Consider the following 57,671-nt stretch of genomic DNA (forward strand, 5'->3'; position numbering starts at 1 on the left):
TTTTGCTTGTAATGTCCGGGTCATACATGACAACGATATCATATATGACGCCCTTCTTGTATCTCTACAAATTGTTTCTTATTGTCCCGGATACGTAAACGTATCCGAAACGCTCGTTTTGATCTTTTCAGTATGTCAAAGAACTTTTTTTCAATTAAGAATTCATGTTTATGAATCTAGAATTGAAACGATCCAACTACGCACAAGGCTTCGTCGGACATAGTGGAGAATATCGGAGTCGAACCGATGACCTCCTGCGTGCAAGGCAGGCGCTCTAGCCAGCTGAGCTAATTCCCCATTTTTTAGTTATGAGTTATTAGTTATGAGTTATGAGTATACCCTACCCTTAACCTACCCAACTTCTAAAATTTCCTTTATTCTATAAATGAACATTATGCGATTTAGGCTTTCGCGAAAGCGTAAAACAGTAGTCTCGGGCAGACTCGAACTGCCGACCTCTACATTATCAGTGTAGCGCTCTAACCAGCTGAGCTACGAGACTCTATGTGGACCACCCGTGGCGGACCCAAGATCTTAATTGACAGCGCCTCCTTAATCGAAAGCTTTTAAAATAAACACGCCGATCGGGCGTCGCGGAAAAGGCAATGGAATCCCTCTCTACTTGGTTCCGTTATTTCAGGAACTCCAGAAAGGAGGTGTTCCAGCCGCACCTTCCGGTACGGCTACCTTGTTACGACTTAGCCCCAGTTACCGGTTTTACCCTAGGCAGCTCCTTGCGGTCACCGACTTCAGGTACCCCCAGCTTCCATGGCTTGACGGGCGGTGTGTACAAGGCCCGGGAACGTATTCACCGCATCATGGCTGATATGCGATTACTAGCGATTCCAGCTTCACGCAGTCGAGTTGCAGACTGCGATCCGAACTGTGATGGGGTTTGAAGATTCGCTCCTCCTCGCGGAGTGGCTGCTCTCTGTCCCCACCATTGTAGCACGTGTGTGGCCCAGGACGTAAGGGCCGTGATGATTTGACGTCATCCCCACCTTCCTCACGGTTTGCACCGGCAGTCTCGCCAGAGTCCCCGGCATGACCCGCTGGCAACTGACGATAGGGGTTGCGCTCGTTATAGGACTTAACCTGACACCTCACGGCACGAGCTGACGACAACCATGCAGCACCTTGCAACATGTCCGAAGAAAAGTCTGTTTCCAAACCTGTCATGCTGCATTTAAGCCCTGGTAAGGTTCCTCGCGTATCATCGAATTAAACCACATGCTCCACCGCTTGTGCGGGCCCCCGTCAATTCCTTTGAGTTTCATTCTTGCGAACGTACTCCCCAGGTGGGTTACTTATCACTTTCGCTTGGCCACCCAGCCCTCAATCGGGCCGGACAGCTAGTAACCATCGTTTACGGCGTGGACTACCAGGGTATCTAATCCTGTTCGCTACCCACGCTTTCGTCCATCAGCGTCAATATATTGTTAGTGGCCTGCCTTCGCAATCGGTGTTCTATGTAATATCTAAGCATTTCACCGCTACACTACATATTCCGGCCACTTCACAATAATTCAAGACGTCCAGTATCAATGGCAGTGCCGGAGTTGAGCCCCTGCATTTCACCACTGACTTAGACGCCCGCCTACGGACCCTTTAAACCCAATGATTCCGGATAACGCTTGCACCCTCCGTATTACCGCGGCTGCTGGCACGGAGTTAGCCGGTGCTTATTCTTACGGTACCGTCAACTCCCCACGCGTGGAGAGGCTTCTTCCCGTACAAAAGCAGTTTACAACCCATAGGGCCGTCTTCCTGCACGCGGCATGGCTGGATCAGGGTTGCCCCCATTGTCCAATATTCCTCACTGCTGCCTCCCGTAGGAGTCTGGTCCGTGTCTCAGTACCAGTGTGGGGGATCTCCCTCTCAGGACCCCTACCCATCGTAGCCTTGGTGAGCCGTTACCTCACCAACAAGCTAATGGGACGCATACTCATCTCATACCGTAACCTTTAATCAAATAGCGATGCCGCTTCTTGATACCATGAGGTGTTAATCCAAATTTCTTCGGGCTATCCCTCAGTATGAGGCAGATTGTATACGCGTTACGCACCCGTGCGCCGGTCGCCATCTTCCAGCAAGCTGGAAATGCTGCCCCTCGACTTGCATGTGTTAGGCCTGCCGCTAGCGTTCATCCTGAGCCAGGATCAAACTCTTCATCGTGATGTCTCTTTTGTTTTAACAATGAGATCTGTTGTACAGGATCCCACTACCTCCTCAAATGACGACAACCCGATCGACATATCGTGTCTATTCTATATACTTTCTTTATTATTGCTGTTCTTACCTTGAAGATTTCCCTGCCTATATATCTAGGACGGGAATCCTCAGAACTGTGCTGTCAACCAATATCTCAATGAACCTCTACCGGAACTTGTAAAACCAGAATCAAAAAGGACAAAATTCAATTTGTTTTCCCTTGTGATATTCCAGCCTTCCAGTGAACTTCTGCCTCGTAAAACATATCGTTGTTTCGCTAAGCGGGTGCAAATATACAGACACTATTTCTTTCCAACCAAAACTTTTTGCAAAATAATTATAGGTTTTTTTGACTTCTTTAGCCACCCCTCTAAAAACCAAATGCTTAGACCACAAAAAAAAGCGAACTTTTTTTGACTCCAACCCCCATTACTTCAAAACAACCCTCCAAAAGCTTCTACAGCCTTGATGGACCAAAAATCAGGGCTCGATAGAATATCTGCCATTAGGCGCGGAACCCATAAGCCAGCTTAGTAGACTTGAATCAATCTCAAGGTTGCGATATCTAGAACCTGAATTGGGGTTTCATATTCATCAAAGCCTTATACAAAGTTTACTCGGTCTAAAGACCAGGCGTGAAATTGAAGCTACTTGACTTTACTATACTTTGATGGACTATCGCTTTGCAAAGCGTATATTTATAGGGGAGCTAGACTCAAAGATTAAAACAGATGAGGCTTTGAAGAATCACTTCACCATGTCAATTTACCTCAGAAGTATTAATGATAACATCCAAGAAATCATTTTATGGGATCAGTTTAGCTTATTGCTGAGCAGGTATCTATAACGTAAGTACATCATCACGCTTGAAGCGGTTAGTCCCGCGCACAGTCCAATCCATATTCCTGATAAAGCCAGATCAGTTTTCAAACCTAAATAGTAAGATACCGGCAAACCGAGAAGTCCATAAGACACCATACAAATCATACTAGGCACCCAAACATCTTGTAGACCTCTTAGCGCACCTAGTATTACAACTTGAAATCCATCTGAAATTTGAAACAGGGCCGCAATCAACAGAGCAGACGCCGCAAGTTGAATAACGCTAACTTCTTTAATATATAAGAGTGGCAATAGATCGTTCAGCAAAACAAAAAGTGTTGCGAACAAGATCTCCAGTACCAGCGTCATCAAGAATATAGAACGAGCGATGCGCTTGAGATCGATATAATTCTTCAATCCTACTTGATTTGAGACTCTAATGGTTGCCACCACACTTAACCCTACTCCAAACATGAATGTTATTGCAGACAAGTTCAATGCTATCTGATTTGCCGCTTGATACTCTGTTCCTAATTTACCTGAGAGAATTATCGCCGCAGTAAACAATGACACTTCAAAGAACATTTGCATGGCGGTGGGGAAACCGATATTCAACAACTTAAGTACCGATCGTTTTGAGAACTTGATCGACTTATCGAAGAATTTTTTGAGTTCTCGCTTTCGCGAAAGCGTAAGATAAATAAACAGAAACATCAAAACTCTTGATGCAAGTGTGCCAATAGCGGCCCCTTCTACCTCAAGCCTTGGAAAACCCCATTTACCGTATATTAAAAAGTAATTGAGTAATACGTTAACCGCATTTGCACCAATTGCCGCATACATAGGAATAGTGGTGATGGAAAGACCGTCTGAAAATTGCTTGAGACCTTGAAAAAGCATTAAAGGTATCAATGAAAGAGCCACCCATCGCATATAGGGTATTGCCAGTTTTACAACTTCTGGCGGTTGATCCATATGGTGTAGGATAGGTTCTGCCAAAAAGAGCAATCCAGAAAGTATCATACCTAGAACTACGCAAAGCAAAAAGCCGTTATCCAAGTAAGATCGGGTTTTATCTAGAGTCCCATTTGAATGAGTTTCTGCAACTAGTGGTGTTATGGCAAAGGAAAATCCTATACCGATGGACATAGCTACAAAAACAAGGGTATTGCCCAGTGAAACTGCAGCGAGCTGAGCTGCACCCAACTTTCCCACCATAATGTTATCAGCAAGTGCTACAATTAAATGAGCAATCTGACCCAAGACTATCGGGTAGGCTAATTTTACGTTTGTGGGTAATTCTCTTGTATAATCTGAAAGTCTCATCTAGCAACTTAAGCCGACGAAATTAGTGGGATTTTCAGGAAAAAAAGATCAATTATTCAGAATTGAGCTGGTCTTTGTAAAGCTGAAGGTTATTTTGTTCAAGCTCTGAAAGTTCTGGAAAATCGATATCCTTATATTTATTTAGTTCTTCCAATAAAATCCTAGCGACTATAAGTCTTGCCATAGGCTTATCATCTGCTGGGATGATGTACCAGGGCGCTTCTGAGTTATGAGTATGTTTTATTGCTTCTTGATAACAGTACTGATATTTATCCCACAGCTTTCTTTCCGCAAGATCTCCTGGTGAGAATTTCCAATTTTTTTCAGGTTTGCGCAAACGACGTAACAGACGATTCTTTTGCTCGCCCTTGCTTAAATGGAGAAAAAACTTAAAGACAATTGTACCGTTCTGAACAAGTTCCGTCTCAAAATTATTGATTTGATCAAAACGCATGTCCCAAAAGTTTTGATCGACATCATCAACATTATTAATGCCTGGGAGCTTTTCAGCCATCAAATATTCTGGATGAACTCTTGTCACCAAAACATTCTCGTAATGGGTACGATTAAAAATACCGAAGGTTCCTTTTTGAGGTAGTTTCACGTAGTGCCTCCACAAATATCCATGACTGCGCTCTAATTCTGTAGGAACCTTGAAACTGTGCTGTTCTACACCACGCACATTAAAATCCTTGAACACCTCGCGAACCAAACTATCCTTACCTGCAGTGTCCATTCCTTGGAAACAAGCGAGTACCGAGTATGTATCATTCGCAAAAAGTTTTTCTTGAAATTTTGCGAGATCTCGACGCACTTGATCTAGTTCAGCTTTTGCTTCAGATTTTGAAAGGGTAATGCTGTCACGCGTTGGGATTTGTGATAAATCAACATTTGCAGATGCAAGGTATTTCTTAGTATCCATAGACTATTGCTTACTAGCAAAAAGGGTCACATCTTTTTTTGAGATTTCATCTCCCCCTAAAATAATCAACCTTTCTACTACATTACGCAGTTCTCTAATATTACCCGTCCAGTCATACTCTTTCAAGAGTTTTAGAGAATCTGAAGTGAATTTTTTTGCACCATTGCCTTGTTCTTGCGCTATCTTTTTAGCGAAATGTTCTACCAATAATGGTATATCATCTCTGCGATCATTGAGAGAGGGTACATTTATCAAAATGACAGCTAGGCGATGGTATAAGTCCTCACGAAACTTTTTGTCCTCTATTTCTTTCTTTAGATCCTTATTAGTCGCAGCGAGAATACGCACATCAACCTTAATGTCCTTGTCGCTACCTACGCGCTGAATTTTATTTTCTTGAAGAGCTCTCAGAACCTTAGCCTGCGCTTTGAGACTCATGTCTCCTATCTCATCCAAGAAGATCGTACCACCATTTGCGGCTTCAAATTTACCTGCACGATCTTTATTTGCTCCTGTGAAACTACCTTTAACATGACCAAAAAGCTCACTTTCAATAAGTTCACCTGGTATTGCTGCACAGTTTACCTCAATAAACGGTGCCTTGCTCCTATTGCTTTTTTCATGCAGCCAGTGTGCTACAAGTTCTTTACCTGTACCATTACCACCGGTAATGAGTACCCGAGCATCTGTAGGTGCGACTTTTTCAATAATATTCTTAATAATGGTAATGAGCTCAGACTCACCTACCATCTCATAATTTTTACTGACTTTCTTCTTGAGCCTGGTGTTCTCTGTCACTAAAGTTTTCCTATCAAGAGCATTCCGCACTGTGTTCAACAGGCGATTCAAGTCTGGCGGTTTAGAGATATAATCAAATGCTCCGAGCCTCATGGTATTAACGGCAGTCTCAAGATCACCATGTCCAGAAATCATCACAACGGGTGTATCAGGCTTGATTTTTTTAATTGCTTCAAGCACCTCCACGCCGTCCATTTTAGGCATTTTGATATCACAGAGTACCAGATCGTAGTCTTTTTCTTTAATCATTTCTATACCGCTGAGGCCGTCCTCAGCTTCAGAAACGTTATAGTTTTTACTTTCTTCGGCTAGAATTTTAACCAGAACCCTGCGTATTGCACTTTCATCTTCTATTATGAGTATTTCTGCCATTAAATTTTAAATTTTATACCAGCTCGAGAATAAAACGTATTGGTTTCGTTAATAATTTTCACATCATCCCCATCTGTGTTACGCAATCTTATCTCATTTAAAAACGTGTAACCAGCATAGACATAGACTGATATGTGCTTGGTAAAATTGTATTGATAACCTGGTCCTGCCATCGCTGTAGTCATGGATATGTTATCCCCTATCCCTCCATTTGTATCTACATCGTTCTGAATATTTGCATAAAAACCGTCAAGTCTTGCATATAACTGAACGCTATTTTTATCGTCAAATCTGTATCTAAGATTCATTTTGGGCGCACCTAAGGTAAAACTCCAGTCTTTCTTAAATTCTCTATAGTAATTCAAATATGGCAATGGAAAGGGTCTTCCTACGGTAGTGCTGTACTGTACACCTACCACGAGTTGCCAGGGCTTCCCTCCATCATCTCGTTTCTTCTCATTCTTAATAAAATATGCTGATGCTGATACAAAGTAATCATCTTTAACCGGCTTTGCCTCGTCAAAGTCAGAAGCTATCAAAACCCCAGCTCGGGAACCAAAACGCCAGTTATTCTTCAGCGGTTGTGTATAACCTAGAGCTATCTCGTAGCTTTCGTACCTATCGGTTGAGAATTCTTGGAAACGTTCTGTGTCACGTATCACCATGTGAACATTCCGATACTCGATAAACGGCACGAAATAAGTCCCTTCCCCTACTTTGAGAGGAATATTTGCAAATGTTCTGAACCTTCTGAAGCTGTTATCAGATTTTCTCTGCGGGAAATACGTATATTCAGCTCTGAAGAGATCTGTTCCTTGTGCGTCCGCTTTCGCGAAAGCGAGAACTAAAAATAAAGCTGCAAGAACACTTTTCATATCAAGAAGTCTTTTGAGCTCAGAAAATCAATTGCGTGTGTCATAAAAATGAACATCCCTTTGTGGGAATGGTATTGTGATGTTATTCTCCCTAAATGCCCGGTCTATCGCAAATCGTAGATCACTTTTAATACGTGGATCAGTGAAACTGTCCTCAACGAAAAAATAGACTCCAAAATCTAGAGAGCTATCCCCAAAGTTATTGAACATCACAAATGGTTCAGGACTATTTAAGATAGCTTTAGACTTGTTTGCACAATCTAAAAGCACTCTCTCGACCAGTTTTGTGTCACTTCCATAAGCGACGCCTACTTCAACCACTTCTCTAGTTTTAGGGTGGTTTTGTGTATAATTATAAACGGTTTCTGTAAGAAATAGATGGTTAGGAATTACAAGAATCTTATCGTCGCGGGTAATGATTCTTGTACTGCGCAGCTTGATCTCAAAAACACGGCCTACTTTACCGTTCATCTCGATAACGTCATTAACAAGCACTGACTTATCAATAAGAATGGTTACGCCTGCAATAATATCCTTGAACAGATCCTGCAATGCAAAACCAAGACCCACAAAGAGCACAGCCGATGCCGTGAAGAGCGCCGTAAGATTGACACCGTTAGTACTCAGTACGATTACGATGACAATGATGTAAACGACATAGTTGAAGAACTTAAAAATGCTGTCAAATTTGCGTTTGTCAGCAATGTCCATTTTTCTCGTGAAAAAGCGTTTTACAAAATTTAGAAATATAGAAGTTAATACGATACCTATGACCGCAAGGATTACCATCCAAGTATCAAGATGAAAACCCTCTTCACCTTTTTGACCTATGATTGGGTAGTTCAAAAAATCCTTAATCTCTTGCCAGTTGATATCCATTCCTCTCTTAATACTTAAGCCACTTGTAGAGCTCTTTCCAGTTTGTTTTTTTGCCGTACATCAAGATACCTATGCGATAGATTTTTGCAGATATAAATATCATTAAAAATATAGATCCATAAAGTATAGTCATACTTAACAAAATCTCCCATATGGCAATTTCTCCAAAGGGTATGCGCATCAACATTACTATGGGAGACGTCAGTGGAATGTATGAGAAAACCACCGCAACCGTTCCATGTGGACTATCCATAACTGAAAAGAATCCTACGTAAATAGCAAGCATCAACGGTAAAATGACTGGCAACATAAACTGTTGTGTATCTGTCTCGCTATCAACTGCAGCACCGATAGCTGCATAAATAGACGCATAGAGAAAATACCCCCCTATGAAATAGATAAAAAAACAAATGATCAATTTAAGTAATGGCAACTGAGCTACGTCGTTAAGTATCAATTCAATTTTAGAAGCATCTTGTGTTGTTGCGATAACATCTGCATTTGCGGGAGTCGTAAATGCGTCTACTCCTAAGATCATAGAACCTACAGTTACTAAAATCCCACCCAGGACTACCCAAATAGCAAACTGAGTAATTCCAGCAAGGGATGTACCCGTAATTTTTCCCAGCATCAAGTACTTAGGCTTTACACTGCTTACAATGACTTCTATGATTCGATTGGTTTTTTCTTCAATTACAGATCGCATCAACATATTGCCGTAGATAATGATAAACATCATTAAGAGGTATCCAGCAGCTCCACCAGTCGCTATCTTTATCCAGCCTGCTTGTTTGCTGGTTTGTTCTCCACTGAATTTTTGAAGTTTTATATCGTTATCCACCTGAGCATTTGCAATGGCAGTGAGATCAAGACCTTTTGAGAGGTAATTACCTTCAGTAGCTTTTTTATTGATTTTGTTTTCAATTGCTTCTATAAATCCTGACGATGGCGAGTCATCTGAATAAAAAATAGCTTGATCCAATCCCTGCTGATTGCCGTTGAGCAATAAAAGACCATAATAATCTGCCTCGCTGCTGGCAGTAACAGCCATGTCCTGAGACATATCTTCTAGAAGTATGTAGTCTGTACGTTCTGTATCTTCAAAGAGAGCCGCATAATCTTGACCCGTAGAATCTAAAATGGCCACCTTACGCATTTCATCAGAATTAATACTGGTCAACCAACTTATCAATAAAACAACGCCCACAAAAATCAACGGACTTACAAATGTCATGATCACAAACGTGCGATTACGTACTTTATTGAGATACTCTCTTTTAAGTATAAGCCAAAGTTTATCCATGATTGCGTACCGTTTGAATGAAAATATCGTTTACGCTCGGAATAATTTCACTAAAATGAACCAGTTCTCCTAGTGAGGTCAACACATTTAAAACTGACGGAAGCGTCACTTCCTCAGGTAACTGTATCGTAAAATCGAGAGTAGAATCTAGTCCTTTGAGCTGGGTAGATTGAGGTTGCAAATCCGTTGGGACTTTTTCAAATGTAGATTGAGCATCATTTGTAATGAGTGAAACAGCATAAGATCTGGATCTGAATCTTTGTTTAACCTCATTCAACTTTCCTTCAAGAACAAGGTGTGACTTGTTGATCAATGCGATATGGTCACACATTTCCTCAACACTTTCCATGCGGTGCGTTGAGAATATGATGGTTGCTCCCTGATCCCTCAGGTTGATAATCTCATCTTTTATTAAATCTGCATTAACTGGATCAAAACCTGAAAATGGTTCATCAAAAATCAATAATGATGGCTCATGTAACACCGTTACGATGAACTGGATTTTCTGCGCCATACCTTTAGAAAGCTCTTGCAACTTTTTGTTCCACCAGCCTTCAATCCCCAGTCGGTCAAACCAGTATTGCAATCGTGCTTTTGCCTCGCGCTTAGATAGACCTTTGAGCTGGGCAAGATAAATGCACTGCTCACCTACTTTCATAGTTTTGTAAAGGCCTCTCTCCTCAGGCATGTACCCTATATCGGCAATATGTTTGGGATGAAGAGGCTCTCCATTGAGCAGGACTTGACCTTCATCGGGCATGGTAATCTGATTGATGATTCTGATCAGACTGGTTTTACCAGCGCCATTAGGTCCCAAGAGTCCGAAAATACTTCCCTTGGGAACTTTAAGCGTCACGTCACTAATCGCAGTGTAATCGCCATAAGTTTTTGTAATGCCTCGCGCCTCGAGTGTATATTCCATTGAAAATTATATCAAATCGGGCTAAAATACCAACTTTATAGGTTTAATCATTACGTATAAAACATCAATTACATTTAAGTTCTTAAATGTAAAAAAACTACACTACATCATTATAGGTAATTCTGCGCGATAATAACCCCAACCTATAAGCATGTGAATCGCTTTCTTCTCATCAGGGTTGTATAAAGAAATACTTAACTCATCAACAAAATCTTTTACTTTTCTAACGGGAATCTTTGCTGCGACTACATCAAAGTCTGATTCATAGGAATAATTTCCCCAGCCATCATTTTCTTTATTGATACGGATTTCCCACTCATTTTCATAAGGAACGACAATCATGGTATATCTTCCTGCAGGCAACTTTTGCCCGTCTATCATTGCAGAGTCCATAAGCAACAACTCTGTACTCTCATTTGCTCCCAGCCTCCACGGCTCACCTATTTTTAAAACACCGTCTTCTCGGTTATCACTATCGCGCAAAAGTTCTCTCCCGCTCAAACTAGGCCTACTATAAAGTACCCGAATCTTAGGCTCAAGACTTTTACGTTGCACAGCAGTTTTTGCAAATTTTCTTTTGGCGGCATTAGCTGGGTAATAAGCCGCATCCATAGGGCTTTTGTCCAAAGGCGCAAATTCCTGTGCGCTCCCGATCAGACTCATTAAAAAAATCCCTAATACTAATATGTTTTTCATCTCGTGAATTTTTATTTGTGGTTAAATATAGTCAGCAATTGAACAACTATTATATGAACTAAGGATTTTGAATTGTTTCGCTTTCGCGAAAGCGTAGAAAATTTTACAGAAACTCAGATTTGTAAAGCATCAATCCGCTGGCGGGTGCGATATGTGCCAGATGGATGCGGTTACTACCATCGAGCGTGTGCTCAAGTTCCTTCAGTGAGACTTTTCCTAAGCCTATGTCAAATAGCATCCCCATCATAAGTCTCACTTGGTGCCTCTTAAACCCAGACGCTTTTACACGATATAAAAAGCTGGTTTCTGGAAAAAAATTTGCGGTGAAAAGATCGTTCACCACAATTTCCGACTTCTCGATATGAACCGTGGTCTCTGTCGTCGAGCTGGGTTTATATACATAGGACCAGAAATCATGATTACCTTCAAACTTTTTTGCAGCTGTTTTCATGAGTTCAATATCAAGAACCTCCTTTATATAGACCATCATGGAAGCACAGAAGGGATGAAATTTTTTACCATGTGAAAAGAGGTAAATGTATTCCTTGTGTTTACTAGCTTGAATAATGTTGAAATCTGCATCTGTTTCCACAATTTCCAAAGCTCTGATATCGCTGGGTAGATTTAAATTGAAATTTTCAAGAAACAACTCGGTATCCAGAGGTTCCTCCTGCTCAAGGAACAATTCTATCCAGGTCTCGTTTACAGAAACCTTAGCATCTGTACGACCCGCGGCAAGAACTTTAAAGTTTGAATGGTCAAATACAAAGCGTAACGTGCGCAGCACCATGCGCTCTACAGTAGGAATCCCACCAGGCTGCTTTTGCCAGCCATGAAAGCGGAAACCCAAATACTGCAATTTGATTAAAAAATATTGACGCTTTTTTTCGTCAAATGGATTGCGCTTCATGAGTACGTATTAAAACTTTTCATTTGGGAATTTGGCAAGATACTATTCCTGACCCGTTGTGCTAGTTAAAATTAAAAAACAGATTAAAAAAAGACCGTGCATTTTGTTGATATTCAGTATATTAATGGTGCCTAATCTGTAATTCTGATACCATGCACGATCTACCTGCAATGTACAAAAAACACCTTTCCTACCTCATTGATCTCTACCAAACCGTCACGGTGGACGGAAACTTCATCAAGCGACCGGTCAACACGAAAATGAATGACCTGGAGGTCATGGCACTCGCCATTACCGGAGAGGCGGCCTCGATCCCCAGCGAGAACCTATTGTTTGCCGAGATAAAGAAGCACTTTCGCGAGGACTTTCCCATGCTGGTCGACCGCACCAGGTTCAACCGGCGCAGGCGCTCGCTCGAGCCACGCTTCAAGGAGTCCGCGGGACTCTTGGGCGACCGTATGGATGATGGCAGATCTGCCCTTCTGGTGGACTCGATGCCCTGTCCCATCGTGCACAACGCCAGGGAGCACCGCATGAAGATCTGTATGGAAGATCTGGGCACGGCTCCGAGAAAGGGCTACTCGGCGGTTGACCGCCTCTACTACATTGGATACAAGCTCCACCTGCTCATGAGTACGCAGGGCATCTTCCATGACATGGCAGTGACCCCAGCAAACGTACACGACATAAAGTTCCTGAAGGAAAGGCAGTACGACGGTAGCGAGGAGAGGCAGATCATCGGCGATCGAGGCTATATATCCAGGGAGCTCCAGGCAGATCTGTTCACAAGCTACGGTATAGAACTTCTCACCCCACCCAGGAAAAACCAGCTGGTCAAAAGCGCATTCTCGCCCGAGAGGAGAAAGAACCGTAAGTTTATAGAGACAAGGTTTTCACAGTTATGCTCCCAGTTCTCCATCAAGATCAACCTGGCAAAGAGCTTCAAGGGCTTCCTGACAAGGGTCTCAAGCAAACTGGCCGCAGTTGCCATGCTGCAGATGTTCAATAGGGAAAACAACAGACCAATAAATAGGATCAGGCATGCATGGAACTACTAGCACAACGGGTTATTCCTGATATCATTAAATGAAAACACTGTTTGATCAGATTATTCAGCATTCCATTCTACATAAAACTGATCTAGAAATTGTAACATGAAATTATGACGTTGTTGGGCCTTTAAACGACCAGGTGTTGTATTCATGAGATCCTTCAGCAATAATAGCTTTTCATAAAAATGATTGATTGTAGGAGCTACGCCATTTTTGTATTCTTCTTTAGTCATATATAATTGTGGCGGCACTTCTGGATCGTAAATTTTATTGTTTTTGAAACCACCATAATTGAAAGTGCGTGCAATTCCTATCGCTCCCATGGCATCGAGTCGATCTGCATCTTGAACAATTTGTAACTCAAGTGTTTTCTCTCTGTCCTCATCATGACCTCCTTTAAATGAGATATGCTTCACAATATGGACAATACCTGACTTTTGAGCATCAGTGATCGTCAATGCTTCTAAATATTCTGAAGTTATTTTGGGACCTATAGTTTCATCTCCATTGTGAAACTTGCTATCAGCAATATCATGTAATAAAGCACCTAATTCAACAACTATTTTGTCTGCTTGTTTAAAATGGGCAGCAATGGATAGCGCATTTTTTCTAACCCGGTCTATGTGGAACCAGTCGTGTCCACTTTCTGCATTTTTAAGGGTGGCCTTTACGAAATCTTCTGTTTGTTTGATCATTTGCTACAATAGGTTTTAATAGTTACGCTTTCGCGAAAGCTTAAAATAAAAAAATCCCTTCCATCTCATAGATAAAAGGGATTGCTTATGTAAAGACTTTAGGCAGTCTACATCTTAGATATATCGCCACTGCCAATAACGGATTTCTTCATACTGCTGGTGGATCCTTTATAGCGTAGATCGCCTGAGCCGGCAATACTGGCCTTCATGTTGCCACCATTGCAGTAGACTGAAACATCACCACTACCTGCGATGCTTGCCTCTACGTTATTTGCCTTCATGCCAAAGGCTTCAATATCACCACTGCCGGCCAGACTCGCATCAAGATTTTCAGTACGGCCTTTTAGTTTAATATCTCCACTGCCCGCGAGGGAAACGTTGAGCGTTTCAGATTCTGTATGCAAATTGATATCTCCGCTACCGGCAAGTGATAACTTGAATTTACTGTTGCGCAAAACCATATCGCTGTAAATGTCACCGCTTCCCGCAAGGCTCACACCACTTATTTTCTCTACTGGCACGGTGACCTTTATTCCTTTACGAGTGCTGATATTAATTCCCTTTTTTACACCTACTATGAGTTTGCCTCCTTTAGTTTCTATCTCAAGGTGCTCCATGATGTTAGATTCTGCCTCTACCTTTATTGAACCTTCTGATCCATCTACCAGTTCAACATCAAGACTGTTATTAACCGAAACGAAATCATAATCGCTGGTTTCAAAGGTTTTTGTAATGACATCACCGTTTCCTTTAACGCGTTTACCGCTTCCCCACCATTGGGCGCTTGCGATATGACAACTTGATATTATTAAGATTAATGTGAGTACTTTTTTCATGATTCTATAGTTTTAGGTTTATTAAAATTAGTTTCTTTTTAGTGATACGCTTCCAAATTCGCTTTTGATCTTTATCATTCCAGAACTACTAGATCGTCCCACATAACCTGAAATGCTTTTTTCTGTATGATCTTTTGAGGAATTTGTTATTTCTGCATCGCCAGAAGTATTGATCCCTGCAAACTCGGTATCTATATCAAACCTAAAGCTTGCATCTCGATGGTAAATCAAGTCTATTCCAGTATAGTCTGACCGTACGTTAACGGACTTGATATTTTTACCCAATTCCCTAACTTTTAATGTTCCGAAATCCGCTGTTATATCCAGTTTTTCCAGTACCACACCCAGTCTGCTGGTCGTATAATCTGCGCGCCCTACCACACTGATACTTTCTTCAGTTTCTACAGTTCCAAAGTCTGCCTTGTAGTTAAGCCTCTCAGTTTTGTGAAGTCGAGCTTTTGTGTAGTCACCTTTAAACTCCAGCTGCTCACAATCATAGAGATCAAAGTCACTAAAATCTGCTCTGATAATTCCAGACTTCATATAATCAATGTGTGAGTTACGCGTGTAGTCAAAACTCAGTTCATTCTCTCGAGCCATAAGTTGGCCAATATCCAGTCTACCGTAATCGCAGCTTATATCTGCACGTCCTTCTAATTTATCGATGATAACAGCGCCATAATCATTGCTTAAGTCTAGAGAAGCGGTAATCGGCATTTTAACCACATAATCGATCTTCACTTTCCCATTATAGCCGCGGTTGTTATTGCTTTTGAACAAATCCCAGAAACTGAAATCATCGTCACCACTGTTTTCACCATTAAAGGTTCTGGCCTCTACCATTTCACTTGAGCTAGTAAAACGTACATCGATGTCCTTGAGCTGTTTTTCTACTCGAGATTCATCATCACCATTAACCTCAACCACGATTTCAAAAGTTACCTGTGGTTGATCCCAGGTGGTGATAGTAACATTACCAAAGCTGTTACTGATCTTCACCATTCCATCTGCATTGAGGGAATATTGCTTGGATAGTTTTTTGCTTTTGGTATACTTGCCTCTGCCGTTTCCCGCTAAGTTCAAAGCAGGCACCAAAAGTAAAAGTGCCAGTATCTTATATAAATTCTTCATTTCTATTTTCTTTTAGCATTTTGAGTTGTTCAATCTGTTGTTGCGCTTTTTGGAGCACATCGATCCTACTTTGAAAGTTAGCAATCATCGCTGCGATAACAGTTTTGTTGTCACTATTAGCCTTGAAATCCTTTTGGATCTTCTGGTAATCATCCTCTAGTTTTTTGAGAATCTGCTTAGTATCTGCAATGATCAGCTCGGTTTCAGGAGACTGTTGCTTGTTAAGTTGCTCCAGCTCATAGGTTATGGTGCTGGTAAAAAAATCTTGGGTCTGCGCCATTTCTGGTGAAACATCTTCAAGACCTTGATCAAAATCTTTTAGGTTTTGAGCATAATTAAAGCCTCCCAGTCCAACAAGTATCGCCAGCCCAGCAACCAGTCCCCATTTGAACAAGCTTGTCATGGAAATTACCTTCCCTTCTTCTGGTTTGTCAGCTATTATTTTTGAATCTGTATTCTGCTCTTCACAGGCGGCCTCCAGTTTTTCCAAAAAACGGTTTCTGTGCCCGCTAGGCATTTGTTCTGTATCAAAATCTTGTTCTGCAAACCACTTCTCTAATTCTTTCATATCGCTTGCAATTTTTGTCTTAAACTATCTTTTGCTCTTGAGATCGTCGTGCGGCAGGCACCATTTGAAATACCTAAAATCTCGCTGATCTCTTCATTATCCATACCCTCAATCAAACTCAGGGTCAACACTTCTCTGTACCTATCGTTCATGGCTTTCATGATTTCAAGGACTTTTTTAGCAGTCATTCCAGCGCTCTCCATGTCGATTTGCTGGTCTGGAACAGCTTCCATCTCATAGGAAACGCTATCATAATCTACCTTTTGCATCTTCCTATGTTTCCTTAAGTGGTTCAAACTGTTGTTCACTACGATGCGTTTAAGCCAGGCGCCGAAGGTTGCCCTACGGTTCCACTGTGACATTTTCTGAAAGGCGGTAATCATACTTTCCTGCATGATGTCTTCTGCCTCGCCCTCATCTTGTACGATGCGCAGCGCCACGTGATACATCCCCTTACAATATTGGTCATAAACCGCCATCTGGGATTTGCGATCTCCCTGCTCGCACAGATCATAAAGCTGTATTTCAGTTTCAGTAAGCGTCACTCGGTTAGTGTTACGACATAAAGATGCGTATATATCCATGTTGTTACACCAGCATGGCAAGAAATTTGAAAATTTTCAGGTCGCGGTATGCGATTCCTGAAATGCAAGAGGATATTTTCCTTTTACAAAACGCTGATTTTCAGAATGATGATTGATATAGTTATGCTTTCGCGAAAGCGTGCAAACCACAATCCACCGCAACCTAATAAATACTAATTTAAAAAGCCACCGAGTGACTGACACTCTGGCTAATCGAAATTATATGTTTGATTCAAAGAAATTAAAACTAGACAACTTGTCACTTCAAGAATTTGAGCAGGATGCTGAATTCATACCATTATTGAGCAGCGAGGACGAGGAGGAGATGAATGCCGAGAGTGTTCCAGATTCTCTACCTATTTTACCGTTGCGTAACATGGTACTTTTCCCTGGTGTTGTGATTCCCATCACCGCTGGGCGCGATAAATCCATCAAATTACTGCGTGAGGCAAATTCTGCCAAAAACGTGATAGGTGTCGTTGCTCAAAAAGATGAAGAGGTTGAGGATCCTGACCACAAAGACCTGCACGATGTAGGTGTCGTGGCGCGTATTCTTAAAGTCTTCAAAATGCCTGATGGTAACACAACGGTGATTATTCAGGGTAAGAAGCGTTTTCAGCTAGGTGAGATCGTGAGTGAAGAGCCTTATCTACGAGCCAAAGCGATCGACATTCCAGAGCAACGTCCTGAAATGGATAATGCCGAGTTCAACGCGATCATTGAAAAAATCAAGGACCTATCGCTTGAGATCATCAAGCACAGTCCCAATATCCCGACGGAGGCATCTTTTGCGATCAAGAATATTGAGTCCAACTCATTCCTAGTGAATTTTGTATCGTCAAACATGAATCTTCAGGTTGCCGACAAGCAAAAGTTATTGCAGATAAGCGACCTTAAGGAGCGAGCTTTGGAAACGTTGCGTTTCATGAACATCGAGTTGCAGAAACTTGAGCTCAAAAATGATATCCAGTCCCGTGTCCAAACTGATATCAATAAGCAGCAACGTGAGTATTTCTTGCACCAGCAAATGAAAACCATTCAAGAAGAACTGGGTGGTGGTGTGAGTTCGCACGAGGAGCTGGATGAAATGCGCCAGCGTGCCAAAAAGAAGAAATGGGACGACAAGGTCAAAGAGCATTTTGAGAAAGAGCTCTCAAAGATGCAACGCATGAATCCACAGGTCGCAGAGTATTCCATCCAGCGTAACTATCTGGATTTATTTCTGGACCTTCCATGGAATGAGTTTTCAAAAGATAATTTTGACTTGAAACGCGCTATGCGCATTTTAGATCGGGACCATTATGGTCTTGACGAAGTGAAAAAGAGAATTATCGAATACCTCGCTGTTCTGAAACTGCGTAATGATATGAAATCTCCTATTTTATGTCTTTATGGACCTCCTGGTGTGGGTAAAACCTCTCTTGGTAAATCTATTGCAGAAGCTTTGGGTCGTGAGTATGTGCGTATTTCGCTAGGTGGTTTACGTGACGAGGCAGAAATCAGAGGGCATAGAAAAACCTATATAGGAGCAATGCCGGGTCGTATCATACAGAGTATTAAAAAAGCTAAAACATCGAATCCCGTTTTTGTATTGGATGAGATTGATAAATTAAGCAGCTCTCATAATGGTGATCCCAGCAGCGCAATGCTGGAAGTACTGGATCCAGAGCAAAATAATGCTTTTTACGACAACTTCCTTGAAATGGGGTTTGATTTGAGTAAAGTGATGTTTGTGGCAACTTGTAATAGTTTGCAGACCATTCAACCTGCTTTACGTGATCGTATGGAGATCATCAATGTTACCGGTTACACGATTGAGGAGAAAGTCGAGATCGGTAAACGCCACCTACTTCCAAAACAATTGAAAGAGCACGGTCTTGATAAGTCGCACCTGAAATTAGGCAAGCCTCAAATTGAAAAAATTGTCGAAGGCTATACTCGAGAGAGTGGTGTGCGAGCGCTGGACAAGCAAATTGCCAAAATGGTACGTTACGCTGCAAAAAGCATCGCCATGGAGGAAGAATATGATCTTAAAGTAAATAGCGATACGATCGTAGAAGTTCTGGGAGCTCCCAAACTTGAGCGCGACAAGTATGAAAATAACGATGTTGCCGGAGTGGTGACCGGCCTTGCCTGGACTAAAGTAGGTGGTGATATCTTATTTATAGAATCCACGCTCAGTAAAGGCAAAGGCAATCTCACTATTACCGGTAACCTAGGAAAGGTGATGAAGGAAAGTGCCACGATCGCGATGGAATACATCAAGTCTAATGCTGATGTGCTGGGCATCAATCCAGATATTTTTGCAAAATATAATGTGCACATCCACGTCCCAGAGGGAGCAACTCCTAAAGATGGACCTAGTGCTGGTGTCACGATGCTGACTTCGCTTGTGAGTTTATTTACTCAGCGGAAAGTAAAAAAGAGCATCGCCATGACGGGAGAAATCACATTGCGTGGTAAAGTTTTACCGGTTGGTGGGATTAAGGAAAAAATACTTGCAGCTAAGCGCGCCAAGATTAAGGAAATTCTACTTTGTGATCAAAACAAGCGCGACATCGATGAGATTAAGCAGGAATACCTAAAAGGATTGACTTTCCATTACGTAAGCGATATGAGCAATGTTTTAGAATTAGCTTTGACTAAGCAAAAGGTGAAGAATGCCAAGAATCTTGATGGTGGGGATTATTAGGTGCTATTAGCTTTTAGCTATGAGCCAATAGCCTGTGCTGAGGAATTTTCAGATAATTCATAAATTGTAATTTACTCCTCAACAATCAATCTCCCCCTCCACGTCTCATCAACATTGATGAACGCAGGTTGAGATTTAAGAATAACATCTCCGTAACCACTTATGGTTCCGGAGATGTTTTGTTTTACGTCCATGCGCCACTCGTTAGTTCCACGGTGTAAGATCGTAGCATTTTGAATAATAAGTTCTTCAGCGAGTAATCGGCCATCGCCTTGATCCCAATTTAGAAACGCATTTTCAACCGTACCCGATAAATAGAAATTGGAGAGTTTGTTGGTATTGATGATTAAATTACCTACGTCCAGCTGGAGCCTAAAGTTTCCAGAAGAATGGTAAAAGTCCTCTTCTGGACCATCGTTTGAAACCAGCGTTAGATCTTCAAAAGTTAGAACTCCATCTGAAATAACGTCAAGTCCCGTACTGGATCTGATTTCTTTTAGGTCAGGAACGGTGATTTCAACTACCGTAAGACCATAATCCCGTACTACGTTACAGCCATTATCATTGAGTATCATGAGACGCTCGTCTTCAACCGTAATCTCGATGTCATTAACAAGGTTTTCTCCGGTTTTCATAACTACTTTTTGAACATCATCTTGTTTTACCACCAGACCAGTGCGTTCTAATACGGTTACCTTATCAAAAAAATCTACATCAAATTCAACGGAAACCTGATCCCCAGCGGCTTGAGTACAATTCAGCCCGTCTTCTGAATCGCAAGCATTAAATCCGACCAAAACAAGGATCACCATCAAATATCGAAAATCTTTTAAACCGGACATCCTCATAATTTAAAGCCTTTAAATCGATAACCCACGCCCAGACTTACGCCTTCGGCAGCAGCTCCATGAGAATGTACTGTGAGTGAGGCAAAAATCTTATCGGTTATACGACGCTGCAAACCTATTCTGTTATAAATTCTGGTTTCAAAATCTATAGGCCAATACAAGTAGTAACCCAATTGAGTCAGCAGGCTGGTTTTGCCTAAATGCAGTTCATGTCCTACAAAAACACTCACACGTTGATAATTTTCATCACCTGTTAACCCTTCTTCAGGAAAGCTGTTTGCTAGGTAATCCCGATACTCTTTTAAAAACTCGGCAAAAAACACTTCAGTTCCCAATTGCAAGCTGCTTTTAATGTTGATGCGTTTATCTGCGTAAAAAGAAAAATCGTAAAAAGGGTACTGACCACTTCCTCTAAAGTCACTTTCATTAAAACCTAATCTTCCCACCAGATTAAAGTGAATAGGTTCAGAATACGCTTTTTTTTCCCAAATCTTAAATTCAGGAATATTCTCATGATTAAATGTATAATTCAAGCCAGCGTTGAAAAACCAAGTGTTAGTCGAGTTATTCGGAGCCCTCATATTGGCATTAGAATAATGGATAATGTTAAATCCCGCTTGGAACCCAAGTCCATGGTAAATGTTCTCCTTTCTGTAATTAGCGAGAAGAAACGTAGAACTGGTAAATCGAGTTCCGTAGGCATTGTTTCTGGGATTATCAACCGCGTCAAAAGGTTTGGTCATATAACCCAAACCCTGCCCTATTCTAAATTGAAGATTGCGCTTTAAAAAATAAAAGTTGAAATGCGCGTAGGCACTATACGCCTCCCCCAAGAAAAAGTTTTTCATGTCCTGATACGCGACGCTTATTCCCCAGTCTGGATAACCATACCTGGCTTGCCACTCTTCTTCACCGAAAGTCTTCTGATTATAGCTCAACAAAACCCCTTTAGGATGATCGGTGATTAAATGGGCAATGTCTGGATTATGCTCGAGAATCGTACCATGCATGAGCGATGCGTCTACTGTGAAGATGGATGGTAGTTCTTCGGTATTTTGTGCTGATACCGCTTTCGCGAAAGCGAGAACCACAACAACCCAAACATAAATTCTGTTCATGGGACGCTAAACTAAGCCAAATCAAAACTTCAAAGAGTTCAAAATCTAATTTCTTCGACTAAAGACTGAAATAATTTTTGAACCAAATCGTGGTCATTTGTCGTTACGAAAGTGTCACTTCGAGTGAATTTCATTTTGACGGTAGGAGAAATGAAATTTATATCGAGAAGTATTGAAATTCTCGATCATCAACGGTTCTCGGTACAATTTTCTCTTGCAAAGCTGAAGAAAATCACTCAAACTGATATCTTGAGGTACAACTTTAATCAAAACAACTCCCGCGCCACAGCCTCGATGTTGTCACTTTTACCCATGCTATAGAAATGCAGCACGGGAACACCATATTCTAGAAGTTCTTTGCTTTGCTGAACGGCAAACTCCACGCCTACTTGACGTACTTCCTTATTGTTTTTGCACGATTCCACCGCATCCACAAGCTCCTGAGGTAAGTCCAGATGGAAAGTTTGTGGCAGAATATTTAAGTGCTTTTTTGTAGCAATGGGCTTGATACCTGGAATGATAGGCACATTGATATCCATCGCTCGAGCCGCTTCTACAAATTCAAAGAATTTATTGTTGTCAAAAAACATTTGGGTCACCACATAATCGGCGCCGGCATCTACCTTTTCTTTAAGTCTTTTCAGGTCACTTTTCAAACTGGGAGATTCCTCATGCTTTTCTGGATAGCCGGCAACACCTATGCAAAAGTCCACATCGCAAGAAATTTCAATCACCTCGTGCAGATATTTACCCTTGTTCTGAGCCTGAATTTGCTTCACGAGATCGATGGCAAATTCATGACCTTCCTCAGTCTTTGAAAATCTTTTTTCCTCTTTACGCGCATCGCCTCGCAAAGCCATCACATTATCGATTCCCAAGTACATACAATCCACCAGCAGATATTCGGTTTCTTGTTTTGTGAATCCGCCACAAAGTATGTGGGGAACTGTGTCTATTCCATATTTATTCTGTATGGAGGCACAAATCCCAAGTGTACCGGGACGCATTCTGGTAAGTCGTTTTTCCAGCAGGCCATTTTCCTTTTCAATGTAGATGAACTCTTCTCGCGAGGTCGTAACATCAATAAATGGTGGTTTGAACTCCATCAAAGGGTCGATATTGTCATAAAGTTCCTTGATGGATTTCCCTTTAACAGGTGGTATGATCTCAAAGCTAAAAAGTGGTTTGTCAGCTTTCTTTAGGTGATCCGTTATTCTCATAGTGATTTTTGCGAGTTGGGTTTTGGGTTAGTCGGCGATGTTAGGATTGAGCCAGCGTTCTGCTTCTTGATAGGTAATTCCTTTGCGCTCTGCATAATCCTGCACCTGATCTTCCTTAATCTTCCCCAGTCCAAAATACCGTGCTTCTGGATGCGCGATATAATATCCAGAAACACTTGCCGCTGGCCACATCGCGAGACTTTCTGTCAAGCGTACATTGATTTTTTCCTTAACACCCAGCATTTCCCAAATCGTCTGTTTCTCTAAATGATCTGGACAGGCAGGATAACCGGGCGCAGGTCGAATCCCTTTGTATTCTTCCTTAATCAACGCATCATTATCAAGGTGCTCATCGCCCGCGTAACCCCAGAATTCCTTTCTAACTTTGAGGTGCAGATATTCCGAATAAGCCTCTGCCAGTCGATCAGCGAGCGCTTTTAACATAATGCTGTTATAGTCGTCGTGATCTTTTTCAAATTGAGCTGCCTTTTCTGCGACTCCAAAACCTGTACTCACGCAAAACGCACCGATATAATCTTGAACGCCGCTATTCTCAGGGGCGATAAAGTCTGAAAGAGCAATATTGGGCTTGCCCTTGGCTTTTTTGCTTTGCTGGCGTAATGTTCTGAACGTAAAACCGCCTTCGTGATCTACGTTGATATCATCTCCTGCATTTTGGGCTGGGAACAACCCGTAGATTGCACGGGCCTCTAGCCAATTTTCTTCAATGATTATTCGCAGCATTTCCTGCGCATCGGCAAAAAGTTCTTTTGCTTGCTCTCCCACTACCTCATCAGTCAAAATGAGTGGATATCTCCCGTGTAGATCCCAGCTTCTAAAAAATGGCGACCAATCGATGTAATCCACCAGATCCTTGATCTCAACATCATTGAATTCAAAAACACCCAGTTTGTTAGGTTTTATCGGGTGATAATTTTCCCAATCGGTGGTCCACGGATTCTTTCGTGCTTCCTCGATGCTCAGGTATTCCTTCTTTTTTGATCGACCTAGGAAATCGGTTCTTAGTTTTGCGTATTCTTCTTTTTTCGCTTTCGCGAAAGCGTCATGACTACCATCTTCCTTCTCAATAACGGCACCAGCAATCGTAACCGCTCTACTCGCGTCATTTACATGGACTACCGTGCAGTCATATTCCGGATCGATTTTTACAGCGGTATGCGCACGAGAAGTCGTCGCTCCGCCTATCATTAGCGGCACTTTGAAGTCGCGTCGCTGCATCTCTTTTGCCAGGAAAACCATTTCATCGAGCGATGGAGTTATCAAACCACTCAAACCGATTATGTCCACATCATTTTCAATGGCTGCATCAAGAATTTTCTCTGGTGGAACCATCACACCCAGATCGATGATCTCGTAATTGTTACACGCCAGCACCACGGAAACAATATTCTTACCGATGTCGTGAACATCGCCTTTAACGGTGGCCATCAAAACCTTACCGTTTGAAGACTTTGCACCGTCTTTCTCCTCTTCAATAAATGGCAGCAAATATGCCACCGCCTTTTTCATGACACGAGCACTTTTTACCACTTGAGGCAAAAACATTTTTCCACTCCCGAAAAGGTCTCCCACGACATTCATACCAGTCATCAAGTGCCCTTCAATTACCTCAATGGGCCTACTGACCGACTGCCGCGCCTCTTCCACATCTTCAATGATAAAGCCATCGATCCCCTTTACTAGCGATCTCGTGATGCGCTCTTGCAGTGAATCCTCTCGCCAGGAATCGTCCTTTGTAGAGGCTTTGGTGGTTTGTGTAACACTTTCTGCATAATCGAGCAATCGTTCTGTCGCATCATCGCGACGGTTGAGCAGTACGTCTTCCACGTACTCCAACAGTTCTCTATCGATATCATCATAAACCTCAAGCAGAGCTGGATTTACTATCCCCATATTCATACCGGCATTTATCGCATGGTATAAAAATGAGCTGTGCATGGCCTCACGCACTGTATTGTTTCCCCTGAAACTAAAACTCACATTACTTACTCCACCGCTGACACTTGCGTACGGCAAATTGTTACGCACCCAGCGAGTTCCTTCGATAAAGTCAATGGCATTGAGTTTGTGCTCCTCCATTCCAGTCGCTACTGGAAAAATATTGAGGTCAAAAATGATGTCCTCTGGTGGAAACTTTACTTTTTTGACAAGGATTTCATAGCTGCGTTTTGCAATTTCAATTCTGCGATCATATGTATCGGCTTGTCCTACCTCATCAAATGCCATGACGATCACGGCTGCTCCATAACGTTTTATGGCTTTAGCTTGTTTAATAAATTCTTCCTCACCTTCTTTAAGGCTGATTGAATTTACGACGCATTTTCCCTGGACTACCTGAAGGCCAGCCTCAATGATTTCCCATTTAGAACTGTCGATCATGATAGGGACCCTTGAGATATCAGGCTCGGCAGCGATTAGGTTCAGAAATTTTACCATTGCAGATTTCCCATCGATGAGACCGTCATCCATATTGATATCGATGATCTGCGCTCCGTTTTCTACTTGATCTCTCGCAATCTCAAGAGCTTCATCAAATTTTTCTTCTTTGATGAGTCTTAAAAACTTTCTGGAACCGGCGACGTTTGTACGCTCACCTACGTTGACAAAATTGCTCTCTGGCGTGATGACGAGCGGTTCAAGACCGCTTAATTTTAATGGTCGACAATCAGTTTTAGACATGCGCTAACTTGTTTTGTGCAGGAATAGTTCTAGGCGTGTAATTCTTTGCGAGCTCTGCGATCGCCCTAATATGATCTGGTGACGTGCCACAACAGCCGCCTATAATATTCACCAAGGACTTATCGAGGTAGGTTTTTATTTGAGCTGCCATTTGCTCAGGGGTCTCATCATATTCGCCAAAAGCATTAGGCAATCCCGCATTAGGGTGCGCGCTAATTCCGTAAATGGATTTATTACTTACAGACTCTAAATAAGGTGTGAGTTGTTTTGCTCCCAGCGCGCAATTAAATCCTACGCTTAGTAACGGTAGATGCTCTATGGAGATTAAAAAGGCTTCTGCGGTCTGACCACTCAGGGTTCTTCCTGAAGCATCCGTTATTGTACCGCTGACCATAACCGGAATATCTATCCCTAACTCTTCTTGGAGTTCCTCAATAGCAAAAAGTGCTGCTTTTGCATTAAGCGTATCAAAAACGGTTTCTACCAGCAATACATCTACACCACCTCTCACTAATGCAGCAGCTTGCTGCTTATAGGCCACACGTAACTCTTCAAATGTAATCGCCCTGAAACCAGGATCATTGACATCGGGAGACATGCTTGCGGTTTTATTAGTTGGTCCGATGGAACCAGCAACATATCGCGGCTTGTGCGGCTCTTTTGAGGTGAATTCATCAGCGACTTTTTTGGCGATTTTGGCACTTTCTTCGTTCAGCTCATCTACAAGAAATTCCATCTCATAGTCTGCCATGGCTATGGTTGTGGCTGAGAAAGTGTTAGTTTCTACAATATCAGCACCTGCGGCAAAATAATCGGCGTGGACTTGAGCGATGGCCTCAGGCTGTGTTATGGAGAGCAGGTCATTGTTTCCCTTCACATCACTAGAATGATGCTTAAACCGATCTCCTCTAAAATCCTCTTCTTGAAAATTGTATTTCTGCAGCATGGTTCCCATGGCCCCATCAAGAACGAGGATGCGTTCTTTAATCGCTTCGGTTATAGATATTTTATTCATAGACTTTTCGTCGGTTTAAATGAATTGAACCGTTATCCGTAATTATTAAGTCAAAAGAATCTTAGTCGTTATCTGGCCGCATTTTAAACACGGTAGAATGAGGCACCTTCTGATAGATCAGGGTTGCCAAGGTATCATAGAGTCTAATCTCTCCACCTTTCTTTATAACTCAATAAAAGAATGAACTACAGCAAAGATGCATTTCAAGAAGGTTCTGTGCAAGTTTTTTGATAAATAGGTATGCGGGATGCGGGATGTGAGGCTTCAGGATTTGTAGATTAGAGTAATAAGTTACATGCTGTAGAATTTGAACTATGAATTTGCGTATTACTGATTCAACTTTGGAACTTGGAGCTTGGAATTTGGAGCTTGGAGCTTGGAGCTTAGAGCTTAGAGCTTAGAGCTTAGAGCTTAGAGCTTAGAGCTTAATTTTTTATTTTCTCAGAAACGCAAAATCACTACAAGGAGACTCTATCTGGAAAGAATTATTCTATCGAGATTTTGGAAAAGAGCTCCTTTCGCAATAGCGAAATCAACACCAAAACATAAAACACATAGTTCAGAAAATAAGCGATTACGACGCCTTCTTCTTGATAAATGGGGATGATTAAATAGCTAATGATCACGAAAAAACCTACGCTGGCTATTTCAGCAATGAGGTATTTTTTGAGTTGGTTCTGAGCGATGAATCTAAAGGCCATCACTGTGGTGACGATTTTAATTAAATCGCCTGCTAGCTGCCATTTGAATAACGGAACAGCTCCAGAGAATTCTGCGGTAAAAAGTAATTGAATGATAAGTTCCTTGCATAAGAATATGCTGACCAAACCTAAAATTACGATGGGCAAAATATTCTTGTAAAAATGTGTAATTGTAGAGCGATAATTTCTGATGCTACTGTCTTTGCTCAAACTGGGCAAAACATATAAACCTATGAGTGAAGTAACAAACATCATGTAGTAGTTTGAGATTCTACTCACTGCTTCCCACCAGCCAGCAGCTTCATCGCTTACTTCAAGCATGACCTGTTTGCGAATGAAAATATAGGCCGCCGGCAACATTACTGCACTCGCTAGAGCCATAATACTGTACTTCAGCAATGGCTTTGCTATTAAAGCATCAAAGTCAATATTGAAAATTTGGGTTAAACGGAGTGATTCCTGATGGTCCTGTTTGAGCCAGAAACCTATGGCCAAAAGCGATTGAATGAAAGGAACGACGACCATTCCGTAAAGCGCACCGAGCAAATTATAGTTGTAAATCAAATAAGCAGATACCGCAAATAATGCAAGACTAGCGCAAATGTTAAGAGTAATAAACCGGCGATACCACTCATTACCCTGCATCAAACTGCTTAAGATTATGAATACCGCATGAAAAGGGAGGGAAATACCCAGAATTCTAAAAACCCCATCGTAAGAAACTTCACTCGCGATAAGCGTATCATCCAACCATGATGCATAAACAGCACAGAATGCCCCTATTAAAATGGAAGCGACTAAAGACAGGCACCAGGCGGTATTGAAAGTCTTTTTCAATCTATCGCGGGAGCCTTTTAGTTCTGCAGCATTTTTTACGAGACCGTTATCCAACCCTAAAACGGCAAACCGACATACGCCTTGAGTAAAATCTCTCAAATTTCCCATGACAGCCATGCCAGCAGCGCCTACAAATCGTGAGATGATTTGAGTCATGAACAGCCCTATCACGATACGAATACCTACATGAATAGAATTATAGCCAGCTACTTTGAGCAAAAGATTTTTATTCAGTCTGGTGAGTAGGCGTTTCAAGTATTATTTCTCAGTACAATGTGATGAGTCTATCGCTATTGCAAGGTATTGCATTTACGATTTATATCGCAACAAGATTCTGTAGCACGTAGAAACCTAAAAATAAGAATAGTACAACGTTTACGATAAAAGCAAACGCCTTCTTAGTACTATGACCGTCCCTAATGCTGAGCAGGGCAAATACAAATCCAGTCAGGACTGTAATCATGAAAAAGGTTATGAGAAACGCAGTAACGTCATTCATTGCCGTATTATCTTTTGTGCGCTGGACCGTACTTAGAATCAAAAATACGACCATCAAGATTATGGATATGATTGAGAAATGAAACGAGCGTTTTGTGAATTTCAAAAGTTATTTTTTTAGTTACGCTTTCGCGAAAGCGTGATTATCAACTCTTAACTTTAAAACCCATCTATTCATTTGAGATTCTTTTGCTCCGAGCTCAGACTTATAACGTTTTAATCCTGTATTTATACTTCCGTCTGGTAAATGTGTGGTGCCAAAATCAAAAAATTTAAATCCCTTATTCTTAAAATCCTTGAAGGATTCCTGATTTAAGTAATCCATTGCACGTAACTGAAATCCTGTAGGAGTACTGGCTGCGTATTGATTTTTGACAACTTCTCGATCCAGGAAAAAAAGTGATCCAGCTACAACCTCTTCTTCAAAACGTACCGTTTTCAGAATTATATTTTTCGGGAATCGAGATTTAAGTAGGGTAATCTCATCTAGCGAATGAACCGGTGTTGAATCATGCCTTGCCTGAAGCGATGGAATAAGCACCGAATGCCAATAACTCGCTAAATCTTCACTTTGAGCGTAAGAGAGGGTATTAAAAGTACCATTGCGATAACCCGCAGATTTTTTCCCTGATATTAGGATCTCATCTTGCAAATTCATCCCCATACTGCATAAGGAACGCGACAGCTCAAAGCCAGAATTTTCAAGTTGCACCTCCATTTCTACAATAGATATATCATAACTCAAGGGCGGTAGGTTAATTTCTATTTGATTAATTTGATTTGTATCTAGATACGAGATAGTCGCGTCTAGAACCTCTCTAAAACGTTTTGAATCATAGGACTCCATTAATAGACCACCATAAGTTAACCCACCATGAGAGCAGAACTCTCGACCCTTTTTATGAGCTGGGATACAGGCAATGAGATCACCATGATTATAAACTAACAGGCTGTAATCCTCAAAACGATCTGAGTGATACTCCATAAAATCTCGCTGATGCATAAAAGAAGCATTGCAGCACTTGGAAACAAAATTGTTCCATGCATCTTTCAAATCGGGTGTGTATTGTGTTACAGAAACCATGTACGAAGCAACAAACTTAAGCTTAAAAAGTACGTATAAAAAAACCAGCAAATTGAATCAATCTGCTGGCTTTATAATTTAAAGATAAACAGGAGAATTAACCCATTTCTTTTGCTTTTCTCTTGCGCTCATTTTCGTCAAGATAGATTTTACGTAATCTTAAGTGATTAGGCGTTACCTCAACGTATTCATCCTTTTGAATGTATTCAAGCGCTTCTTCAAGAGTAAATTTCACTGGTGGTGCGATCTTTACTTTATCATCAGCTCCAGCACTACGTACGTTTGAAAGCTTCTTTGTTTTAGTCAGGTTCAAAACAAGATCGTCTGGTCTTGAATTTTCTCCTACTACCTGACCGGTATAGATTTCTTCACCCGGCTCGATAAAAAACTTACCACGATCTTGCATTTTATCCATAGAATAAGGAATCGCAGTTCCTTTTTCCATAGAGATTAAAGACCCGTTGATACGTCCCGGAATATCACCTTTGAAGGGCTCAAAACCTACAAATCTATGGTTCATGATCGCCTCACCTGCAGTAGCAGTAATTAATTGATTACGCAACCCTATGATACCTCGCGATGGAATTTTGAACTCGCACAGCATGCGGTCCCCCTTAGGACTCATACTGGTCATCTCACCTTTACGCATGGTCACCATTTCCACAGCCTTACCACTCACGCTTTCTGGAAGATCGATAGTCAATTCTTCTACAGGCTCACACTTCACACCATCTATTTCCTTGATTATAACCTGTGGCTGACCTATCTGCAATTCATAACCTTCACGACGCATGGTTTCTATCAAAACCGAAAGGTGCAATACCCCACGACCGAATACCATGAATTTATCAGCACTATCGGTGTCGTGTACTTGAAGCGCTAGGTTTTTTTCAAGCTCTTTTGTCAAGCGATCCTTAATATTTCTAGATGTTACATATTTACCATCTTTTCCAAAAAACGGTGAATCATTTATCGTAAACAACATACTCATGGTAGGCTCGTCGATAGCAATAGTCTCCATAGGCTCTGGATTTTCAAAATCGGCTACGCTGTCGCCTATTTCAAAACCTTCAAGTCCTACTAGAGCGCAAATATCTCCAGCGTGTACTTCTGAGACTTTGGCACGACCCATCCCGTCAAATACATAAACTTCTTTAACGCGAGTTTTTTGTTGGTCTCCGTTACGCTTACAAAGCGTTACCTGCTGGTTTTCTTTTATGGAACCTCTTTTCACACGACCTATAGCGATACGTCCGGTGTAGTTTGAAAAGTCAAGCGAAGTAATAAGCAACTGAGTCGTTCCTTCTTCAACCTTAGGTGCTGGCACATGCTCAATCACCATGTCTAGAAGCGGCTCGATGTTTTCAGTTTCCTGCTGCCAGTCCTCACTCATCCAGTTGTTTTTTGCACTCCCGTAAACGGTAGGAAAATCCAGCTGCCATTCTTCGGCACCCAGTTCAAACATGAGGTCAAATACGGACTCGTGGACTTCTTCTGGAGTACAGTTTTCTTTATCAACTTTATTGACTACCACACAAGGTTTCAAACCTAGATCCACAGCTTTTTGCAATACAAAACGAGTCTGCGGCATAGGACCTTCAAAGGCATCCACAAGTAACAGAACACCGTCTGCCATATTGAGAACGCGTTCTACTTCTCCACCAAAATCGGCGTGACCAGGAGTGTCGATGATGTTGATCTTTGTTCCTTTATAATTTACTGAAACGTTTTTTGCCAGAATGGTAATCCCGCGTTCACGCTCGATGTCATTATTGTCAAGAATGAGCTCGCCCGTGTTTTCGTTCTCACGGAAGATCTCGCAATGGTGTAAAATTTTATCTACCAGCGTAGTCTTACCGTGGTCTACGTGGGCGATGATTGCGATATTTCTTATATCTTTCATAAATCGTGCTTCTTAGCGGCTGCAAAAGTACTCTTATTTCTCGGGTATTGCGTTAATTATAAATAAGTTCAAGATTATTTCATCTTGTGAGTAGAAATAGCGGTAGAGCCTCAAGTTTGAGACTAGGTCTTATTGGATTTTTTTTTGATGAAGGCTTGAACTGTTGAGGGGTTTAGAAGGAGATGATGAGTCTGTTATTTATTACGCTTTCGCGAAAGCGTAACCTTCAAAATCCTACCAGCTCCAGACCCAGATCGCGATATCTTGATAGAAAATCCTTAGCAAAATCACAACCGCAATACAAGTTCCAGTCAAGATCCAAGAATACCGTTTCTGCAGAATGGAAATGAGGGTAGCGATAAAAATGAGCAGGTGCACCGCCGCGCTAAAGTAGATCGGGTTGTAAAGGTTTTGCGGCATGAGCGCATTTTCACTCACTGGGTCAAACAGCAGCGGGACTAAAGCGGTAGCGATGATAAATAAAGAATAAATCGCTACAATCTTAGTACCTATACGAAGGCTACGGTCTGAAAAAATGGGTGGTGTATTATCGCTCATAAATGGTGAATCACGGTCAGGGGCTAATCCTTACCTGCTTTGAACAGCGTATCTTTTTCATCTTTGGAAAGACTATCGTACCCACTCGCAGAAATTTTGTCTAAAATCTTATCGATATCGGCTTGATTAGGCGCTGCAGCTCTGGATGTTTTAGTAGCCTTACCAGCAGTTTTAGTTTTGCTATTGCGATACACGGTTTTCATGCGTGAGCTACTCTTCCTTGAGCTTGATCTGCGGCTGCGCGATGTACTGGAAGTTGTAGATGACGACTGAAAAAGATTGGCAAAAAAATCACCCACATTTGCTACGGGTTCAAGGATATCGATACCGTCTTTCATTCTAATCGCTGCATAATACCCAACGACCATACCGGCGAGGTGACCTAGACCGGAACCAGCTTCAAAACGTGAAGTCAGTGCAAACAAATTGATTGCGAGGAAAGCATAGCCTACATATTTGAGCTTAATATTGAAAAAGATCAATCGAATCTCACTCTCAGGCAAATAAGTGCAAACAAAAATGATCAACGCAAAGACTCCTGCACTTGCCCCCAGTGCGTAGTCAGCACTGAAATAGGATGGTAGTAGAAACGTAGCCAAGGTAAAAGCAGCACCGCCTCCCAAAACGCCTAGAAAAAACATACTCAAATACTGTCGCCCTCTGAATATATTGAGGAAAAATTGAGCTGCATAAAACAGGCCTAAAAGATTTCCCAGTAGATGAAACAATCCTGAATGTAAAAATGCGTGAGTAATATATGACCACGGCTGCAACAAGGCCGGAACAAATCCAGCAGGCAGCATGAATTGTTCAAACAAGGGCTCGTAAAAACGTTGCATGATCCAGCCTATAATCGAGGTTATAGCAATTATTGCCATCAATCGACCGCTGGTGTTCCAACTGTTGTATTTACTTTTTGCGTCGTCTAGAAAACTCATAAATTTAATAAAGACGGTGTTTGTTCATATCGTTTTTTTTCCAGTACCAGATCATGACAAAACCAAAAACTGCTCCTCCGAAATGCGCCAAGTGCGCCACTCCAGGCGTACTCTCGATGATGTTAAAAGTAGCCAGTACTTCACGACCTATAAAGAAGCCTATCAAATATTTAACTTTAATAGGGATAGGAATGAAAAGCAACTGGATCGTCCGGTTAGCAAAGAGATACATGTATCCCGCCATAATTCCGTAAATAGCACCGCTAGCTCCTACCATGGGCGTCCAGTAATCTTTCACATTATCGGCCACAAGTAATTTCTCGTTGTACGCACTTATAATATCAGCACGCTCGTATCCTTGTTGCATCAAATCTGCAATGGCAAGTTCATATTCAACAAAATTAATTCCAGCTACGGCTAGAAATGAACCTATACCACTTGCTATGTAAAAGAATAGGAATTTTTTACTCCCCATCCAGGTTTCAACATCACTACCCAGAATCAATAACCACAACATATTAAAAAGGATATGGCTCAGATCGATCCGGCTGTGCATAAACATATGCGTGATAGGCTGCCAAAGTTCAAAATTCGGATTTTTAAAGAACCACAAGGCAAATAGGTCATATAAATCTGGCGCAATAAATACCGTGCAGACATAGAAAACCACATTGAGAATAATGAGGTTTTTTACCATGGGTGTCAATCGTCCAAACATGCTAGTTGAATTTTGAATTTAAGTTCTCACCCGTGATTTTCACGAAGGTCTTTTTACCGTCAGGAGTAAGACCAGGTTCTTCACAGCAGAATAGTTTGTTGATTAAATGTTCCATTTCTTCCATTTTCATGGATTCTCCACTTTTTATGCGCATGTGTCGCGACATGATCTCGGCGAGGTGACGCTTTCGCGAAAACGTATTTTCTTCCGGCACCTCAACCTCCTGACCGGCAATCACCGCATCTAATACGGATTCCACGTGATTTTCTTTGAGTTCCAAAGGCAAGCCTTCGATTTCAATAATATTGTCGTCCAGCTTTTTGAAAAGAAAGCCCATTTGTTCCAAATCGCTTCTAAGTTGGGCTAGAATCGCAACTTCATTTTTGGATCGGTTCAATTTTATAGGAAATAGCAACTGTTGGCTTACGCTGTTTTGCGACCTGAATTGTTGTAATAAATATTCAAACAAAACACGTTCATGAGCCCTGCTCTGATAAACCACCAGCAATCCGCTTTGTAAGGTACTGATGATGAATTTACGTTGTAATTGAAAGATATTTCCTTTCTTCTCTTGACCCTCATCAAATAAGGAAGCTTGCTCGTCGCTGCTTTCTACAATGGTCGCAGATTCATCTGTTGCGGCATAAAGCGCTTCCCATGGCGCAGGGTCTTTCTTGAAACTTTGAAATGATGTGATTGATTTTGGTTCTCTGGGCGTCGCGGGTCGATCGTCAAAACCAGCATCGCCGCTTCCTACTCGTTCATTCTTGAACGGATTGAAATTACGGTCTACTTCTATTTTAGGCGTATTTACCGGAGCTGTTCTGGCCACATCATAAGGAACCTCATATTCTGTATCGCGTTCAAAATCGATCGCGCTCACCTGAAATTGTCCTAAGGCGTGCTTGACACTTGCTCTAATAATCGCATACAAACTATGCTCATCGTCAAATTTCACTTCCGTTTTTGTGGGGTGAATATTGATGTCCACGCTATCGCTAGGCACTTTCAGGTATAAAAAATAACTGGGGTTTGCACCATCTTTTAAAAGCCCTTCAAAAGCAGCGGTAATCGCATGGTGTAAGTAGTTATGTCTTATAAAACGATCGTTCACAAACAAAAATTGGAGCCCTTTCGTTTTACGAGCAAACTCTGGTTTACCTATAAATCCAGAAATCGTGACAATCTCTGTCTCCTCTTCTACCGCAATAAGCTTTTCATTGGTTTTAGAACCCATGATGTTAACGATGCGCTGTCTTTTGTTACCGCTGGGCAGATTAAAAAGGTCGTTGCTGTTATGAACAAAATGCATAGTAATATTAGGATGGGCTAGTGCTACTCGATGGAATTCATCGGTAATATTGCGTAACTCTACATTGTCAGACTTCAGGAATTTACGGCGGGCTGGGACATTGTAGAACAAATTGGAAACACTTATCGTTGTCCCATGCTGCATTACAGCTGGTTCTTGGGAGCTTACTTTGCTTCCTTGAATGTGGATTTCAGTCCCTAGATCTGTATCGGGTTGTTTGGATTTCAAAACCACATGGGCAATTGCCGCAATGGAAGCTAGTGCTTCTCCTCTGAAACCTTTGGTATGTAAATTAAACAGATCATCAGCCGATTGGATTTTAGAAGTTGCATGACGTTCAAAGGCCATTCGCGCATCCATCATGCTCATGCCTTTACCATTGTCAATGACCTGGACTAAAGTTTTACCCGCATCTTTTACGATGAGTTTGATCTCTGTCGCACCCGCATCGATCGCATTTTCCAGTAATTCTTTAACCACACTAGCCGGTCGCTGTACAACCTCACCAGCAGCGATCTGATTTGCCACGTGATCGGGCAATAATTTAATTACATCTTGCATGCACCTATCTACCACTAAAAATACTTAAGTCAAAATCCATAAGCCATAGAAATAAAGCGACGAGAACAATTATGATCACATAAATCCTTGTTCTCACATTTGCATCACTCCCCTGTCTAAAATCGTCTATGGCATTATTGAATTTACCCTTCAAATTTGTTTTCTGGACTGTCTTGCGCTGATCGTCAAATTTATGTTTGATTTCAAAAGGACGTGAACCATCGCTAGATTTGTAATAACGTGGCTCGTAGTCAAATTTCTTGTTTTTGCGTCTGTGTAGAAGTCCCATGATGAATTGAATTTACAAAGTTACGGTTTACCCATCACAATGGGCAAAGATCGTTCCGTTGCTTTCGCCCTCGCATCACTTTTAGAATCTTAGTCATCAATCACTACATATTGTCTTAACCACCTATTAAGAAAGATCCGTTAAAGCCTGTTAATGGAGGTCTCACTTTCGCGAAAGCGTGCTACATTTAAAATAAAAAATCATGAGCAAAGAAGATGTAAAGCCAGAAAAAACTAGTAAAAGAGAACAGGCTATCAATATGGAAGAGACGCATGGAAAGAAGATCAACCATCAAGTCGCCGACAAAAAAGAGCACCACCAGCCGCGCGATAGCGTGATGGATCAAAGCTAGAACTACAAAATCTGCTGAAAAGGCAGATTTTTTTTGCCGCCACTCGCAGAATTTAAAAAAAGAAGTATATTTGCAGCCGCTTGCGACTAGGGTCGCAGTGGTCATATGGAGCAATGACAGTCCCGATAGCTATCGGGAGGTCGAAAGTGGGAAACCGCGCTCCACGAAATGGAGAAATGGCAGAGTGGTCGAATGCACTGGTCTTGAAAACCAGCGAGGGTCACACCTCCGGGGGTTCGAATCCCTCTTTCTCCGCTGAATATCATTCAGAAATTAGAAAAGTCCTGTAAACACTACGTTTATAGGACTTTTTCTTTTGGTACATATCCCAAAATGCACATCCTTTCGCATTCTACAAGTGACCTGATCGGTGACCTTTTTACAATCTACAAAAGGTCACCTATTTGTTTATAACCATTTGAATTTTAATAAGTTGAATTCAACTAGGTGTCCTCTAAAAATCGTAAATTAATAACTAAATAAAGGTCACCAACATGAGCAGAACATTTGGAATCCTATTTTATTTGAAGAAAAATAAAGTAGACAGTAACGGACAAGGACCCATTTATCTACGAATCACAGTAGATGGGAAAAGAAAAGAAGTAAGCGTTAAAAGACGTATTGAAATTGAAAAGTGGAATACCAGCGCAAATCGAGCAAAAGGCCGCAATACCTCTATCAAAGAACTCAACACCTATCTCGATATCATTACTTCGAAGATTTATGAGTATCAAAAGGAACTTATTCAAGATGGTGAGATCGTTACAGCCGAAAAATTAAAAAACAAATACCTCGGTAAAACCATGCAAGGCAAAACCATTCTTCAGGTATTCAAGACTCATAACGACCAAGTAAAAAAGTTAGTCGGTCAAGACTTTGCACCAGGAACGTTAGAGCGATATGAAACTGTATACCGTCACTTATCAAATTTCATGGAGCACACGTACAATGTTATAGACGTTCAGTTAAACAAAGTAAATCACCAGTTCATTACTGATTTTGACTTTTACCTACGCAGCGTAAGAAACTGTGGTAATAACAGTACGGTCAAATACATAAAGAATTTTAAAAAGATCGTACGCATAGCTATTGCAAATGGCTGGATCAAGCAAGATCCCTTTTTAAATTACAAGGTAAAGGTCAAAACTGTGGAAAGAGAGTTTCTTTCTCAAGAAGAAATAGCAACCATGTTCAGTAAAAAACTGCACACCGATCGATTAGAAGTCGTGAGGGATATTTTTATTTTCTGTTGCTTTACAGGGTTTGCGTATGCCGATGTAAAAGACCTCACTCCAGGACATGTAGTAAAAGGGATTGATGGAGGTATGTGGATTAATACTAGCAGAATGAAAACTAAGGTAAAAACTAACATTCCCTTGCTGGACATACCTCTGCAGATCATTGATAAATACAAAGATCATCCAGTTTCCAGTAATAAGAATAAACTCTTACCGGTACTGAGTAATCAAAAGTCCAATGCCTATCTCAAAGAAATTGCCGACTTATGTGGCATCAATAAGAACTTAACCACGCACCTAGCCCGACACACCTTTGCTACTACCGTAACCTTGACTAATGGTGTTTCTATAGAGTCAGTAAGTAAAATGTTAGGTCATACTTCCCTTAGAACTACGCAGCACTATGCAAAGATTGTAGATAAGAAAGTGAGTAATGACATGAACGCGCTTAGAAGCAAATTAAATGCAGACCAGAAAAAGGAAAGAAAACAGCTTTCCAGCTAGTGAGTTTTCAACAAAAACAAAAGCCCTGTTTCCAACGAATCAGGGCTATTCTTTTGATTATTTGAAGATATTTTGATGAAAACTTGTCAATAAATAATGCTGTATATCAGTTCATTATATAGCATTTTGTCGTAATTTAGAGACGATTTAAATAAAGATTTGCGCCATTCAAACTAATTCACAACATTATGCATCTAGAAGTAATCATAACGGATGATTTAGAAAACTTCAAAAAAGAAATCATCCAATCCGTAAGCCAACTATTCAACAACCAGCAGCAACCTACGCAATGGTTAAAGAGTGCCCAAGTAAGGGAAATGCTTAGTATCTCAGCAGGTACGCTACAGAATTACCGCGAGAAGGGACGCTTACCCTACACACGTATAGGAGATACCATTTTCTATGACCGGAACGACATCGAGCGCATTCTTAACCAAAACAAAGTAGGATCATGAAACTATACTTACCACAGAACTTAGACTTATTCACAGTAAAAGAAGAATACCCCACCTCCATACCTAACGCGGTAGATAAATGCGCTTACATCTGTTCATTGATATTGATGTCTAAGCAATACAATAAAGACCGCATGGATGACGAGTATATCCCGCTCCATTCTACTAAGCTTCAAAAAGTAGTAAATGACTACAAGGCATGCCTAGATTATTTGGTAGAGTGTGGTATCATAGAGATCAATCATCACTATATAGTTGGGGAACATTCTAAAGGGTATCGCTTTACAAGGAAATACGATACCGTTGCAGTTCCATTCACAGCCCTTAAACCTACATTCAGAAGAAAACTCAAGCAATTAGAGAATAATAGAATAGGCTACACTAAGCACCTCAATTACATTACTAAATGGCTCAACAGCAATTTAAAGATCAATGAAGAGCTAGCAGAGCAGTATATCAATCTCAATTATAATCTAAAAACTCAATTCCCTGATTTACGCGACTACGATCAGCGTGAAAAGAAGTTTAAAAAACCAGAGAACCAATTCAAATTTTCGTCTTTGGTATTGGAGCGTTTAAAGAACGAAGACTACACTTATGCACAAGACAGAAATGTTTACCGGTTGCATACTAACCTGACGAATATGCCTAGCATATTGCGCAATGCCCTTACCTACAATGGCAAGCCTCTAATTTCAATTGATATTAAAAATAGCCAGCCGTATCTGGCTATTTTATTATTGGTGAATTGCTTTAGACTCACTCGCAGAACAAAGCCAAAAACTGAACTAAAGATTGATTTTGGCAGAAAATTGCGCGAGACCATCTCCACTTTTAAATCGTCAGAAAATGTGGGCAGAAATTGTCGCTCGTCAACTTTTCTTGATAATGATGATGTAAACAGTACTAAATCATACTCTAAAGAGATAGATAATGAAGATAGAGTCAATATCAAAGACATTAGATTAAAGGATCAATCTACTTACATTATGTTATTAGATCAGCCTGTATCCCAGTCTGCTATTGACATTGACCTGTATATTGAAAAGGTTACGGGAGGTAGGTTTTATGAATACCTGGGTGAGTTGTTTTCAAGGGAATTAGGTTATGAATATGCAGATAGGAACAGAGTAAAAGTAGAAGTGCTCAAACTATTCTTCTCTTCAAATAGTTTCATATCTCAACCAGACGCAGCAGCAAAGAGGGAATTCAAAAAGCACTTTCCTACCGTTTATAAAATCTTTAGCGCAGTCAAGAAAAAGAATAAGGCAGATCTGGCCATACTCCTTCAGAGCATTGAGAGTTACCTTATGCTGGACGTTATCGCAAAGCGCATATCAAAAGAATTGCCCCACGCCCCTATCTTCTCCATACACGACAGCATCGCAACTACCCACGAGTATGCAGATGATGTAGAACGCATCATGAATGAAGAACTTACTAAGGCTATAGGCATCGCTCCCAGGCTCAAAAGAGAGTATTGGAAAGAAGATCATATTCTAGAACAAATGCGTAAGTTGGAGAGCAGTATTAACGCAGCGGGATAGACAGTTGTTTATCTCGCTTTCGCGAAAGTTGATTATTTTTAAGATCTAGTTCTTAACATCAACCATCCCAGTTTCCAACACAAGACTTAAAAGTCATGACCAAAGCCAAATCAACAGACATGCATCCTCTTGCGATAAACATTCTTAAACTCAATAGATATAACTACGACTTTTTCAACTGCGAGCAGGTTGTGTTTTTTGAATATATAGTAGTTAAAGGAATGGCTTTTAAAAAACGTAATGAGTTTTACCATAGCGCAGAGACAATCAGAACGGAGACAGGTATAAAAAGAAGTTCACTAAGAACAATAATAAATAAGTTTGAAACGCTGGGAATCATCTCTACAGTAGTTAAAGGGATGCCGCGGGTAACTCATTTTCAAGTCCACTATCCCAGAATAGTAGAATTATTTCCTAAAATCTATCAGTTGTCTGAAAACGGTCAACTGCCGTATGAATTAAGCAAACAACTAGCTGATTTCTTCTTACCATTAGTAGACAACTATCAAGAAAAGAATAATAATAAGAATACTAAAGAAGAATTTTCAATAGAAAAATATGACAGCGAATCAGAAGTTGAAGACGCTTTACTTTTCTTCAATGACTTTTTAGCTCAGTTTCGATACCAAAACAAGATTGCACCAGCAGCATTAAAATACAAGGAACTTGATTTTATAAAGGCCCTAAAAGTTTATGATCGGGAAACCATCATTGAATTTGTAAAAATTTATTTTACAGACAAGGTAAATCCTAAACTCAGCAAATTCTTTGAATTTGATCAAATTTCAAAAAATCGATTGGTTTTTATAGAAAAAACAAAAGCTGAAGAGTACAGTTACGCAAAGAGTTTTATCGATAAACTTCAAAAGAGATACATACAGCGTTTAAACATGCATAATAGAAACGATTCTTACTCTCGAGGTAAAAACGAGAGTAAATTGGTGGTTACAGAAAGAATAGTACAGAAAATGATTAATGCACTCAGAGTTAAATCAGAGGTGGAAATAGAAAACGCTTTTGTACCATACATTGATGAAATATTGAAAGGAGAATCTTCAGCCCGTAAGATCTTGCCTTATTTCCTTTCGATTAAAGAAGGTGAATACGAAATTATTGATACCTATTTAGAATAACCCGTTGTGCTAGTAGTTCCATGCATGCCTGATCCTATTTATTGGTCTGTTGTTTTCCCTATTGAACATCTGCAGCATGGCAACTGCGGCCAGTTTGCTTGAGACCCTTGTCAGGAAGCCCTTGAAGCTCTTTGCCAGGTTGATCTTGATGGAGAACTGGGAGCATAACTGTGAAAACCTTGTCTCTATAAACTTACGGTTCTTTCTCCTCTCGGGCGAGAATGCGCTTTTGACCAGCTGGTTTTTCCTGGGTGGGGTGAGAAGTTCTATACCGTAGCTTGTGAACAGATCTGCCTGGAGCTCCCTGGATATATAGCCTCGATCGCCGATGATCTGCCTCTCCTCGCTACCGTCGTACTGCCTTTCCTTCAGGAACTTTATGTCGTGTACGTTTGCTGGGGTCACTGCCATGTCATGGAAGATGCCCTGCGTACTCATGAGCAGGTGGAGCTTGTATCCAATGTAGTAGCGGCGGTCAACCGCCGAGTAGCCCTTTCTCGGAGCCGTGCCCAGATCTTCCATACAGATCTTCATGCGGTGCTCCCTGGCGTTGTGCACGATGGGACAGGGCATCGAGTCCACCAGAAGGGCAGATCTGCCATCATCCATACGGTCGCCCAAGAGTCCCGCGGACTCCTTGAAGCGTGGCTCGAGCGAGCGCCTGCGCCGGTTGAACCTGGTGCGGTCGACCAGCATGGGAAAGTCCTCGCGAAAGTGCTTCTTTATCTTGGCAAACAATAGGTTCTCGCTGGGGATCGAGGCCGCCTCTCCGGTAATGGCGAGTGCCATGACCTCCAGGTCATTCATTTTCGTGTTGACCGGTCGCTTGATGAAGTTTCCGTCCACCGTGACGGTTTGGTAGAGATCAATGAGGTAGGAAAGGTGTTTTTTGTACATTGCAGGTAGATCGTGCATGGTATCAGAATTACAGATTAGGAACCATTAATATACTGAATATCAACAAAATGCACGGTCTTTTTTTAATCTGTTTTTTAATTTTAACTAGCACAACGGGTTAGAATATTATAACATTCAATATGGTTATGATAAGAGTTAGCAACCACCTTTCAATCAAAGATCTTTCAATCCTTTGATAATAACGCTTTCGCGAAAGCGTAAAACGAAAAAACACTCATAACCCAAAATAACCCATGGCTTTTCATGGGCTACTTTATTATAAATAAAATCTTTCATTAGTGGCAAAGATGCATAACTTTGAGTCGTAACCTTTCTTATTAAACGACCATGACCACATCCCAGATAGAAAAGAACGTAACCGCTTTAGCCAAAAACTTCGATAAAGAAGAGTTTGTGTTTGATCTATTGAGAGCTTATGGTATTTCTAAAACCTCTATTACACGTTTAAAAAATGGGGATTTTAATTTATCTAAGATAGAGGGCGAAGTACTCTATAAGAGCAAGCTATATTTTAAGGAAATAAAAACAGGTTCTGTATTATCAGTCATAGACGACTTGACAAAAGAGCCTGAGTCCCTTAAACATAATCCTAGGTTTGTTGTTGTAACCGATTATGAAACTCTCGCAGCAAAAGATATAAGAACCGGTGCTGCCCTAGACATCCCTATTCTTGAAATCCATAAACACTTTGGCTTCTTTTTGCCCTGGGCGGGACAGGAAAAGTATAAATCACCAAATGACGTACAAGCCGATAGAGATGCCTCCTACAAAATGGCAAAGCTCTATGATATTTTGGTCACAGAAAATCCAAACATCTATGACGATGGTGGCCATAATCTAAATATCTTTTTATCGCGTTTACTCTTTTGCTTTTTTGCTGAAGACACAGATATCTTCCCTATTGAAGGGATGTTTACAGATACTTTAGAGCAGCATACTCAAAAAGATGGAAGTGACACACATACATTTCTAGATAGATTGTTTAAAGCCCTAAATACGAAGGACAATGGTAAGGAGGCTTCACATTTTAAAGAGTTCCCTTATGTAAATGGTGGCTTGTTTAGAGACACTATTGTATCACCAAAGTTTACAAAAGAAGCACGAAAAATCATTATTGAGTGTGGTGATTTAGATTGGAGCGAGATCAATCCAGATATTTTTGGTTCCATGATACAGGCGGTGGTAAACCCTGCCTATCGCAGCGGTTTAGGCATGCACTACACCTCTGTACCTAATATCATGAAGGTGATCGAGCCTTTGTTTTTAAATGAACTGTACGAGGAGTTTGAAAAGTATAAGGAGAACTCCAAGAAGCTCGCCAACTCATATACAGAATATCAAAACTCAAAATCTTTGACCCTGCTTGTGGTAGCGGGAATTTTTTAATCATCGCTTACAAAGAGTTAAGAAAGTTAGAAATAGAGATTTGGAAACAAATAGATTACCTTAAAAAACAACAACCTACCTACCAAACAGAAACAGTTTATACTCAAATCAAGCTATACCAATTTTATGGTATTGAGTTAGACGACTTTGCTCATGAGATGGCCATACTATCTTTATGGTTAGCAGAACACCAAATGAATAAAATCTTTGTAGATGAGTTGTTCGATTTTGGTAAGGCAAAACCAATTCTGCCCTTAAAAGAAGCAGGCCATATTACAAAAGGTAATGCCACACGTTTAAATTGGGAAGATACTTGTCCTAAAAATGAAGATGATGAAATTTACATATTAGGAAATCCACCTTATTTGGGAGGTAAATCTCAATCAAAAACTCAGAAAGAGGATATGGCGATTGTGTTTGAAGGTGTAAAGAAGTTCAAAGAACTTGACTACATAAGCTGTTGGTTTCTTTTAGCTTCCAAGTATATTGTTGGTCAAGAAAAAAGCAAACTAGCATTTGTTACTACAAGCTCAATTAATCAAGGTGCTCAAGTTGAACAACTTTGGCCTTTAATTAAAAATCATAAAAATGAAATTTTCTTTGCTTACAAACCATTTAACTGGAATAACAATGCAAAGGGAAATGCAGGAGTAACAGTTTCAGTTATTGGAGTAAGCAACAGCACCAATTCTACAAAATACATTTAAGAAAACAAGCTAAAAAACCAGGCTAAAAATATTAATGGCTATCTATTGCCTAATGAAGATATATATGTAACTAAAAGACCGAAACCATTCTCGGGACTACCAGTCATGATTACAGGAAATAGTCCATATGAAGGAGGTAATTTAATGCTTACTCCTCAAGAAAAAGAAGAATTAATTAGTTCATATCCTTCAGCAAGTGGGTTAATTAGGAAGACTTTTGGAGCTAATGAATTCATTAAAAACATAGAACGTTATTGTTTATGGATAGAAGATACTGTGCTAGATCAAGCTCAAAGTATACCTCCTGTTAACGAAAAAATAAAAAAAATCAAGGAGTTAAGACTAAAAGGAGGGGATGTAGCAAGAGGATTAGCTAAAAGGCCTCATCAATTTAGATATACACATACGGGTAAAACGGACATTATAATTGTACCCATTGTATCATCTGGTAGAAGAGAATATATTCCTATAGGATTTCTTCCAAAAGAATCAATCATCTTAAGTTCAGCTGCTGCAATTTATGATACTGAACCTTTTGTATTTGGTGTTATAAGTTCGAGATTACATATGTTATGGGTAGAAACAACGGCAGGTAAACTAAGAGGTGATTTCCGATACTTAACAGGTCTTACATATAACACATTTCCCTTCCCTAGAATCAATTCGAAACAAAAAGAACAAATCAACCTACATGTATTTGCTGTTTTAGAAGAAAGAGAAAAGTATTATGGTAAAACGTTAGCACAATTGTACGACCCAGATAAAATGCCTAAAGGCTTAAAAGAAGCACATCATCAATTAGATATTGCCATAGAGCGTTGCTATCGTTTAAAACCTTTTGAAAGCGATACAGAGCGTTTAGAATATCTTTTTAAAGAATATGAAAAGATGATAAATAAGAATACCCTACTGGAAAAACCTAAAAGAACACGTAAGAAGAAATGAAGAGATTTGTAGGTCAACTATTCAGATACGGTGGTGACTATAAAGACTTCATCACAGACACTTATGAATCTGCTGTTATAGAAAGAGCTTTTTTACAGGATAATATTATTAGAATGAGCTTTAAATATCAGGATAGCAATACCAGCGTCCAAATCAACTTAAAGTCAGATGATAATCTGTTATTCATAGGTTCTTCTAAAGCAATTGATGAAGATGGATTTTCTGGAAAAATAAAAGTCAGGTATTACCACAACGGTAAGAATGCCTTACTAATAGGTACATGGATTGAAGATGGAGAGATTGACACTTGTGTCATTGAGCTGCAAGAAGTAAAAGAATTTAAAGATTAAATATGCCAGATATAGTAAACGTTACCTACCAGCAAACCGGTAAGAGCAAAAAGACTAATGAGTTAGGGATGCGAGAAATGCAACAAAAAGCATTTGAAGCGAGAACAGCTCAGTATTTACTTATAAAAGCACCACCAGCATCTGGTAAATCTCGTGCCTTAATGTTCATAGGGCTGGATAAATTGGTCAATCAAGAAATCAAAAAAGTAATTGTTGCGGTTCCTGAGAGATCTATCGGCAGCTCATTTGCTCAGACAGATTTAAAGAAGTATGGATTTTTTGCAGATTGGTCACCTAATCCAAAATACAACCTATGTACTCCAGGCGGTGAACAAAGCAAGGTTAAAGCATTTCTTGAATTTTTAGAAAGTGATGAACAAATCCTGATCTGCGCACATGCTACGTTACGTAATTCATTTGATGCTATTGATGAAAAGCAATTGAACGATTGTCTATTAGCTATTGATGAGTTCCACCATGTATCAGTAGATGGTGATAATAAACTAGGCATGGTGTTAAGTAATGTCATGGCAAAATCGACTGCCCATGTCGTAGCTATGACGGGATCTTTTTTTAGAGGTGATTCTGTTCCTATTTTGTTGCCTGAGGATGAAGCTAAATTCACAAAGATCAAATACGATTACTATCAGCAACTTAATGGATATGACTACCTAAAGTCACTTGGAATCGGCTATCATTTTTACCAAGGTAGATACACCTCTGCTATTAATGAGATACTTGATGAGAACAAAAAAACAATTATTCACATACCTAGCGTCAATTCAGGTGAATCTACTAAGGATAAATATGAAGAAGTCAATAGAATAATAGATAGCATAGGTGAATTAGAATTCCAAGATCCAGCAACAGGTGTTCTATATGTAAAAAGTAGTACAACCGGTAAGACCTTAAAAATCGCAGATTTAGTTCACGATAATCAAAAGGATAGGGATAAAATTCAAGAGTATCTGCGAAATGTGTCGAGCGCGGATGATATCGACATGATCATAGCACTAGGCATGGCAAAAGAGGGATTTGATTGGCCATATTGTGAACATGCGTTGACGGTAGGTTATAGAGGCTCTCTTACCGAAATTATTCAGATAGTAGGTAGGGCAACAAGAGATAGTGAAAACAAAACACACGCACAATTCACTAATCTAATAGCACAACCAGATGCGGAAGATGATTTAGTAAAGTTATCAGTAAATAATATGCTTAAGGCTATTACTGCTTCGTTATTAATGGAGCAAGTATTAGCACCTAACTTTAAATTCAAACCAAAATTTCCCGAAGAGGACGAAATTGATGATAGCGAAGAGGATGATGATACGATAAAAATCAGAGGGTTTAAGCTCCCAAGTTCACAAAGAGCAAAAGACATTATAGAAAGCGACATCAACGATCTCAAGGCAAAAATTATGCAAGATGACCAGATGCTTAAAGCAATGCCTGGTAATGTGGACCCAGAAGTCATCAATAAAGTTTTGATTCCAAAAATCATCAAAGAGACCTACCCTGATTTATCAGATGATGAAGTAGAAGAAGTACGCCAGCACGTAGTTGTAGATTCTGTTATTAAGAATGGAACGATCGAAGAGCAAGGTGATAAGCGATTCATTCGCATGGCAGATAGTTTTGTAAATATTGACGATATTAACATCGATCTGATAGACACTATAAATCCTTTTCAAAAAGCATTTGAAATATTGTCTAAATCGGTAACAGCATCAGTATTTAAAGCTATCCAAGAAACTATTGATGCTACGAGAATTCAGATGACCGAAGAGGAAGCCATCATTCTATGGCCTAAGATTAAAGCCTGGATTGCAAAAACCGGTGAACAACCCAGCATTCAATCTTTTGACCCTAAGGAAAGACGTTTAGCAGAAGCGATTGTATTTTTAAAAGAACAAAAGCGTAAAGCCCAAGCTAATGAGTAAAAAGCAAACATTAGAAGATATATTTAAAGACGATGAGTTTGGAATCTTAGATTCTAGACCCATAACCTCTAATGTAAAATCTGAAGATGAACGCTTGATTGAATCTTTTCAAGAGATAAACACTTTTTACGAAAAACACCACAGAGAGCCAGAAGCCACAAATGTCACAGAATTCAAATTGCTTTCAAGATTGAAAGCTTTGAGAAATGATACCAAAAAAACAGAAATTTTAAAACCATACGACAGCCACAACCTTCTTAACACAAATGAGGAAGTTAAGTCTGTTGCTGACATCATCAACGATGATGATTTGGGGTTATTGGATACAGAAGAAACCTTATCAATTTTCAAAATAAAAAATGTTCCTAATTCAAACGAACGTGCCGAGACTGATTTTGTAGCCAGAAGGAAGCCTATGAGTGATAAGAATTTTGCACCTTATGAAGTACAGTTCAAACAAGTACAGCAAGATTTAAAAGTTGGAAAACGCAGATTGAAGAAGTTTCAAGATGTAGAGCAAAATCTTTATAGTGGTAATTATTATGTTCTTGATGGTGTGCTATTATTTTTAGAAGACGATGGGATTGAAACAAGAAAACTAGGGACGACTGAAAGGAAAGATGGAAGAACTACTATTGTTTTTGAAAATGGAACTAAAAGCAATATGTATTATCGTTCATTATCTAAATCCCTATACACTAACGGAAGTATAGTATCAGAAACCGATGAAGATGTAGAAAAGGAACTTTTTGACAATGCTAATTTAGTAAATGAAGAAGATGCTGAATCGGGTTGGATCTATGTACTCAAATCAAAATCTATCGATGAAAACATATCCTCTATTCAAGATCTGTATAAGATAGGATTTTCAACTGTACCAATTCAGGAACGTGTAAAGAATGCTTCTAAGGAAGCCACTTATTTATTTGCAGATGTAACAATTGTTTCTGGATATAAATGTTACAATTTGAATGCTCAAAAGTTTGAAAGTCTTATTCATAGGTTCTTTGCAGAAGTTTGTTTAGATATTGATATACATGATGATCGAGGTCGAAGAATTATGCCCAGAGAGTGGTTTGTAGTTCCCCTCAATATAATTGATAAGGTAATTAAGCTGATCCTATCTGGAGATATAGTTAATTACAAATATGATTCTACAAATCAGAGATTAGTTGGGAAATAGATTGTAAGTATATGTTTTTAAAACAGTTGTTTCGGCATGAGTATTGTTATATTATGTCTAAATAGATGGGTATATATGTAAATTCTATGTGCAATTACATATATTTGCTCCTGATAAATAAAATATTGCTGTACTATCAGCAGTTATAACATCATGAATAACAAAACTTTACATATCAAAAAACCTTCTAAAAGGCTTCTTGAATTTGTACGTTCTCTAAAAGAAAAAAAGGAGGAGGACAAAAAGGTACTACTCTCTAATAAAGATTTGTATTTTAAATAATCTTAGTGATTGCCAATACTGTAATTCCTTTTACCAGTAATGCTGGCAGTCAATATCTTATAAAGTTATCATTATTTGAATCAGGATTAGACTTTGATATTCCTGTGATGGACGTTTCTATTACTTTAGTTGAAAAAGCTGAAAAAGTTGTCAGTCTTAGTGATCTGATTAACATTTGCTATTTGATAAAAGATTATCTCATGGATAATCGTGTAGTTCTTTATTACTACTGTGATCATGGCGGTGATGATATCTTTATATCGGAAAGGAATAGTTTTAGGAGTCCTCAAAATTACAGGAGTAATCTTTTTGAGAGATTATTTGATTTTTTAGATACCGAAAATTATGTAAGAGATCAAATAATTATTGGTGATGAAGACAGCAACGATGCACACTTCATTTCGCTAATCTCCAGAGAAGAAGACAAAAGTCATTTAACTGATATCAGCATACAAGTTCAAAAGATGAACGACAAATAAATCCAAGTTTCGTCATTTAATAAATATCGGGACAGGTAGTTAGGTATATCTCAGTCATTACATTTAGCTTCATAAATCATATCTGCAAGGGTGTGTACTAATAGAATAGCTTTTTATATGCTAGTGTATTAATTGATAAATAAAAGCTTTCTAGCCAGTCAATCCTTGCATATACCATAAGTCCCGCTGCCTTACGCACAGCGACGGCAAGACGGCGCTTATTTGATTTATTTCACACATTTCATTCCTTCGATATCCGCAATTCTCTTTTACCCATACCCAATATGGATACGCTACGCTAAACTGTTTTTATGGGTAAAACCATTGCTTAATGTTGTGCGAGCCTGCGTGTCGCTTCGGGCTTCGGGAGGTCACAGTTTTTGTACTACCCATGCTGCAATAAGAGAACATTGCAAAGCTTGAGAATTCATCTAACTATTTGCATGTAAGTTTTTGTATTCGCACAAATCAATTTGAAGGAGGGTGTTCACTTATTCCAGCCGCTGGCAAGAGCTATTCATTCATTCAGCAATTTAATCCGACGCTCACGGCATTAAAAGGCTAACCATCTGAAACGATAAACCCTGTATACAATTGAATAAACCACTTGATATGATCGATTTAAATCGCCCCTTAATGCCTATTCCATTCTTAAATGGCTTCATTCATTCACAGCCCTTGCCCTCCCCCAGCCGAACAAAAAACTGCGCCATCCCTCGTGTCAAGACATAAACGTGAGGACATTCCGCAGGGCTACATGTCATCACTCACATTACCCTTCGCTAATCTCGCAGTCGGCTCGCGCGACTTCACTACTAAAATCATCGGAATTAAATAAGATATCTACTTGCTTGGTTGGTAGGATCAAAATAGCCAAAGTAAAGCGGGTTGTGCCTTTATCAAGGCACGCTGATGGGCGTTCACTTTGGCTATTTTAATCTTAGTTTTTACATCTATGCATAATCATCAGGAAAACATTTTGAACGACTGAATAAGACATAAAAAAAGCTCTTTAGATATACCAAAGAGCCTTTTCACCAACAGAACAATATTTTTATACTACCTCGACGATATTCAATACGTTATAAGCACCATTCTTTAAAGGATACTGAACACCATTGATCTCCTGAAAAAATTCCACCAGAAGTAAGTGAATTTGAGTACCAGGATCAGATGGAACCGATGCAGGAAGTAGCGATATATTACTTGACGCAGAATCGATAGGAAAATTCTCGGTAGGACTGTAATCAATTGCATGGCTTGATAGCTCAAAGTCAATCTTTGCAACCGCAGATCTCAAACTGAAATGTGTAGCTCCAGATGGAGACGTAATAGTTTCAGTCGGGACCATATTAGGCATTGTTACCTCGCCCGTAGTAGTATCAACGTCAAAAGGAGCAAACAAGACAGCACTTAGTTTTGCCCTATCGTTAAAATCAAAGCTTTTCAAGAGACTTTTACCTTCCACCCCTGAAATACCTTCAGCTACATTACGCTGCCCTCTCACAGAGGTTGTATCAAGGTTTTTGATTGCAGCCATTTTCTGAGTCAAACGACTGGTCACCCGGTTATCCTTAGCCTTCAACAGTAAGTTTCTTACCGCTGTTCTCAAAAGCTTCCCTGAACTAGCAGATTGACCGAATTCAGAACCGTTTTCACGAGTTCTCTCAAAAGCTGGATCGTTTTGGATGCGTTCTTTAGATACACCTCCCTTGGTACGCACGAGGTAACCCTCTTTACCCTTGTAAAAGGTAAGGTTATCGAGAGTACCTTCAATTTTGATAAATGAACTAACCTTTGCCATAGCTTAAATTTTTAGAATTTTCTCAAATCTATACGAGTCCACCACCCAATCCTAAAAACTGATTCCGTTCTGTTCACAATCTGCCGAAAAGTAGCTTTATCACTTATATTTCAATGATTTATATTTCGTAAATTGTAGGTAAGTAATAAATATGTAAGTCATACTTGAAGTATAGCAGAAGTATGGATAGTGTATGAAAACTTAACAAGATGAAACGAATTTGCATGTATCCTAAGGACGTTCAGATCATAACTGGTAAAAGTGAACGCTACGGAAGAAATGTCATCTCAGACATTAAGAAACAGCTCAATAAAGAGAAGCACCAGCTTATTACAATAGATGAGTTTTGTAATTATATGGGTCTAGAAATTAAGCAAGTAGAGCCATTAATCAAGTAAAAAGTTATATCTTTACTTTGATTGTAAAGGGCACCTATTAGGTTACCTCTCAATGCGACAGGACATAACTAACTGAATATCAGTATATATTTTAAGAGGTTCGAATCCCTCTTTCTCCGCAAAGGAAACCCGCAACGAGAGTTGCGGGTTTTGTGTTTATAAAAATTTTGTAGGTATGGTGAACAAATAAGCTTTTTGGATAAACAAAATTTCCATTTTCTATATTTCTCACATTTTTCTGCAATCATATCGTTCAATTCCTCCAACCAAATCATTTGATTATGTTAATAGTTCCTTTAAGTCAACCCAACCGACTTAATTTAGGAACATGAAAGTTTTACTTTCCGGTGCAAACGGCTACATAGGAGTACGGTTGCTATACGAACTTCTCAAGGCAGATCACGAGGTGGTTTGTGCTGTGCGCAGTGCTGATAGACTCTCCGTACCGCAAGATATTAAGGATCAGGTTGAGATCGTGGAAATCGACTTTTTAAAATTAAAAGACCATAATCCCATACCGCAAGACATTGAGGCGGCCTACTACCTCATCCACTCCATGACCTCGAGTACTGAGAATTTTGACGAGATGGAGTCTGAAAGTGCTGAGAATTTTGTCAAACTGAACAGCGAGACTTCTTGCAGACAGGTCATTTACCTCTCAGGCATCGTTAATGAGGAGGAGCTGAGTAAACATTTGCTTTCGCGAAAGCGGGTAGAAGAAATACTGCGTTCTGGTGATTATAGTTTAACGGTTTTAAGAGCCGGAATCATCGTAGGTAGCGGAAGCAGCAGTTTTGAAATTATACGCGATCTGTGTGAAAAATTGCCCATCATGATTACTCCCAGATGGGTCAATACAAAGACGCACCCGATTGCCATCAGGAACGTGATGAGTTTTTTGATAGGCGTTTTGGGCCGGGACGACTGCATGAATGAGGGCTATGATATAGGCGGTGATAGTGTACTGACTTACAAGGAAATGATGCAAGGGTATGCAAAAAACCGAAAGCTCAAGCTCGCCATCATTACCGTGCCTGTGATGACCCCTAAATTGAGTAGTTACTGGCTGTATTTTGTGACCAGTACCAGTTATAAATTGGCTCAAAATCTGGTCAACAGCATGAAGGTTGAAGTGGTTGCAAAACCAAATGATCTCGCAGAACGACTGGGAATCGAGCTATTTACCTATCAAGAGGCGCTGGAAATGGCTTTCGCCAAAATCGAGCAAAATCAGGTTGCCAGCAGCTGGAAAGACAGTATGGTAAGCGGTAGGTTTAGAAAAAGCTTGAATAAGTATAAAAAAGTTCCAGAATATGGTGTTGTGCGCGATGCTCAGAAAATGAAAACTAATGAGCCAGAGAAAGCGCTAGAACGCATCTGGTCCATAGGTGGTAAGAATGGCTATTATTATGCAGACTTCTTATGGCGCATACGCGGTGCACTAGACAAGCTCATGGGCGGTGTGGGATTGAGGCGTGGACGCACCAACCAAAACACGATTTTCTCTGGGGATGCACTGGATTTCTGGCGGGTTCTCGTCGCTGATAAAGAAGAAAAAAGACTACTTTTATTTGCAGAAATGAAAGTACCAGGAGAAGCCTGGCTGGAATTTGAGATAGACGATGATAACGTCATTCATCAAACCGCCACCTTCAGACCGCGAGGACTAAAGGGCAGGCTCTACTGGTACTCCATGCTTCCCTTCCATTATTTCATCTTTCATGGTATGATTAAACATATTGCTGGCGCAAAATGATTGTCTCCCATTATGAGATTAAATCCCCCAAAATCTCATAAGAAATAAACATAACAAAAAGAAAGAACCCTAAAATCCAACAGTTAAATGCTATTATGATTGATTGAAAGCCACTGTAAATTACTGATTACAAACATACCTCGCTGTAATCACTATTGTTTACGGATTTCCTCAATTTTAAAAAAATGATTGGGTCAGTTTCAAGGCGGTAAAATATTGATGGCATAAACAATTGAATTTGTAAAAGTTACAAACCACCTGCACTTTTTAAAAATCATTAGATTTTATTCGAGCATTGAAAATCTTCAAGACTAAATAAACCTTAGCTAGATTGATCTAGAATTAGATTATGCCTAGATCCTTCACGATTCCAACAAGATGGGTTGCATTACGAGCATTAAACTGGATCAAAAGTCTATTTTGCCTTTTTTCAATGGAACTTATGCTGGATGGTGAAATATTATTTAAATCAAAATTTGACTTGATTTCTTGTTTTGATTTTCCAGCAGCAAGTAAACTCATCAACTGGATATCATAATCATCAATTTCAAGTTCATCATGGTCTGACAAGGCATTATGAACTTCCTTTGAGAAATATTTCTCATCATTACTCACCGCAACCACAGCTTTCTTCAAATCGGCTGGCCCTCTTCTACCCTTACATACAAATGCATCAATATTACAATGTTCTACAAGTGCTCTTACCTTATGTAAACGTTTATCTACAGAATAGACAATAACCTTGAGATCAGTAAAATCTTTAATTTTTTGTAAAAGCTGTTCGCCAGAATGAATTGTAGTTTTTCTATGATCTGGTACAAAACTCAAATCTGTAATAAGGAGTCGATAAGGTAGTCCATCTTTTCGGGCCTTGATCAATTTCAAATAGGCTTCATCACAATACTGTACGTGATCGACGGTTTCCGCCCCTAAGCTGTTGAGCAATTCAATCACACTCAAGCCAATACTACCTAGATCTTCGGATATAAGAGTTTTTAGAATCAAAATATCAAATCGTTATAACAGCTTTGAAACCATTTCCATTCTCTGATTCAAATGTAATTGCTCCATTCATAGCATTAATACGGTTTTCCATATTTGTGATTCCATTACCTTTCTTAAAATCAGCAACTTTACCATTATCTTGATATGAGATTTTAATCTGCTTGCAGGTTTGCTGAAATGAAAAAGCAACGTGAGTTGCATGACTATGCTTTTTCATGTTGGTCAGGAGTTCTTGTAGAACGCGATACAGATTAGTACGGTCTTCTAATGTGAGACCTGCCCAATCTATTGTTCTGAGATTCAGAGCAGTAATATTTACAGAATCATTTTTATAATCTAATAGCAGATTCTTAATTGAAATGGAAAAATCTTTCCCTAAATCTATCTGGCTATTCTCATTTGAGATATCCCGTACACGATGATAGATGTAGTCCATTTCATTTATGAGCTGGGCATCTTGCAATTGCTCTTTATCCATTTTAACCATGGTATGATAGAGGTCGTTTGCTATCTCATCATGATTTTTTTTGGAAATACGGTTTTCAGTTTTAATCGTTTCTTGTATTAATGCGAGTCTGTTGCGCTGTCTAATTCTGTAATATAAAAGCAGAGAGATGAGCAAGATCACCACGGTGACCACGATAAAGATGAATGTGTTATACTCATTTTTCAGACGTAGTTGCTGGGCTTCTCGCTCTTTAAGCGCCACTCCATAACGGACTTCGGCGAATTTGTTAGAGTTGATTTGATTTGCTCTATCTAAACTATCTTTGAGAATCACATAGCGATTAGCAGTTTCGACATCCTCAAGGTGTAATAAATTCTCTAATGCTGTTAATTGTAGTGTGACAAGCCCAATGCTATCTGCAAACTGCAAAGCCTTAGATCCATGGGTCTTTGCTTTAATAATTTTATCGTTTTTTAAATAGTGTTGAGAAAGTCGCAGGTGACTCCAGTACAATTGGTCTTCAAAATTTAAACTATCACTCAAATTCAAGGATTTTAGCAGAATCGACTCTGCTTCCGGTAAGTTCATGGCTGATTTAGTTCTACCTATACCTTGAAAAATTCTAGCTTCTAATCTGAAGTTTTTTGAAAAATCTTTTAAAGCTAAGGCATCTTCAAAATACTGCAATGCTTTAGCATACTCACCTAATATGTAATACGAAATACCTAAGTTGCTATACGCTATCGCTAAATAAATAGGGTCGTTTGTTAAGGCAACGACTTTGTCATAATATAAAATGGATTTTTCAGGATCGGCCGTATTCATTTTCAACATACCTAACTGGTTATAGGTCTTGAGTTTGGCAAGTTGGCGCCAATCTGAATTTTCGACACTATCCAAAAGCTCTAATGCTCTGATAGAACTGGCTTCGCTTTGAAGGACCTCTCCTAATTCATGTTCAATGTGAGATTTGATTGACCACGTATAGATTCTTCCATCAATATAATTATTACCATGATGATCAAGCGAATCTACAATTTGAATAATCTCTCCGTAATATTTCAATATCTCAGATCTATCTGAGGCATTAAGGATGGCTGATTGAATGTTTTCTGCCCTAGTAATCACATCTTGAGCAACACTGTTTGAGTTAAAGAAAAGGCAGACTAAAACAATTATAATTCTACATAAAATCATTACTCAAATTTACTATGCAGATACGTAATGACCCCCTTTAAATTATTTTTGAATGCTGCAGTTTAATTAAATCAACCCCAAGTCTTTTACGATCCCAATAAGATGCGCATCATTTTTGGCATCAAAAATCATAAGTAGTCTTCGCTGACATCGATCGATTACACTCACACTATTGGGCTCAATATTCTGTTGGTTTAAAATCGCACTGATTTCTTGCTTAGAGTTCCCTTCAGACATGAGTTGGAGCAATTTGATGTCATAATCATTAATGTCACGGTCTCTGTGATCTATGAAGGCAGAAAGTACATCCTTTGAGTAGTAGACATCATCCTCTTCCACCATTCTGATAGCTTTTTTTAGTTCTTCAGGACCTTTTCTACCCTTGGACACGTACGCGTCGATTTCATATTTATCAACGAGCATGCGGACTTTTTGTAGATTATTATCAATGGAGTATACAATTGTTTTAATTTCCATTTGCTCTCGAATTCTTTTAATCAAGTGCATACCGTTTTGGATATCATCACTTTTAAAATCAGGACCAAAACTCAAGTCAGAAATAAAAAGGTCATAAGGTTTACCGATTTGTTGAGCATACATAAGCTTCTGATAGGCATCATCACAAAAGAGTACGTGATCTACTTGAGTCACGCCCATTTGACCTAACATCTCAACTACGCTGAAGCCAATACTGCCTAAATCCTCTGCAACCAAAACTTTTTGAAACATAATACTTATAAAATAATCGCGGCTTTAAAGCCGTGACCTTTCTCAGACTCAAAGGTAACAGAACCATCGATGGATTTGATACGGTTTTTAATGTTGAGTAAACCATTTCCTTTCAAAATATCAGATCCCATGCCATTGTCCTGATAGGAAATTTTGATCGTATCATCGTTTTGAGAAAACATAAATACCACATGTGTGGCACCACTATGCTTTTTCATGTTAGTCAATAGTTCTTGCAAAACCCGATAAAGATTGGTTTTTTCATGAGCCTTTAATTTTGACCAGTCCATTTTTCCTAAATTTAGAGTCAAAATATTTACTTCTGAATTTTTGTAAGCAATAAAAAGATCTTCTAAATCCTTACTGAAATTGCTGTCAGGATCTAGCGGGCTATTATCTCGGGAAATGTCTCTCACTCGGTTATAGATGTGATCTAAATTATTTAAAAGGCTCTCGTTTTCTGGTACAACTTTTTGTAGCCCGAGCATAGTATGATAAAGGTCGTTTGCGATCTCGTCGTGCATTCTTGCCGAGATGCGCTTCTCAGTATTTATGCTTTCGTTCATAACAGCAATCTTATTACGTTGTCGGCTACGGTTATAAATAAGTATAGAGGTGAACACAACAACGATAATAATCGTTGAGAAAATCAGGAAATAGTATCTATTTTTGGTTCTCAACTGCTCGGCCTCTCTTTCTTTTAATGCAACACCGTATCGTATTTCGGCAAATTTGTTGGAGCTGCTCTGCTCCACGCGTTTTAGACTATCACTAAGAAAGGCAAATCTTTGAGTTGCTCTTTCATCTTCAAGTTTTAAGAGATTTTCAAGAGCCGATAATTCAAGTGGTATCAATTTGCTCTCTTGTGCAATTTGGAGTGCATTTTCTGAATGAAAAAGAGCCTTGGATTTATCCTCATTTCTAAAGTAATGTTCTGAAAGATGTAAATGACTGTAAATTTCACCTTCCTTCAAATCCAAACTATCACGTATTTTCAAAGAATTCAGCAGTGTAGATT

The 57,671-nt window shown here is 39.9% G+C and carries 47 protein-coding genes, 3 tRNA genes, 2 rRNA genes, 1 pseudogene and 1 riboswitch (2 of these 54 only partly in view); of the genes and pseudogenes, 15 read left to right on the top strand and 38 right to left on the bottom strand.

The genetic code is table 11. The features are described 5' to 3' along the window. The 13 genes from BST97_RS07780 to BST97_RS07845 all read right to left on the bottom strand — a co-directional run. Positions 1-12 (bottom strand): 23S ribosomal RNA (locus BST97_RS07780); it reaches 2,818 nt to the left of the window's first position. Positions 13-223: 211 nt separating this feature from the next. Beyond that, a tRNA-Ala gene (locus BST97_RS07785) sits at positions 224-297 on the bottom strand. A 131-nt stretch (positions 298-428) separates the two neighbouring features. Beyond that, positions 429-502: transfer RNA gene (locus BST97_RS07790), tRNA-Ile, on the bottom strand. A 147-nt stretch (positions 503-649) separates the two neighbouring features. Next, a 16S ribosomal RNA gene (locus tag BST97_RS07795) occupies positions 650-2,175 on the bottom strand. The 16S and 23S rRNA genes sit together here with 2 tRNA genes alongside, the layout of an rRNA operon. An 849-nt stretch (positions 2,176-3,024) precedes the next feature. After that, complete coding sequence (locus tag BST97_RS07805; protein WP_085766710.1) at positions 3,025-4,359, bottom strand: MATE family efflux transporter; 1,335 nt, start codon at positions 4,357-4,359, stop codon at positions 3,025-3,027. A gap of 52 nt (positions 4,360-4,411) precedes the next feature. Beyond that, a complete protein-coding gene (locus tag BST97_RS07810) occupies positions 4,412-5,281 on the bottom strand; it encodes a PPK2 family polyphosphate kinase (protein WP_085766711.1) in 870 nt (289 codons plus the stop codon). Between the two features lie 3 nt (positions 5,282-5,284). Further along, on the bottom strand, positions 5,285-6,451 hold the full coding sequence (locus BST97_RS07815; protein WP_085766712.1) for a sigma-54-dependent transcriptional regulator: 1,167 nt from the start codon (positions 6,449-6,451) through the stop codon (positions 5,285-5,287). Further along, positions 6,451-7,326 carry a DUF6268 family outer membrane beta-barrel protein gene (locus BST97_RS07820; RefSeq protein WP_085766713.1) on the bottom strand — a complete coding sequence of 292 codons (876 nt, stop codon included), beginning with the start codon at positions 7,324-7,326 and terminating at the stop codon, positions 6,451-6,453. Before BST97_RS07820 ends, BST97_RS07815 begins: the two co-directional genes overlap by 1 nt. Before the next feature lie 27 nt (positions 7,327-7,353). Continuing rightward, entirely contained in the window at positions 7,354-8,205 is an 852-nt protein-coding gene (locus tag BST97_RS07825) for a mechanosensitive ion channel family protein (RefSeq protein ID WP_085766714.1), read from the bottom strand. Between the two features lie 7 nt (positions 8,206-8,212). After that, positions 8,213-9,508, bottom strand: coding sequence for an ABC transporter permease (locus BST97_RS07830; RefSeq protein WP_085766715.1), 1,296 nt, complete (start codon positions 9,506-9,508; stop codon positions 8,213-8,215). Beyond that, a complete protein-coding gene (locus tag BST97_RS07835) occupies positions 9,501-10,430 on the bottom strand; it encodes an ABC transporter ATP-binding protein (protein WP_085766716.1) in 930 nt (309 codons plus the stop codon). The genes BST97_RS07830 and BST97_RS07835 overlap by 8 nt, the downstream gene beginning before the upstream one ends. Before the next feature lie 102 nt (positions 10,431-10,532). Further along, positions 10,533-11,126, bottom strand: a complete 594-nt coding sequence (locus tag BST97_RS07840; RefSeq protein ID WP_085766717.1) for a DUF2911 domain-containing protein — start codon at positions 11,124-11,126, stop codon at positions 10,533-10,535. Between the two features lie 103 nt (positions 11,127-11,229). After that, positions 11,230-12,036: a tRNA pseudouridine synthase A gene (locus tag BST97_RS07845; protein ID WP_085766718.1), complete on the bottom strand. Its 807-nt coding sequence runs from the start codon at positions 12,034-12,036 to the stop codon at positions 11,230-11,232. 152 nt (positions 12,037-12,188) lie between these two features. On the opposite strand from BST97_RS07845, the gene BST97_RS07850 reads away from it, so the two are divergent. Continuing rightward, complete coding sequence (locus BST97_RS07850; protein ID WP_085765317.1) at positions 12,189-13,094, top strand: IS982 family transposase; 906 nt, start codon at positions 12,189-12,191, stop codon at positions 13,092-13,094. A 50-nt stretch (positions 13,095-13,144) separates the two neighbouring features. On the opposite strand, the gene BST97_RS07855 is transcribed toward BST97_RS07850, so the two are convergent. From BST97_RS07855 to BST97_RS07875, 5 genes are all read right to left on the bottom strand, one after another. Then, on the bottom strand, positions 13,145-13,783 hold the full coding sequence (locus tag BST97_RS07855) for an HD domain-containing protein (RefSeq protein WP_085766719.1): 639 nt from the start codon (positions 13,781-13,783) through the stop codon (positions 13,145-13,147). A gap of 107 nt (positions 13,784-13,890) precedes the next feature. Beyond that, positions 13,891-14,619: a head GIN domain-containing protein gene (locus tag BST97_RS07860; RefSeq protein WP_085766720.1), complete on the bottom strand. Its 729-nt coding sequence runs from the start codon at positions 14,617-14,619 to the stop codon at positions 13,891-13,893. A 27-nt stretch (positions 14,620-14,646) separates the two neighbouring features. Then, on the bottom strand, positions 14,647-15,750 hold the full coding sequence (locus tag BST97_RS07865; RefSeq protein ID WP_085766721.1) for a hypothetical protein: 1,104 nt from the start codon (positions 15,748-15,750) through the stop codon (positions 14,647-14,649). Beyond that, positions 15,734-16,318 (bottom strand): hypothetical protein, encoded by a 585-nt coding sequence (locus BST97_RS07870; protein WP_085766722.1) that lies wholly within the window; start codon positions 16,316-16,318, stop codon positions 15,734-15,736. The genes BST97_RS07865 and BST97_RS07870 overlap by 17 nt, the downstream gene beginning before the upstream one ends. Beyond that, on the bottom strand, positions 16,315-16,902 hold the full coding sequence (locus BST97_RS07875) for an RNA polymerase sigma factor (RefSeq protein ID WP_157111538.1): 588 nt from the start codon (positions 16,900-16,902) through the stop codon (positions 16,315-16,317). The genes BST97_RS07870 and BST97_RS07875 overlap by 4 nt, the downstream gene beginning before the upstream one ends. Before the next feature lie 223 nt (positions 16,903-17,125). Here BST97_RS07875 and lon point away from each other — a divergent pair, with 223 nt between their 5' ends. After that, positions 17,126-19,594, top strand: a complete 2,469-nt coding sequence (lon, locus tag BST97_RS07880; protein ID WP_085768196.1) for an endopeptidase La — start codon at positions 17,126-17,128, stop codon at positions 19,592-19,594. A gap of 71 nt (positions 19,595-19,665) precedes the next feature. On the opposite strand, the gene BST97_RS07885 is transcribed toward lon, so the two are convergent. The 14 genes from BST97_RS07885 to BST97_RS07950 all read right to left on the bottom strand — a co-directional run bounded on the left by BST97_RS07885 (position 19,666) and on the right by BST97_RS07950 (position 35,894). After that, complete coding sequence (locus BST97_RS07885; protein WP_245833504.1) at positions 19,666-20,436, bottom strand: head GIN domain-containing protein; 771 nt, start codon at positions 20,434-20,436, stop codon at positions 19,666-19,668. Positions 20,437-20,438: 2 nt separating this feature from the next. Continuing rightward, positions 20,439-21,560, bottom strand: coding sequence for an acyloxyacyl hydrolase (locus tag BST97_RS07890; RefSeq protein WP_085766724.1), 1,122 nt, complete (start codon positions 21,558-21,560; stop codon positions 20,439-20,441). 266 nt (positions 21,561-21,826) lie between these two features. Further along, entirely contained in the window at positions 21,827-22,780 is a 954-nt protein-coding gene (gene metF / locus BST97_RS07895) for a methylenetetrahydrofolate reductase [NAD(P)H] (protein WP_085766725.1), read from the bottom strand. A 27-nt stretch (positions 22,781-22,807) separates the two neighbouring features. Then, positions 22,808-25,480, bottom strand: a complete 2,673-nt coding sequence (gene metH, locus BST97_RS07900) for a methionine synthase (protein WP_085766726.1) — start codon at positions 25,478-25,480, stop codon at positions 22,808-22,810. Then, the gene (locus BST97_RS07905) at positions 25,473-26,495 is read right to left on the bottom strand and encodes a homocysteine S-methyltransferase family protein (protein ID WP_085766727.1); all 1,023 of its coding nucleotides are present in this window, start codon (positions 26,493-26,495) and stop codon (positions 25,473-25,475) included. Before BST97_RS07905 ends, metH begins: the two co-directional genes overlap by 8 nt. Positions 26,496-26,560: 65 nt before the next feature. Next, positions 26,561-26,666: riboswitch (SAM riboswitch) on the bottom strand. Between the two features lie 314 nt (positions 26,667-26,980). Further along, complete coding sequence (locus BST97_RS07910; RefSeq protein WP_085766728.1) at positions 26,981-28,288, bottom strand: O-antigen translocase; 1,308 nt, start codon at positions 28,286-28,288, stop codon at positions 26,981-26,983. A 61-nt stretch (positions 28,289-28,349) separates the two neighbouring features. Beyond that, entirely contained in the window at positions 28,350-28,637 is a 288-nt protein-coding gene (locus BST97_RS07915) for a hypothetical protein (protein WP_157111540.1), read from the bottom strand. Between the two features lie 15 nt (positions 28,638-28,652). Next, on the bottom strand, positions 28,653-29,615 hold the full coding sequence (locus tag BST97_RS07920; RefSeq protein WP_085766730.1) for a GNAT family N-acetyltransferase: 963 nt from the start codon (positions 29,613-29,615) through the stop codon (positions 28,653-28,655). A gap of 97 nt (positions 29,616-29,712) precedes the next feature. After that, a complete protein-coding gene (gene typA / locus BST97_RS07925) occupies positions 29,713-31,518 on the bottom strand; it encodes a translational GTPase TypA (RefSeq protein ID WP_085766731.1) in 1,806 nt (601 codons plus the stop codon). A gap of 234 nt (positions 31,519-31,752) precedes the next feature. After that, positions 31,753-32,076 carry a hypothetical protein gene (locus BST97_RS07930; protein WP_085766732.1) on the bottom strand — a complete coding sequence of 108 codons (324 nt, stop codon included), beginning with the start codon at positions 32,074-32,076 and terminating at the stop codon, positions 31,753-31,755. A gap of 23 nt (positions 32,077-32,099) precedes the next feature. Next, positions 32,100-33,014 carry a rhomboid family intramembrane serine protease gene (locus BST97_RS07935; protein WP_085766733.1) on the bottom strand — a complete coding sequence of 305 codons (915 nt, stop codon included), beginning with the start codon at positions 33,012-33,014 and terminating at the stop codon, positions 32,100-32,102. Between the two features lie 4 nt (positions 33,015-33,018). Further along, positions 33,019-33,732, bottom strand: a complete 714-nt coding sequence (locus BST97_RS07940) for a rhomboid family intramembrane serine protease (protein WP_085766734.1) — start codon at positions 33,730-33,732, stop codon at positions 33,019-33,021. 1 nt (position 33,733) lies between these two features. Beyond that, positions 33,734-35,605, bottom strand: coding sequence for a DNA mismatch repair endonuclease MutL (gene mutL / locus BST97_RS07945; protein WP_085766735.1), 1,872 nt, complete (start codon positions 35,603-35,605; stop codon positions 33,734-33,736). 4 nt (positions 35,606-35,609) lie between these two features. Continuing rightward, complete coding sequence (locus BST97_RS07950; protein WP_085766736.1) at positions 35,610-35,894, bottom strand: riboflavin synthase subunit beta; 285 nt, start codon at positions 35,892-35,894, stop codon at positions 35,610-35,612. Between the two features lie 202 nt (positions 35,895-36,096). Here BST97_RS07950 and BST97_RS15960 point away from each other — a divergent pair, with 202 nt between their 5' ends. From BST97_RS15960 to BST97_RS07975, 6 genes are all read left to right on the top strand, one after another. Continuing rightward, positions 36,097-36,246, top strand: a complete 150-nt coding sequence (locus tag BST97_RS15960; RefSeq protein WP_169711553.1) for a hypothetical protein — start codon at positions 36,097-36,099, stop codon at positions 36,244-36,246. A gap of 170 nt (positions 36,247-36,416) precedes the next feature. Continuing rightward, positions 36,417-36,501 (top strand) — tRNA-Ser (locus BST97_RS07955). Positions 36,502-36,740: 239 nt separating this feature from the next. Continuing rightward, on the top strand, positions 36,741-37,988 hold the full coding sequence (locus BST97_RS07960) for a site-specific integrase (RefSeq protein WP_085766737.1): 1,248 nt from the start codon (positions 36,741-36,743) through the stop codon (positions 37,986-37,988). A 188-nt stretch (positions 37,989-38,176) separates the two neighbouring features. Continuing rightward, positions 38,177-38,443 carry a helix-turn-helix domain-containing protein gene (locus tag BST97_RS07965; protein ID WP_085766738.1) on the top strand — a complete coding sequence of 89 codons (267 nt, stop codon included), beginning with the start codon at positions 38,177-38,179 and terminating at the stop codon, positions 38,441-38,443. Then, positions 38,440-39,990, top strand: coding sequence for a hypothetical protein (locus tag BST97_RS07970; protein WP_085766739.1), 1,551 nt, complete (start codon positions 38,440-38,442; stop codon positions 39,988-39,990). The genes BST97_RS07965 and BST97_RS07970 overlap by 4 nt, the downstream gene beginning before the upstream one ends. A 221-nt stretch (positions 39,991-40,211) precedes the next feature. After that, on the top strand, positions 40,212-41,123 hold the full coding sequence (locus tag BST97_RS07975) for a hypothetical protein (RefSeq protein ID WP_157111542.1): 912 nt from the start codon (positions 40,212-40,214) through the stop codon (positions 41,121-41,123). Positions 41,124-41,132: 9 nt separating this feature from the next. Here BST97_RS07975 and BST97_RS07980 read toward each other — a convergent pair whose 3' ends face one another. Further along, positions 41,133-42,038: an IS982 family transposase gene (locus BST97_RS07980; protein ID WP_085765538.1), complete on the bottom strand. Its 906-nt coding sequence runs from the start codon at positions 42,036-42,038 to the stop codon at positions 41,133-41,135. Positions 42,039-42,368: 330 nt separating this feature from the next. Here BST97_RS07980 and BST97_RS16395 point away from each other — a divergent pair. From BST97_RS16395 to BST97_RS08005, 5 genes and pseudogenes are all read left to right on the top strand, one after another. After that, positions 42,369-45,079, top strand: a pseudogene (locus BST97_RS16395) (class I SAM-dependent DNA methyltransferase). Further along, positions 45,076-45,429: a hypothetical protein gene (locus BST97_RS07990; protein WP_085766741.1), complete on the top strand. Its 354-nt coding sequence runs from the start codon at positions 45,076-45,078 to the stop codon at positions 45,427-45,429. Before BST97_RS16395 ends, BST97_RS07990 begins: the two are co-directional and overlap by 4 nt. Before the next feature lie 2 nt (positions 45,430-45,431). Next, positions 45,432-47,372, top strand: a complete 1,941-nt coding sequence (locus BST97_RS07995) for a DEAD/DEAH box helicase (RefSeq protein ID WP_085766742.1) — start codon at positions 45,432-45,434, stop codon at positions 47,370-47,372. Then, positions 47,365-48,555 carry a GIY-YIG nuclease family protein gene (locus BST97_RS08000; protein WP_085766743.1) on the top strand — a complete coding sequence of 397 codons (1,191 nt, stop codon included), beginning with the start codon at positions 47,365-47,367 and terminating at the stop codon, positions 48,553-48,555. Before BST97_RS07995 ends, BST97_RS08000 begins: the two co-directional genes overlap by 8 nt. A gap of 287 nt (positions 48,556-48,842) precedes the next feature. Continuing rightward, positions 48,843-49,316 (top strand): hypothetical protein, encoded by a 474-nt coding sequence (locus BST97_RS08005; protein WP_085766744.1) that lies wholly within the window; start codon positions 48,843-48,845, stop codon positions 49,314-49,316. 1,054 nt (positions 49,317-50,370) lie between these two features. Here BST97_RS08005 and BST97_RS08010 read toward each other — a convergent pair. Next, entirely contained in the window at positions 50,371-51,120 is a 750-nt protein-coding gene (locus BST97_RS08010) for a hypothetical protein (RefSeq protein ID WP_085766745.1), read from the bottom strand. 209 nt (positions 51,121-51,329) lie between these two features. Between BST97_RS08010 and BST97_RS08015 the strand changes: the two genes are divergently transcribed. Continuing rightward, positions 51,330-51,518: a hypothetical protein gene (locus BST97_RS08015; RefSeq protein WP_085766746.1), complete on the top strand. Its 189-nt coding sequence runs from the start codon at positions 51,330-51,332 to the stop codon at positions 51,516-51,518. Between the two features lie 328 nt (positions 51,519-51,846). Beyond that, on the top strand, positions 51,847-53,274 hold the full coding sequence (locus tag BST97_RS08020; RefSeq protein ID WP_085766747.1) for an SDR family oxidoreductase: 1,428 nt from the start codon (positions 51,847-51,849) through the stop codon (positions 53,272-53,274). 342 nt (positions 53,275-53,616) lie between these two features. Here the strand turns inward: BST97_RS08020 and BST97_RS08025 are convergent, their stop codons facing one another. The 4 genes from BST97_RS08025 to BST97_RS08040 form a co-directional block, all read right to left on the bottom strand. Continuing rightward, a complete protein-coding gene (locus BST97_RS08025; RefSeq protein ID WP_085766748.1) occupies positions 53,617-54,279 on the bottom strand; it encodes a response regulator transcription factor in 663 nt (220 codons plus the stop codon). Positions 54,280-54,283: 4 nt separating this feature from the next. Beyond that, positions 54,284-55,924, bottom strand: a complete 1,641-nt coding sequence (locus BST97_RS08030; RefSeq protein ID WP_085766749.1) for a tetratricopeptide repeat-containing sensor histidine kinase — start codon at positions 55,922-55,924, stop codon at positions 54,284-54,286. A 66-nt stretch (positions 55,925-55,990) separates the two neighbouring features. Continuing rightward, a complete protein-coding gene (locus BST97_RS08035) occupies positions 55,991-56,653 on the bottom strand; it encodes a DNA-binding response regulator (RefSeq protein ID WP_085766750.1) in 663 nt (220 codons plus the stop codon). A gap of 5 nt (positions 56,654-56,658) precedes the next feature. Next, positions 56,659-57,671, bottom strand: partial view of a tetratricopeptide repeat-containing sensor histidine kinase gene (locus BST97_RS08040; RefSeq protein ID WP_169711554.1) — the 3' portion only. It continues 481 nt past the right edge of the window; only the last 1,013 of its 1,494 coding nucleotides appear in the window; its start codon lies beyond the right edge, outside the window; it ends in the stop codon at positions 56,659-56,661.

The sequence above is a fragment of the Nonlabens spongiae genome (assembly GCF_002117125.1).
Lineage (GTDB): Bacteria > Bacteroidota > Bacteroidia > Flavobacteriales > Flavobacteriaceae > Nonlabens > Nonlabens spongiae.

Bases quoted from the DNA above. Each gene is read 5' to 3' on its own strand.
- BST97_RS07805 (WP_085766710.1), bottom strand. From the start codon at position 4,359: ATGAGACTTTCAGATTATACAAGAGAATTACCCACAAACGTAAAATTA.
- BST97_RS07810 (WP_085766711.1), bottom strand. From the start codon at position 5,281: ATGGATACTAAGAAATACCTTGCATCTGCAAATGTTGATTTATCACAA.
- BST97_RS07815 (WP_085766712.1), bottom strand. From the start codon at position 6,451: ATGGCAGAAATACTCATAATAGAAGATGAAAGTGCAATACGCAGGGTT.
- BST97_RS07820 (WP_085766713.1), bottom strand. From the start codon at position 7,326: ATGAAAAGTGTTCTTGCAGCTTTATTTTTAGTTCTCGCTTTCGCGAAA.
- BST97_RS07825 (WP_085766714.1), bottom strand. From the start codon at position 8,205: ATGGATATCAACTGGCAAGAGATTAAGGATTTTTTGAACTACCCAATC.
- BST97_RS07830 (WP_085766715.1), bottom strand. From the start codon at position 9,508: ATGGATAAACTTTGGCTTATACTTAAAAGAGAGTATCTCAATAAAGTA.
- BST97_RS07835 (WP_085766716.1), bottom strand. From the start codon at position 10,430: ATGGAATATACACTCGAGGCGCGAGGCATTACAAAAACTTATGGCGAT.
- BST97_RS07840 (WP_085766717.1), bottom strand. From the start codon at position 11,126: ATGAAAAACATATTAGTATTAGGGATTTTTTTAATGAGTCTGATCGGG.
- BST97_RS07845 (WP_085766718.1), bottom strand. From the start codon at position 12,036: ATGAAGCGCAATCCATTTGACGAAAAAAAGCGTCAATATTTTTTAATC.
- BST97_RS07850 (WP_085765317.1), top strand. From the start codon at position 12,189: ATGCACGATCTACCTGCAATGTACAAAAAACACCTTTCCTACCTCATT.
- BST97_RS07855 (WP_085766719.1), bottom strand. From the start codon at position 13,783: ATGATCAAACAAACAGAAGATTTCGTAAAGGCCACCCTTAAAAATGCA.
- BST97_RS07860 (WP_085766720.1), bottom strand. From the start codon at position 14,619: ATGAAAAAAGTACTCACATTAATCTTAATAATATCAAGTTGTCATATC.
- BST97_RS07865 (WP_085766721.1), bottom strand. From the start codon at position 15,750: ATGAAGAATTTATATAAGATACTGGCACTTTTACTTTTGGTGCCTGCT.
- BST97_RS07870 (WP_085766722.1), bottom strand. From the start codon at position 16,318: ATGAAAGAATTAGAGAAGTGGTTTGCAGAACAAGATTTTGATACAGAA.
- BST97_RS07875 (WP_157111538.1), bottom strand. From the start codon at position 16,902: ATGGATATATACGCATCTTTATGTCGTAACACTAACCGAGTGACGCTT.
- lon (WP_085768196.1), top strand. From the start codon at position 17,126: ATGTTTGATTCAAAGAAATTAAAACTAGACAACTTGTCACTTCAAGAA.
- BST97_RS07885 (WP_245833504.1), bottom strand. From the start codon at position 20,436: ATGTCCGGTTTAAAAGATTTTCGATATTTGATGGTGATCCTTGTTTTG.
- BST97_RS07890 (WP_085766724.1), bottom strand. From the start codon at position 21,560: ATGAACAGAATTTATGTTTGGGTTGTTGTGGTTCTCGCTTTCGCGAAA.
- metF (WP_085766725.1), bottom strand. From the start codon at position 22,780: ATGAGAATAACGGATCACCTAAAGAAAGCTGACAAACCACTTTTTAGC.
- metH (WP_085766726.1), bottom strand. From the start codon at position 25,480: ATGTCTAAAACTGATTGTCGACCATTAAAATTAAGCGGTCTTGAACCG.
- BST97_RS07905 (WP_085766727.1), bottom strand. From the start codon at position 26,495: ATGAATAAAATATCTATAACCGAAGCGATTAAAGAACGCATCCTCGTT.
- BST97_RS07920 (WP_085766730.1), bottom strand. From the start codon at position 29,615: ATGGTTTCTGTAACACAATACACACCCGATTTGAAAGATGCATGGAAC.
- typA (WP_085766731.1), bottom strand. From the start codon at position 31,518: ATGAAAGATATAAGAAATATCGCAATCATCGCCCACGTAGACCACGGT.
- BST97_RS07930 (WP_085766732.1), bottom strand. From the start codon at position 32,076: ATGAGCGATAATACACCACCCATTTTTTCAGACCGTAGCCTTCGTATA.
- BST97_RS07935 (WP_085766733.1), bottom strand. From the start codon at position 33,014: ATGAGTTTTCTAGACGACGCAAAAAGTAAATACAACAGTTGGAACACC.
- BST97_RS07940 (WP_085766734.1), bottom strand. From the start codon at position 33,732: ATGTTTGGACGATTGACACCCATGGTAAAAAACCTCATTATTCTCAAT.
- mutL (WP_085766735.1), bottom strand. From the start codon at position 35,605: ATGCAAGATGTAATTAAATTATTGCCCGATCACGTGGCAAATCAGATC.
- BST97_RS07950 (WP_085766736.1), bottom strand. From the start codon at position 35,894: ATGGGACTTCTACACAGACGCAAAAACAAGAAATTTGACTACGAGCCA.
- BST97_RS15960 (WP_169711553.1), top strand. From the start codon at position 36,097: ATGAGCAAAGAAGATGTAAAGCCAGAAAAAACTAGTAAAAGAGAACAG.
- BST97_RS07960 (WP_085766737.1), top strand. From the start codon at position 36,741: ATGAGCAGAACATTTGGAATCCTATTTTATTTGAAGAAAAATAAAGTA.
- BST97_RS07965 (WP_085766738.1), top strand. From the start codon at position 38,177: ATGCATCTAGAAGTAATCATAACGGATGATTTAGAAAACTTCAAAAAA.
- BST97_RS07970 (WP_085766739.1), top strand. From the start codon at position 38,440: ATGAAACTATACTTACCACAGAACTTAGACTTATTCACAGTAAAAGAA.
- BST97_RS07975 (WP_157111542.1), top strand. From the start codon at position 40,212: ATGGCTTTTAAAAAACGTAATGAGTTTTACCATAGCGCAGAGACAATC.
- BST97_RS07980 (WP_085765538.1), bottom strand. From the start codon at position 42,038: ATGCACGATCTACCTGCAATGTACAAAAAACACCTTTCCTACCTCATT.
- BST97_RS07990 (WP_085766741.1), top strand. From the start codon at position 45,076: ATGAAGAGATTTGTAGGTCAACTATTCAGATACGGTGGTGACTATAAA.
- BST97_RS07995 (WP_085766742.1), top strand. From the start codon at position 45,432: ATGCCAGATATAGTAAACGTTACCTACCAGCAAACCGGTAAGAGCAAA.
- BST97_RS08000 (WP_085766743.1), top strand. From the start codon at position 47,365: ATGAGTAAAAAGCAAACATTAGAAGATATATTTAAAGACGATGAGTTT.
- BST97_RS08010 (WP_085766745.1), bottom strand. From the start codon at position 51,120: ATGGCAAAGGTTAGTTCATTTATCAAAATTGAAGGTACTCTCGATAAC.
- BST97_RS08015 (WP_085766746.1), top strand. From the start codon at position 51,330: ATGAAACGAATTTGCATGTATCCTAAGGACGTTCAGATCATAACTGGT.
- BST97_RS08020 (WP_085766747.1), top strand. From the start codon at position 51,847: ATGAAAGTTTTACTTTCCGGTGCAAACGGCTACATAGGAGTACGGTTG.
- BST97_RS08030 (WP_085766749.1), bottom strand. From the start codon at position 55,924: ATGATTTTATGTAGAATTATAATTGTTTTAGTCTGCCTTTTCTTTAAC.
- BST97_RS08035 (WP_085766750.1), bottom strand. From the start codon at position 56,653: ATGTTTCAAAAAGTTTTGGTTGCAGAGGATTTAGGCAGTATTGGCTTC.